The sequence below is a fragment of the Draconibacterium sp. genome, assembly GCF_041583095.1.
Classification (GTDB): Bacteria; Bacteroidota; Bacteroidia; order Bacteroidales; family Prolixibacteraceae; genus Draconibacterium.
Genome location: NZ_JBFHGM010000006.1, coordinates 1 through 47,039 on the forward strand (window position 1 = coordinate 1; position 47,039 = coordinate 47,039).

Consider the following 47,039-nt stretch of genomic DNA (forward strand, 5'->3'; position numbering starts at 1 on the left):
ACGCCCCAAGCGGAGCCGGCTCAATCTGGCAGCGCAATTATTACGAAAGCATCATTCGATCGGAAAGGGCCTATCGAAATATTTCAAATTATATTATCAATAATCCCAAAAACTGGAATAAAGACAAATTGAAATAATCTCCGAAAGCACGGGCGTATTGCAATACGCCCTGACAAATTCCAGAAGGATATCTCCATAAAAATTATAAAAGAAAATTGGTTGCGTATTCCCAATCCGTTGAATTTTACTACATTCGCTGGTGCAGATTTGTAATCCGTTCCACCAGATAACTACCAATAAAAATGGAAAACCAAAACTATCCGGGAGTATTTGTAAGAGTAAAAGCAGTAATAACCGATTCGGTAATTCTTCTGATTTTTATGCTGGGCATTGTTGCTTTGTTCGATCGGTTCGAAAACGTTCCCGATTTTGCACGTATAGCCGCTTTCGTATTTATCTTCTTGCTTTACGATCCGCTTTTTACCAGCATCTTTGGCGGAACAATCGGGCATTTTTTGTTGGGTATCCGGGTAAAACGGGCCAACAATCCGCACAAGAATATTCTTTTCCCGCTGGCTGTATTTCGCTATATTATTAAAGCTTTGCTGGGCTGGCTTTCGCTAATTACCGTAGGCGATAACAAAACGGGTAAAGCCATCCACGATATGGCCGTACAATCGCTTGTTATTTTTAAAAACACTGACAGCGTGCCAAACATTTAAGGCATTAATGAACTGAGCACAAACCTAAAAACTAATATATGCCAAAGCTTCAACTCGTAACACTTATTAGTTCAAACATTCCGGTTGACTGCCACATTTTAAAAGGCCGGCTTGAAACCGAAGGGATAGATTGTTTTGTTTTTGATGAAAATATTGTTTGGGTGCATCCATTTCGGGCAGTAGCCGTTGGAGGTGTGAAGCTAAAAGTACCATCGCACCAGTTTGAGTCGGCCACTGCAATACTCGCTCACCTGAAAAAAGGCTGTTTGTCCGATAAAAAGGTGGAATACAAAATCAGTGAAATCCTTAATCCTGAATATGAACGGCAGCAGGAGGTGTTAAGAATTAAATCGGTAATCCGAAACAATCCGGTTTTGCTCGATAAACCTGCCGAAATAGAATCCTGGCTTTTAAACGCTGCTGAAGTGGCCGAAATTGTTGAAGCAGAAAAGGAATTTCAATTACTGGCAAGCAAAAAACTGCATTTTAACTGGAATGATTTTTTTTATGAATTGTTTGATTTCGACAGAGATGTTTTTAAGTATTTACGAATCCGACCCGTTGAATACTACCTGGATAAAGAGCTGGTAGATCGTTATAATTCTCATCATGATAACGAAAGTGAGGTTATTTGCCCGAACTGTAAATCGGATAACACCAAATACGGATTTGCGATCGACTATAAATGGGATGTGTTGTACCTGGTTTTGTCGCTGTTAGTCACTACTCCCTTTCCGTTGATCCGTAAAAAATGGCACTGTTTTAATTGCGGGCACAATTTTAAATAGAAATCGTTTCCGCTATAAAGGACGGTGCAAAAAACTCCGGTACCGCGTGAATCCTTGCACGAGGGAATAGATTGCTACTCCCCCAGCAGGCGGCTAATGGCTCGCAACTTAATCCCTTAATCAACAATCCTTTATCTTTAATCCTTTCTCCTGTCGTTCCTCCCCACAATCACAATTTCAGGTGATATAGCCACCATTCATCACTACTAATAGTAGTTACCAACATCTAAAATCACCACTTTTTGGGATTTCACACCTCAGGTCTTCCAGCTAGTTTTGCAGTGTGAATATTTAACAACTTTATCCATAAATCATGAAGAAACTATTATTATCATTTTTAATTGTAAGCGCAGGACTTTTCGCTTTCGCACAAGACGAAGAAAACAATCCCAACCAATACACCAACTCAGCCGATAATCTTTTAATTCAAGACAGCAAACTGCTGATTGGCGGTTACGGCGAAGTACATTACAACCAGCCTTTATCGGGCGACACTTATAACAACGGTAAACTGGATGTACACCGCGTGGTGATGTTACTGGGTTATAACTTCAACGAAAAAACACAGTTTATTACAGAAATTGAATACGAACACGTTAAAGAGGTTTATGTAGAGCAGGCTTTTTTGCAGTACAAACTAAACAATGCCATTAATTTCAGAGGCGGATTGATGTTGGTTCCGATGGGAATTATTAACGAGTACCACGAGCCTACAACATTTAATGGTGTTGAACGCCCGCTGGTTGACAATACCATTACGCCAACTACCTGGCGCGAAATTGGTTTTGGTGTTACCGGAACAATTTTACCGGCGTCGTTAAAATACCAGGCCTATGTAATGAACGGTTTTAACGGTTACGATGGTTCGGCTAAACTAAGTGGCGCAAAAGGATTGCGTAGCGGCCGTCAAAAAGGAGCTGAGTCGTATGTAAGCGCACCAAATTTTGCAGGTAAAATCGAATATTTCGGAATCAGGGGATTAAACCTGGGTGTATCGACTTACCTTGGAAAAACACAAAGCAAATTGTACAACGGTATCGACAAAGATGATGACGCCGCTGTAGCAATGGCCGATTCGTCGGTAGTTGGTATTTCAATGCTCGGACTGGATGCCCGTTATTCGGTAAAAGGACTTCAGCTGCGTGGTCAGTTGTACTATGCCAGCCTGTCAAACACCGATGAGTACAATGTTTTTACGGCCAATGACGGAAGCATGAACGATGTGGGAAGCGCTATGATCGGGTATTACGCCGAGGCTGCTTACAACGTTTTCCGCACGGTTGACACCGAGTTGCAACTGACACCGTTTGTTCGTTACGAGTTTTTAAATACACACAGTTCGGTAGAAAACAATATTGCTAAAAACGCATCGTACGAAAAAACAGCTATTACCACCGGACTTACGCTGGCATTAACAAAAGGAGCGGTTGTAAAAACCGATATCCAGTTTGTGAAAAATGCAGCTACCGATACTTACGCAAAAACGTTTAGCGCCGGAATTGGTGTAATGTTTTAAACTACAGAAAAATGAAATTGAAATCAGGAATTGTATTTATTGTTATTGTATTTAGTACCTGTTTGGCCTTTGCCCAAAGAGACGTGGATTTTCAGCCAAAAGCATTGGAAAAGACCCTTCAGAAATCGGGTATCGAAACGCTGTCGGGAGTTCAGGAAATGAAAATTACCGACCCGGCTAGTGGCGATATTAACGGCAAATACTTTCTGGTTACCGAAAATAATGAAAATGCTTACCGTTACATTTACGTCGGGCGGGTGAACAGCTGCCGCGCCGGAGGATGTTCGGTAGTGCACGAATCGTTGACAACACTCGATTCGGAATATTTTGATTATTACATTTTATTCGATGAGAATAAAACCGTGCGGGACGTAAAAGTTTATAACTACCAGGCTACGCACGGCCACGAAATTACGGCCAAAGGCTGGTTAAAACAGTTCATCGGTTTTAATGGCTCAGGTTCGTTAAAAGTGGACAAAAACATTGATGCTATTTCAGGTGCCACCATCTCGGTATATGCCATTACCGCTGATGTGGAAAACAAAACGGCACTGCTGAAAAATCTTCAGCTATAGTACGCAAAAGTTATACATTACATACGTTTTAAGTCCCGGTTGACATTGCTTGTCGATCGGGACTTTTTTTTGAGTAGGCACACATTCAGGCTAAGTACTTAGAATGCTTCTCCGCCAGCTGTCAAATCGCAATGACATTCTTTTTAGGTATAGATCTGCAGCGGACAATGACCTGTTTTGTCCCCGCACGATTCTCTTCTGTCCGCTGCCCTGAACCTGGATATACCGTGTCATTGCGAGCGAAGTGAAGCAATCTACCCCTGCTACACCACTCCGTCATCGAAACCCTATTAATCATCAAACTTAATAGCTCATATTGCCGACACCCTCCTGTCAGTAGGGGAAATCCGTGAAGTGATGTTCTGTTACATTAAAAATAAAAGGAATTTGTATCGCAAGTTTAGATTCAGGTTTGTGTCTAATTCTGAAAACATTGATTTTTATTCAACAAAAATTGTAATTCATGAATCTATTCAACAGGCGATCAGTGAAAATGATCGGCTACATTTTCCTTTCTTTATTTTTCTTTTCGTGTGCCAAAATTCCGGTATATCAGTGCCAAAATCTTTCCGGCAAAACAACTCCTGAATTTTCAGCTATTCCAACTACCCATTTTGATAAAAAAAATAATATCCGGTATGGAGTGGCGGTGAATGACACGAACTTCTTTTTTACAGCGACTTTGAGCGATCGGACCAGCTACCCAAGGATTATGCGCAGCGGACTAAACCTTTATTTTGATCCGCAAGGCAAAAAAAGCAAAAAGTATGCACTCAAAATTGAACGTTCTCCCGATCAGCTGAACCGGCAAAATTTGCAGGGCCGACCAATACAAGAGCCGGGGATGAACGGAAATATAGCCGCAGCCATAAACAGTACCCTAAAAAAAGTAACATGGGATGCCAACGGCGAAGAATTTACCTTTTATCGCAGTCCCCACTTGTATGCTATTGAAGTCAATTTTACTACCAACAAATACAACGAGCTTGTTTTAGAATTGCAATTGCCGCTAAAAGAAATTCCCCTTGCCGGGGATCATACTTTTTCCGCAGGATTGGAAATGGGAAGTTCTGCTCCCCCCATGAAAGGAAGCGGATCCATGTCAAATAATTCCGGGTCCGGACGAGGCAGAGGCTCAGGAGGAGGAATGGGAAGAATGTCCGGCGGCGGTGGTGGTCGTGGCGGGCAGATGAAAGGCATGCAGCAACACCCAACCGGTACAAGCTCATCATCTGCTATTTCTTCGTGGTTTAAGGTTGCTTTATAAATGATAGAACAGATTGCTTCTCCGTCAGCGAAACCCTATTAATCATCCAACTTAATAGCTCATATCGCTGACACCCCTCCTGGCAGAAGGGGAAATTTTCAAGTAAAAGATTTGGAAACAAAAAAAGGCACGGAAAACTCCGTGCCTTATAGCTATAGTGTAAGTTGAATTTACTTTTTTACAGAATGCAATCCGCATTCTTTTCCTGAGCCCTGCTCCCACCACCAGCGTCCGGCACGGAAATCTTCGCCCGGCTGAATGGCACGTGTACATGGCTGACAACCAATGCTAACAAAACCTTTGTCGTGCAGCACATTGTAAGGTACGTTGTATTTTTTTACCCAGTCTATGGTTTCTTCCAGGCTCCACTCCATTAATGGGTTGAATTTTACAATATCGTTTCCTGCGTCGTACTCAAAAAATTTCATGTCGCTGCGGTTTTCCGACTGCGAAGCACGTAATCCGGTAATCCAAATGTCGTTCCCTTTCAAGGCACGTTTTAATGGAATTACCTTTCGGATGTAACAACACTCTTTGCGGTTTTCCAGCGATTCGTAAAAACTGAAAGGCCCTTTTTCATCGAGCAGTTTTTCCACTTCTTCGGTTGGCGGGAAATATGCTTTAATCGGCTTGTTGTATTTTTCGAGTGTACTACGGTACACTTTATACGTTTCAGGAAACAAACGGCCGGTATCCAAAGTAACCACTTTAATAGGCAGGTCGTTCTTAAAAATGATATCGGTGATCACCTGATCTTCATAACCAAAACTGGTGGTAAATACAACTTTGTCAGGATGCTGTTCAACCAGGAATTGTAATTTCTCTACAATCGTTTTTTCTTCCAGTTGGGAGTTATACTTGTTTGTTAGTTCTTGCATTTTTATGTAATTATATTTTAACACAAAGTTTTACAAAGTAAGCACAAAGCTACACAAAGTTCTACCTCAATAACTCATTCACTTTACAATCCTTTTGCCTTTTTACTTTTAACTTTTTCCTTTACCTCTCTTACTCCACATACAAAACCAGTCCCTTCAGGTATTCACTTTCAGGGTGGTAAATATCAACCGGATGATCTACCGGCTGGCTCATTTGGTGCAGGATACGAACCTTTCGCCCGGAAATTGCTGCTGCCGAAAAAACAGCTTCCCTGAATTTCTCTTTCGACACCACCTGCGAACAGGAGAAAGTAAACAGGATTCCGCCTTTACGAATTTGCTCGAAAGCGCGGGTGTTAATTCGTTTATAACCTTTTAATGCCTGCGACAATGCGTTGCGGTGTTTGGCAAATGCCGGCGGATCAAGAATAATCAGGTCGTATTTATCTTTAATATCTTTCAGGTACTCAAAACCATCGATCACCGTTGATTTATGGCGCTGGTCTCCCGGAAAATTCAACTCCACGTTCTCATCTGTAAGTTCAATTGCAGTTGCCGATGCATCAACCGAGTGCACCGATTTGGCACCGCCCTGCATGGCATAAAACGAAAAACCTCCGGTGTAACAAAACATGTTCAGCACATCGCGGCCTTTCGAAAATTCCTGCACCAGCTTACGGTTTTCGCGCTGGTCGACAAAGAACCCGGTTTTCTGTCCATTCTCCCAGTCCACTTTAAAACGCAGTCCATGTTCCAGCACTTCGTGTGCTCCCGAAGCATCGGGGCCACCAAACAAATAACCGTCTTCCGATTTTACCTGGGCTTTAAACGGCAATGTTTTTTCGCTTTTATTGTAAATGGCTTTTAGGTGGTCGCCCATCACTTCCTGCAAGGCTTTCACCAGCTCTTCGCGAATAAGGTGCATACCAATGGAGTGCGTTTGCATTACCGCAGTTCCGTTGTAGAAATCAACGATAAGGCCGGGCATTCCGTCTCCTTCGGCGTGTATCAATCGAAAAACATTCGTTTCCGGGTTATTCTCAAAACCTATTTTTTTACGCAGGTTCCACGCACTTTCGATTTTACTTTTCCAGAAATCGTAATCCGGTTCAACATCTTCAAACGACACAAGACGAATAGCAATCGATCCAATCTGGTAGTGTCCCATTGCCAAAAACCGGTCCTGGTTCGAATACACTTTTACCATGTCGCCCTCGGCAGGTTTTCCGTACATTTCTTTAATGGCTCCGGAGAATACCCACGGGTGAAAACGCAGCAATGACTGGTCTTTACCCGACTTTAATATAACTTTGACAAACTCTTTTGCCATCTCTAATTTTTTGAAAAGTTCTCGAAAATTTCCAGTGCAGCCCACGCGTCGGTGGCTGCATAATATTGTTGCACTTCTGTTAATTCGCTGGCTTCCCAGTTGGTCAGCTGCTGTCCTTTCGAAATACGGAAACCACAGGCAATGGCAGTCAGTTTTTTCAGGCTGAAATTCTGAATGCCCATTTCTTTTGCCTCATCCTGCAACTCAACAAAACCACCCGGTTTAAAAGGTACAAATTCCTGTAAGCCTTTAATATCGTCGCGAATAGCAACACCCGGTTTTATCACATTTTCGTTGGCCAGTAATTCCACAATTTCACGTGGCAAACCAATGCGGTTAATCCGGAATAAAAAAGCCTTGTTTTTGGTCGACAATTGCAGCAAAGCCACTTTGTTTACCACTCCTTTTTTAAACGAAGGTTTTGTCTCGGTATCAAAGCCAATTATCGTTGCTCCGTTGAGCTCTTCTATGGCATGTTTTACCTGTTCTAATGAATCAACTAAAAAGATCTGGCCTTCAAAACGTTTTAAAGGCAGCCCCGTCAATTCTTCGTTTGATATTTTTTCTTTAAACATTTATTCCTCTTCTTGCTCGGTTCCCCAGAATTTATCAAGCCACTTGGGATTTCCTTTCCCGGGAACAGCTTCGTCATTACTACTTTCAGTCGAAAAATCAGTACCGCTGTATACCAGCATGTGCACGGCACGCATAACATTTACCAGCTGCTGCCCCCAAAACTCTTCAAAATGATAAATACACTCCGAAATTGCATCGTTCATTACTTCTTCGTTACCAATGCTGTAATTGGTGATACAATCCTTCAGGTCCTGGTAAATATCCATCAGATTTTCGGAAACACTTGCCCGTACTGTTTCTTCTCCAAACTGAATATTGGGGTCGAAAACCTCATGAAAACCATCGTTCTCGCCCAACAACTGCAACCATTTCTGGTGCAACACATTGTAGTCGAGTTCGTTTACAAATTTCTCCAGTTCCTCGTCCATTACCATTTCAATCTTCCCAACAACCGAAGCCTTTAAATAGAGCAATGGCAGCAACTTTTGCAGCTTTGCAAGATTTTCTTCTGCAGTGAGATGCGACACATTCTCGATGGTAGAACAGTACTCGTTAGCCACTGTTACAAATTCAACTACATTTTTTGAATATACGATCTGATCCATAGTCACACCTAATTTCCCAATAATTAAACTGCTGCAAAAGTAGTAAAGATTTTTAAGACAGGATAAAAGAGTTTAAATGGTAAAATAGTGAATGTGGAATTGAGTGAATGAGGAAGAGCTTTGTAGTTTACTTTTTCATAGTACCAAGTGAGAAATTGAGAACTGAGACTGTGAACTGAGACTGTGAACTGAGACTATAAACTGAGAACTGCGTCTTTTGCCTTCTAATCTTTTTACTTCCATTCCAGCAATCCGTCAACGCGGTAGATTATTTTTTTGTTATCGAGTAGCCACTTAACTATTTCGCGCATTTTTTGTTGGTCGCCCTTTAGTTTAAACAAGAGGTTTTCGTAGGTACTTGGTTCCTCAAGCAATTTTTGAACGCGTTTGCTAACGGTTTCAAATTCGTAATCGCTTAGTGCCAGTGCTTGTTTGGCTTTACAAATATCGCAGGTACCACAGGGTGCCGCATCGGTTTCACCAAAATAGGTTAACAGAATCTGGCTGCGGCAAGTAGCCGAATCGGTAGCATAATGAATTACCGACTCTATTTTTTCGGTATAGTCCTTTTTCCGCAGATCGTAGTTCTCTTTCGATATTTTCAGACGGTCGATATGCACCCGCTCTTTAGTGAAGTAGATAAACGGCGTTTGACTTTTCGGCACATAATCAATCACCTTCGACTGGCGCAAATGTTTCAGGTAATTGTACACCTGGTCGCGATTAAGCCCCGAACGTTTCGACAACAACTCTTCATCAACAGATACATAACCGGTAAACAAACCGGTATACGAGCGCAAAAGCAGCTTTATAAAATCGTCGAGTTTGGCATTGGCCACCTGAAATTTGTACAACTCATCGCGCGAAATAGGGAAATATACTCGCGACGGACTGTCAACCTGCTCGGTAAATTCAAGGTATTCCTGGCGTTGTAAAATCTTCAGGCTATTGTAAACCATCGCCTGCTGAAATTTGTAGGCCTGGGCAAATCCCTGTAAGCTAAATTCGCGCACCTGCCCTTTTCCGTAGCCCACAGCGATTTGAAAATAGTTACACAGCGAATCGTAAATGCGTTTTATATTATCAATTTCGGGAAACGAAGTTGAAATATGCTTTTTCAGTTTTGTGGTATCGGCATTATTATATAGTAACACCGCTGCCGATTTTTTCCCGTCGCGGCCTGCCCTACCCGCCTCCTGGTAATAGGCTTCCAGCGAATCGGGTGCATCAATATGAATTACAAAGCGAACATTGGCTTTGTCGATTCCCATTCCAAAAGCATTGGTAGCAACAATCACACGCGTTCTTCCGGTCAGCCAGTCGTCTTGCCGCGAACTACGAACTATATTTCCCAAACCGGCGTTATAATAATCTGCCGAAATTCTGTTTTGCCTTAGTTCTTCTGCAATTTCGCGTGTGGCTTTGCGGCTGCGCACATACACCACTCCCGAGCCTTTACTTTTTCTCAATGTATCGAGCAGATATCCGGTTTTATTCTCGACATGACGCACCAGGTAACTCAGATTTTCGCGGTGGAAAGACATTTTTAACAAATTCTTCTCTTTGAAACCCAGCTTATCCTGAATATCGTCGGCCACCTTAGGAGTTGCGGTTGCTGTTAAGGCCAGTATTTTAATTTTGGGCAGCAGTTCCCGCACTTTAATAATGCTTAAGTAACTGGGCCGAAAATCGTACCCCCATTGCGAGATACAGTGTGCTTCGTCAACCGTTAACAGGTTTACTTTCATTTGCTCCAGGCGCTCTATAAAACGCTCTGAATTCAAGCGTTCGGGCGATACATATAAAAACTTGTAATTGCCCCAAACAGCGTTATCAAGCGTAAGTTTTATTTCGCGTGCCGACATTCCGCTGTGCACGGCCAGGGCTTTTATCCCTTTCCGGTTCAGGTTCTCCACCTGGTCTTTCATTAAAGCAATCAAGGGTGTAACCACCACACAAATGCCTTCGTGCGCCAGCGAATAAACCTGAAAAGTTATTGATTTACCGCCTCCGGTTGGCATTAGTCCAAGCGTGTCATTACCCGCTGCAACAGACTCAATTATTTCGAGCTGCAGCGGCCGGAATTCGGGGTAGCCCCAATAGCGGGTAAGTATCTGCCTGAAGTCTTCCATTAATACAAATTAAGAAATCATTTTAACCTTTAACAATTTTTATTCTTCAAAAGTAAGCACAGCTTAAATAAATCAGTTCTGGTCCACTATTTTTTTGTAGTTTTGCGCTTTAATAAAAACATTAAAATAGTTAGGCATGTCGTTTCTAGAAGACAAAATACAGTTTGAAGGATTAACCTTTGATGATGTTCTTTTAATTCCCTCATATTCAGAATTGTTACCACGCGAAGTTGATCTATCTTCGAAATTCACCCGTAACATTATCATTAATACTCCGATTATTTCGGCAGCTATGGATACGGTTACCGAGAGTAAAATGGCCATTGCCATTGCACGCGAAGGCGGTATTGGTGTGATTCACAAAAACATGGGTATTGAGGAGCAGGCGCACCAGGTAACAACTGTAAAACGTGCCGAAAATGGTATGATCTACGACCCGATTACCATTACTCCTGAGAAAAAAGTGAAGGATGCACTGGATTTTATGGCCAAATATAAAATTGGTGGTATTCCTGTTGTTGATGGTCACGGCCACCTGGTAGGAATTGTTACCAACCGCGACCTTCGTTTTGAGCTGAATATGAGCCGCCCTATTTCGGAAGTGATGACCAGCGAAAACCTGGTTTCTACGCTCGAATCAACCGATTTGCATAAAGCTGCCGAAATTCTTCAGCGACACAAAATTGAAAAACTACCGGTTGTTGACAAGGAAAATAAATTGATCGGGCTGGTTACCTATAAAGATATTACCAAAGCAAAAGATAAACCGTTTGCCTGCAAAGACGAAAAAGGCCGTTTGCGCGTAGCAGCCGGTGTTGGTATTGCAGGCGATACCATGGATCGTGTAGATGCGCTGGTAAAAGCACAGGTTGATGCACTTGTTTTGGATACTGCACACGGACATACCAAAGGAGTGGTTGATATGCTAAAACGCATAAAATCAAAATATCCGGACAAAGATGTGGTTGCCGGAAACATTGCTACTGCCGAAGCTGCACAATTGCTGGTTAGCGCAGGTGCCGATGCTGTTAAAGTTGGAATTGGACCGGGATCGATTTGTACCACCCGTGTTATTGCCGGTGTGGGTGTTCCACAGCTTTCGGCTATTTACAATGTTGCAAAAGCGATTAAAGATTCAGGTGTTCCTGTAATTGGCGATGGTGGACTCCGCTACTCAGGAGATATTGTAAAAGGTTTGGCCGCCGGTGCCGACTCGATGATGGCAGGTGGATTATTTGCAGGTGTTGAAGAATCACCGGGTGAAACCATTCTTTACCAGGGAAGGAAATTTAAAGCTTACCGTGGAATGGGATCGGTTGAGGCCATGCAAAAAGGATCGAAAGACCGCTATTTCCAGGATATGGAAGAAGATATTAAGAAACTGGTTCCTGAAGGAATTGCTGCACGCGTTCCTTTTAAAGGATCGTTATACGAAGTGCTTTATCAGCTACTTGGTGGTATACGCGCCGGAATGGGATATTGCGGAGCACAAAATATTAAAGCGCTTCAACAGGCTAAATTCACCCGAATTTCAAATGCGGGTGTTCAGGAAAGCCATCCACACGATGTAAGTATTACTCGTGAAGCACCGAACTACAGCAGCCGCCAGTAAGCGCGGGCTGCTTTTACCCGAAGGGGTGTAAAACATTCGCAATTTGCTCAAGCAGAGTTGTTCAAATATAAACCGATGGTGTAAAATGAATAGAGTTTTCTTTTCATTGATTTTTTTTGTTGTCATTACCTTACAGGCTGTAGCACAATCTGACGAGGTGTTGTTAACGATTGATCAACACGAGGTTAGTAAAGATGAATTTGAATTCGTTTACAACAAGAACAACAGCAACCTGTATTCCGATGCCGATAGAAAAACACCCAAAGAATACCTGGAACTGTTCATTAATTTTAAGTTGAAAGTTATTGAAGCTGAAAACTTAAAAATGGACACCAGCCAGGCCTTTATTAATGAACTGGCCGGTTACAGGAAAGAAATTGCAGCGCCTTATCTTACCGATATTGAGTTTAACGAACACCAGGTTGAAGAGCTTTACCGCCGTATGCAACTGGAGGTAAATGCAAGCCATATTTTGTTGGGTGTTGACAAAGATGCGCCGCCAGAACAAGAACAGCAGGTACTCGACAAAATTACGAACATTCGTAAGCAGATAATCGCCGGAAAACCTTTTGAGGATGCCGCAATGGAATACTCGGAAGATCCGTCGGCAGAAACAAACAAAGGCCATTTAAACTATTTTTCGGCTTTTACCATGGTGGCTCCTTTTGAAGATGCGGCATTTAACACGCCTGTTGGAGAAGTTTCGGAGCCGGTGCGTACCGACTTTGGATACCACCTGATTAAGGTGCACAACACACGCCCCAACAAAGGAGAATTGCAGGTTGCCCACATAATGAAAAACGTGGGAAGGAATGCTACTCCCGAAGAAAAAGCAAAAGCAAAAACGGCCATCGATTCCATTTACCAGTTGCTGCTCAACGGAGCTGATTTTGCGGCTTTGGCTAAAGACGAATCGCAGGACCGACGCTCTGCACTACGCGGTGGAGAAATGCCCTGGTTTGCGGCAGGCAGGATCGTTAAGGAATTTTCAGATCCGGCATTTGCCTTGAAAAACGATGGCGATATTTCGGAACCTGTTGAAACGCCTTTTGGCTACCACATTATAAAACGCCTAAGTGCCCGCCCGGTTCCTCCTTTTGAAGAGGCCCACACGTTAATTGAAAGTCAGATAAAAAAAGATGCTGCACGCCAGGAATCAGGAAAAAAAATGTTTGTTCAGAAACTGAAAAAGGAGTATAACTTCTCGGAAAACGAAGCTGCCAAAGCAAAATTAGCCGAACTAACCATTGCCGACACTTCTGCTTTGCACGAAGATACTTTCTTTACTATCGACAATAAAAACTTTGGAGCCGAAGAACTGACAGCGTTTATTACTCGAAATAATATTAAAACGGGCTCTTACCTTTCGGTTTACGATAATTGGGTGACGGATGAGATCACAAATCTGGAAGACGCTAAACTGGAAGAGAAATACCCGGAGTTCCGCTACCTGATGAACGAATACCACGATGGCATTTTGCTGTTTAATATTTCGCAGGAAAAAATCTGGAACTATGCAGCGCAAGACACTGCTGGCCTGGAAGATTTCTACCAAAAGAACAAGGATAAACACCTTTGGGGCGATCGTTTTAAGGGTCATATAATTACCTGCAAGGATGTGTCGGTTCGCGAAGAAGCCGAAAACCTGTTTGGTGCCGGCCTGAATGCTGACGAAGTACTCGCACACATAAATACTGATGGTGAAGAACTGATTTCCATTGAAACCGGAGCCTGGGAAGAAGCCCAAAATCCGGTAGTGGATTATTACGTTTGGAACGGCAAAGAACCGGAAGATTTTGACAGTGCCACCACTTTTGTTCGTGGCGATTTAATTAAACCGGAGCCAAAAACGCTGGATGAAGCTCGCGGCCTTTTCATATCCGATTACCAGGATTATCTGGAAGAACAATGGATAAAAGAACTGCGCAGCAAGTACAAGGTTAAAGTGAATAAAAAACTACTAAATTCCATCGAAGGTGTTTAAACGAAAAATCACATATGGTTTTATCGTTGCACTGGCAATTGCACTTGCTTCATGTTCGTCAGGAAGTAACGATGAACCGGTTGCCAGCGTTGGAGAAAAAGTGCTTTATCGTTCGAAAGTGCAAGAAATTCTGCCCAAAGGAATCAGCAGAGAAGACAGTATATCGATGACCGATAACTACATCGACAAATGGATTAAGCAGGAGCTACTCATTCAGAAAGCCGATGAGAACCTGAGTGAAGAGCAAAAAGACCTTCGTAATGAGTTGGAAGAATACCGCAATTCGTTGATTATTTACAAGTACAAAAACGAGTTGATAAAACAACGGATGGATACCCTTGTTACCGACCAGCAAATTGAGGAGTTTTACAACAATAACCCGGCAAACTTTAACCTGAATAACAGCATTGTAAAAGCCACGTTTGTAATGATACCAGGCGATTTGGCCGATCCCAATATGGTAAAATCCTTGATTGCCGACACTTCACCTGAAGGAATTGACGAACTTCGCGACTATTGCAGTCAATACGCTAAAAAAGCAAACATATCAGCCGACGAATGGATCAGCTTCCAGACACTGGAAAACAACTTTCCGCAAAAGGTGGAAGACACGGAGACCTTTCTGAAGCGGAACGAGCTGTATGAAATGAATGATTCAAATTATTACTATATTGTCAGCATTCATGATTATAAGCTAAGTAACGATCTGGCTCCGATTGAATTTGTTCGGGACAATATTAAAAATCTGATCCTGAATCAACGTAAGATCAGGTTCTTAAAAGAAATTGAAGAAAATATTTACACGGAAGGTGTAAGAAAAAAGAAATTCAGAATATATGACACGAAAACAAATTAATGAAAATAAGATGACTAGAATTTTTGTAACAATAATGCTAATGCTTGCGGTACTTACCGGAGCAAATGCTCAGGATAAGGTTATCGACCAAATTGTAGCCGTGGTTGGTGGTAACGTTATTTTGAAATCGGACATCGAAACCATGAACATTAACCAGCAGGCGCAGGGAATTACTTCGGAAGGAGATATGAAATGCGAAATACTGGAAGATTTTTTGATTAACAAACTGCTGGTAGCCGAGGCCGAACTGGATACCTTGATTACGGTAACACCCAGCCAGGTAAACCAGCAAATGGATGCGCAATTGCAAATGTACATGCAACACTTTGGTACCGAAAGTGCTGTTGAAACCTATTTTGGAAAATCAATTGCAAGTATTAAAGCCGACATGCAGGAAGCTATTCGCGAGCAGCTGTTAAGCCAGCAAATGCGCTCGAAAATCGTTGAAAATGTAACCGTTACCCCGTCTGAAGTGCGCTACAACTACCGCAACCTAAGCAAGGAGGAAATTCCAACGATACCAACGCAATACGAGTATGCACAAATTACCGTGCAACCAAAAATAGAATTGGAAGAAGAAAACCGGGTAAAAGCCAAACTGCGCGAGATTAAAAAACGAATTGAAAACGGTTCGAGCTTTGCTGCAATGGCTGTAATTTACTCTGAAGGACCGTCAGCGAAAGATGGCGGCGTTATTGGTTATTCGGGTCGTGCACAGCTTGATCCGGCTTATGCAACAGCTGCTTTCAACCTAAAAGATGATAAAGTATCGAATGTAGTAAAAAGTGCGTTTGGCTACCATATTATTCAATTGGTAGATAAGCAAGGTGGAAAAGTAAACACACGCCATATTTTGATGAAACCAAAAATTTCGGTTGAAGCAAAAGAAGAAGCTTACGAACGCCTCGATAGCCTGGCCAACCTCATTCGTAAAGATGAAATTGCTTTTGATCAGGCAGCTCAAATGTTCTCGTACGACAAGAACACCCGTAACAATGGTGGAATTGCAATTAACCCCAACACCATGTCGTCGAAATTTTCGATTGAAGAGGTTGATCCCGATGCCAGTAAGATCATCACCAAAATGAACATCAACGAGATTTCGGAGCCGTTTGAAACTATTGACACTAAAAACCAGCAACAGGTTTATAAAATTATCAAGCTGTTAAGAAAAATAGATTCGCATAAGGCCAACCTGCAAGACGATTACCAAACGCTTGCCGAAATGTACCTGGCGAAAAAGAAAGAACAGGTTTTGGAAGAATGGATTGCAGAGCGCCAGTCGCAAACCTATATCCGTATCGACAGAACTTATGCTAACTGCAACTTTAATTTCGACAACTGGATTAAATAATAACCCACGAATTTTTGTTTATGAATTTTAAAAACGACGTTGAAGCCTTAGATGCACTTCAGGGAAAATTTAAAGACCTGAAAAAGGAAATTACAACCGTAATCTATGGCCAGGATGCAATTATCGATCAGGTACTGATCTCGCTTTTTAGCCGTGGTCATGTTTTGCTGATCGGTGTTCCAGGGCTGGCAAAAACGCTGCTCGTAACTACCATTGCAAAAATTCTGGGGCTTAAGTACAACCGTATTCAGTTTACGCCCGATTTGATGCCATCGGATATTATCGGTACCGAAATTCTGGACAACGAACGTAATTTTAAATTCATACAAGGGCCATTGTTTGCCAACATTATTCTGGCCGACGAGATTAACCGTACGCCGCCAAAAACGCAATCGGCACTGTTGGAAGCCATGCAGGAACAATCGGTTACTGCTGCCGGACAACATTTTGAGCTGGACAAACCGTTTTTTGTGCTGGCAACGCAAAACCCAATCGAGCAGGAAGGAACCTATCCCCTGCCCGAGGCACAACTCGACCGTTTTATGTTTTCGGTGTGGCTCGATTACCCAAAACTGGAAGACGAAATTACCATCGTAAAAAATACAACTACCATACAAAACACCCAGTTAAAACCGGTTATTTCAGGAAAAGAGATTCTGTACTACCAGGATTTAATTCGTAAAATTCCGGTAAACGACAATGTGTTACGTTATGCAGTTACACTGGCGGCAAAAACCCGTCCGGAGAATGAACATGCGGCAGAGATCAGTAACCAGTACCTGAAATGGGGAGCGGGGCCACGTGCATCGCAGTACCTGGTATTGGGCGCGAAAACACATGCTGCTTTACGTGGTAAATATTCGCCCGATATTGAGGATGTAAAAGCCGTTGCTCCCTCTATTCTTAGGCACCGGATTATTAAAAACTACAAAGCCGAAGCTGAAAATATTTCAATCGACGAAATCATCGACAAATTGCTTTAATGTCTTTTTACCGTATTAATACCAGCGCTACTTTGCGCAAATTAACTTCTGCAATTTTCTTCCTTTTCCTTCTGTTTACAGCAACAAAAGGATTCGCGCAGGAAAAGAAACGTGTGGAAATCATTCAGGCTGAAACATTGGAACAAGGCGAAAATGTTGCCAATGCCCAGCGCCTGATCAACGACGTAATCATTAAGCATGAAGATATTCTGATGTATTGCGACAGCGCTTACACTTACGATCAATCAAACCGCGTAGATGCTTTTGGCAACGTACACATTAACAAGGGCGACACGCTGCACCTTTATGCGCGAAAAGTGTATTACGATGGCGACCGTAGTTTTGCACAGGCCATAAAAAATGTAAAGCTGGTGAATAACGAGGTAACGCTTTACACCGACACACTGGATTACGACATGAACCTGAACGTAGGCTACTACGATTGTTTCGGGAAAATTATTGACAGCACAAACACGCTTACCAGCAAAGTGGGAAAATATTACCTCGACAATAACGAAGCACATTTTACCGATAGCGTTGTTGGTTTCTCTGATAAGTATACCATCAACAGCGAAGATCTGCGCTACAATACGCAAACCGAGGTTATCTTTTTTAAAGGGCCAACTACCATCCGCGATTCGGTAAATACGCTTTATGCCGAAGATGGTTGGTACAACACCCTAACCGGCGAGGCCGATCTGAAAGAAATGCCAAGCGTATTTAACGAAACGCAACTTTTAACCGCCCGACAAATAAGCTATAATAAAGAAAATGGCGATGGTTATGCCGAAGGAAACGTACATATCGAAGACTTTGAAAACCAAACCATAATTCAGGGAAACAAGGTAATTTACAACGAAACAAAAGAAACGGCGATAGCCACCGATTCGGCGGTTTTTATTTCGTACAGCGAAGCCGACAGCCTGTTCCTGCATGCCGACACCTTAAAAAGTATCCCTGACACCATTGATGGCGAAAATATTGTGATGGCCTATTATGGTGTACGCTTTTTCAGAACCGACATACAGGGGCTTTGCGATTCGCTGATGTATTTCACCAAAGACTCGCTGGTTCAGATGCACAGCAACCCGGTTATCTGGAGCGAGCAGCACCAACTCAGTGCCGACTATATTGAAATGATTCAACACACTACCGCTCCCAACGAAATGCATATGATGAAAAATAGTTTTATCATTTCGAAACAGGATTCGGGGCGCTTCGACCAGATAAAAGGAAAGGACATGACCGGTTACATTGTTAACGGCAAACTACGCAATATTGATGTGGATGGTAACGGGCAAACCCTGTATTATGCCCGCGACAAAGAAGCCATTATCGGGCTGAACAGAGCAGAAAGCAGCAATATCAGTATACGTTTCAAAGAAGGAAAGATTGATGCCATTGCATTCCAGAAACAACCTGAAGGGCAGTTAAAACCAATTCTGAAACTGGAAGATAGCGAGAAAACATTACCGGGTTTCGAGTGGAAAATAAAACTGCGTCCGCTTTCTAAAAAAGATATTTTCTGGCGACCTGAGAAGAAAGAGGTTGTTGAGGAAGACGCAACAGAAGAAGTCACTGGTCAATAGTCACTGGTTGCGGGATACTGGATTCTAGTTACTGGATACTGCGACTGAAAACTGAGACTGCCCACTGAGCTCTAAACTTTTGACTTCATCAAAAGTTACTTCAATGTTAACGCAAAACAGACATTTCGGTATTATTCTTCTTTTTTTAATAAAAAAGCCCCATTTCATTTTCATTTTAAAATAATATTTTCATATTTGCAGGAAATCATAAGCAAATGACAAAAAATATCAACATTTCTATTCTTAACCTCCTCATTGGTATTCTTCTTCTAACAAGACAGAAATGAGAATGGTGTGTTGATTAACGATATTGGAATAAAGAAGCCATTCTCACATTGAGGATGGCTTTTTTCATAATAGATACGTACATAGCTTAAAAGAAAAATAACATAAATAGACAACAAATCATGAGCGACAGACTTTACATTTTCGACACAACTTTGAGGGACGGTGAACAGGTCCCCGGTTGCCAGTTGAACACGGTAGAAAAGATTGAAGTTGCCAAAGCATTGCAGGAATTGGGAGTTGATGTAATTGAAGCAGGATTCCCCATTTCGAGCCCAGGCGATTTTGAATCGGTAGTAGAGATTTCGAAAGCGGTTACATGGCCAACGATTACAGCCTTAACCCGCGCAGTACAAAAAGATATTGATGTTGCAGCCGAATCACTCAAGTACGCCAAAAAAGGTCGTATCCACACCGGAATCGGAACATCTGACTTTCATATTTACCACAAACTCAACTCAAATCCCGATGCAATTATCGAGCGTGGTGTTGAGGCAGTGAAATACGCAAAAAAATACGTTGAAGATGTAGAGTTTTACGCTGAAGATGCAGGACGTACCGATAACGAGTACCTGGCCCGTGTAATTGAGGCAGTAATTAAAGCCGGTGCTACGGTTGTAAATATTCCCGACACTACCGGTTACACCTTGCCACATGAGTTTGGTGCAAAAATCAAATACCTGGTAGACAATGTGCCGAACATTCATAAAGCGATTATTTCAACGCACTGTCATAACGATTTGGGAATGGCAACTGCGAACACTATTTCAGGAATCCTGAATGGTGCACGCCAGGCAGAGGTTACCATTAACGGTATTGGCGAACGCGCCGGTAACACTTCGTTAGAGGAAGTGGTAATGACATTGAAAACGCATTACAAAACACTGGGAATTGATACCGGTGTAAATACCAAGAAGATTTACGGAACAAGCCGTTTGGTTTCTACGTTAATGAACATGCCTGTTCAGCCAAACAAAGCGGTTGTAGGACGTAATGCTTTTGCTCACTCGTCGGGTATCCACCAGGATGGCGTGTTGAAAAACCGCGAGAACTACGAGATCATGGATCCGGTAGAAGTGGGTATCAACGAATCGGCAATTTTATTGACAGCCCGAAGTGGCCGCGCCGCGTTGAAACACCGTTTGGAATTGTTGGGCTTCGAGTTGGATAAAGATAAGTTGGATGAAGTTTACGAAGAATTCCTGAAACTGGCCGACAAGAAAAAAGACATCCGCGACGACGATATCGCGTTGTTGGTTGGCGATGCAACGCGCAAGGAACACCGTATTAAGTTGGATTACTTACAGGTTGTTACCGGAAAAAGTTTAAAACCAATGGCAACAGTTCGTCTGAATATTTCGGGCGAGAAATTCGATGCCACTTCGGATGGAAACGGTCCGGTTGACGCAGCCATTAAAGCGGTTAAAAAGATCATTCATCGTCAGGTTGTTATTGAAGAATTCCTGGTACAAGCCATCACCCGCGGAAGCGATGATATTGGTAAAGTACACATGCAGGTGGAATACGAAGACGGAATCTATCATGGATTTGGTGCACACACCGATATTATTACTGCTTCGGTTGAGGCCTTTTTGGATGCCATCAATAAATTACCGGCTGCATTGTAATTAAATACGGATAATAGAAGTAGACAATTCATCCCTCTTCGAAGGAACGGGGGATGCGTGTTAAAAAGAATAAAAGTTGAATCCATATAATAGATGGAAAGAAATCATGACAGCAAAAACATTATTTGATAAAATTTGGGATGCACACGTGGTGAAGAAGGTTGAAGGTGGCCCAAATGTATTGTATATCGACCGTCACTTTATTCATGAAGTAACGAGTCCGGTTGCCTTTTTAGGGTTGAAAAACCGCGGATTGAAAGTATATCGTCCGGATCAGACCACAGCTACTCCCGACCATAACGTTCCAACTATCAACCAGCACCTGTCGATTAAAGACGAACTTTCGCGCAACCAGGTTGACATGTTGAAAAAGAACTGCGATGAAAACGGTATCGTTTATCACGGACTGGGAACTGAAGGTCACGGCGTGGTGCACATTATCGGCCCCGAAATGGGATTAACCCAGCCGGGAATGACCATCGTTTGTGGCGACAGCCACACTTCTACCCACGGAGCTTTTGGTGCTATTGCTTTTGGTATTGGTACCAGCGAGGTGGAAATGGTTTTGGCAAGCCAGTGTATTATGCAGCCGAAACCAAAGAAAATGCGCATCACCGTTAACGGAACTTTAGATAAAGGTGTAACTGCAAAAGATATTGCGCTGTACATCATTTCTAAAATTTCAACCAGTGGTGGTACCGGACACTTTATCGAGTATGCAGGTTCGGCAATCACCAGCCTGTCGATGGAAGGCCGAATGACACTTTGTAATCTGAGTATTGAAAGTGGTGCCCGCGGTGGTATGATCGCCCCGGATGAAACAACTTTCAACTACGTAAAAGGTCGTCAGTTTGCACCAAAAGGTGAAGATTGGGACAAAGCCATGGAAAAATGGGCGGAGTTAAAATCAGACGAAGATGCAGTTTTTGATACTGATTACACTTTTGATGCTGCTGACATTGAGCCGATGATCACCTATGGAACCAACCCGGGAATGGGAATTGGTGTTTCGCAGACGATTCCAACATCGGAAGGTTTGTCGGGAACAGATAAAACAACGTATCAGAAATCGTTGCAATACATGGGATACAACGAAGGCGATGCCATGAAAGGCAAACCGGTTGATTTCGTATTTCTGGGAAGCTGTACCAATGGCCGTATTGAGGATTTCCGCGAATTTGCCGCTTTTGTAAAAGGCAAGAAAAAAGCCGACAACGTTACTGCATGGCTGGTTCCGGGGTCAAAAGCAGTGCAAAACCAGATTGAAGCAGAAGGACTTGTTCCAATATTAGAGGAAGCAGGTTTTGAATTGCGTCAACCGGGGTGTTCAGCATGTCTGGCAATGAACGACGATAAGATTCCAACAGGTAAATATTCGGTATCAACTTCGAACAGAAACTTTGAAGGCCGCCAGGGACCGGGTGCCCGCACTTTGCTTGCCAGCCCGTTAACTGCAGCAGCAGCAGCAGTTTCAGGAGTTATTGCTGACCCAAGAGAAATGATGTAGAACCGCACAGCGCAAAGCACACAGAGCGAAGCGAAAAAAATCGCTAAGCACTCTGCTCTTAGCACTCTGCAAAAATTGTAAAAAATGGCATACGACAAATTTTCAATAATAAATACTTCGGCAGTACCTCTGCCCTACGAAAATGTAGATACCGACCAGATCATTCCTGCACGTTTCCTGAAAGCAGTGGAACGTAAAGGATTTGGCGACAACCTTTTCCGCGACTGGAGGTATGAAAACGACGGAAGTCCGAAGGCTGATTTCCCGTTAAACAACCCAAGATATTCAGGCAAGATCCTGGTTGGCGGTAAAAACTTTGGTAGCGGATCGAGCCGCGAGCACGCCGCATGGGCCATCTATGATTATGGTTTCCGTGTTGTGGTTTCAAGCTTCTTCGCCGACATTTTTAAAGGAAATGCATTGAACAACGGACTGTTACCGGTTGTTGTTTCACCAGAGTTCCTTGAGAAAATCTTTGATCAGATAGAAAAAGATGCAGATTCAACTTTTGAAGTCGATCTTCCAAATCAAAAATTCACCATAACAGCTACTGGTGAGTCGACTGATTTCGAAATCAATCCGTACAAAAAGCATTGTTTGCAAAACGGATTGGACGATATCGACTACCTTGTTGAAATGAAGGAGCAAATAGCAGAATTTGAACAGGCTTAAATCTATGGAGGGTTTCACCGATTGTGAAGCCCTCTATACATAACAGACAGGCAAAAATGACAGGCAAAGCAGTAGAAATTTCAGGTAAGCGCCTGACCATTATGGATACCACCCTTCGCGATGGTGAACAAACCTCCGGGGTTTCGTTCAGCGAAGGGGAAAAACTAAGTGTAGCCAAGGTGCTGCTTGAGGATGTGAAAGTAGACCGCATTGAAATTGCCTCGGCGAGGGTGTCGGAAGGAGAATTTAAGGGCACACAAAAGGTAATGAATTGGGCGGCTCAGAAAGGTCACCTCGATAAAGTTGAGGTACTTGGATTTGTTGATGGAAAAATTTCGCTGGAGTGGATTGCCAAAGCCGGAGGAAAAGTGATTAACCTGCTTTGCAAAGGATCGTATAAACACGTTACCGAGCAACTGCGGAAAACGCCGGAACAGCATGTGGACGACATCAAACAAGTACTAAACTATGCCGACGAAATGGGAATCAGGGTAAACATTTACCTTGAAGACTGGTCGAACGGTATGCGCAGTTCAAAGGACTACGTTCACTTTATGATATCGAGCCTGAAAGATGAAAAGGTGGAGCGTTTTATGCTTCCCGATACATTGGGCATCCTCGATCCGGACGAAACATACGATTTCTGCCACGAAATGATTGAAAGCTTTCCTGACGTAGAATTCGATTTTCATGCCCACAACGATTACGACCTGGCGATTGCTAACGTTTTTCATGCACTTAAAGCCGGAATTCGTTGTATTCACACCACGGTTAACGGACTGGGCGAACGTGCCGGTAACGCTCCCCTATCGAGTGTTATTGCCACCATAAAAGATCACCTGAAAATGAAAACACGGGTGAACGAGGCTCAGTTAAATAAGGTTTCGAAACTGGTTGAATCATTTTCAGGAATTCGTATTCCAACCAATAAACCATTGATTGGCGAATTTGTGTTTACACAATGTAGCGGAATTCATGCCGACGGCGACAGTAAAAACAATCTGTATTTCAACGACTTGCTTCCGGAACGTTTTGGCCGTACACGCCAGTACGCTTTGGGAAAAACTTCGGGTAAAGCCAACATCAGAAAGAACCTGGAAGACCTTGGCATTGAGCTGGACAAAGAATCGCTGAAAAAAGTTACCGATAAGGTTATTGAACTGGCCGACCAAAAAGAAACTATCACCAGCGACGAGCTGCCATATATTGTTGCCGATGTTTTGGAGAATGATCTTTTTGATCAACGTGTAAAAGTGGTGAATTACTCGATTAGCTACACTATGGGTTTGCGCCCGATGGCCAACGTTTCGCTTGAAATTGATGGAAAGATTTACGAGGAATACAGCGATGGCGACGGACAGTACGACGCATTTGTAAAGGCTTTGCGGAAAATTTACGAACGTCTCGATAAAGCATTCCCGATGCTGGTTGATTACGTGGTAACCATTCCTCCGGGCGGTAACACCAATGCCCTGGTTGAAACAGTTATTACCTGGCGCAACGATCACGAATTTAAAACCAAAGGTTTGCATCCTGATCAGAACGCCGCTGCAATTCTGGCAACAACCCGCATGTTAAACGTAATAGAAAACGAGTTTAACACCACAAAACTGGAAGAATTAAAAAACGAAAAATAATAACGTCTTCGGACTCCCGATTTCGGGCTTCCGACAATAAAAGTAGAAATGAAACTTAACATTGCATTATTGCCCGGCGACGGGATCGGACCTGAGATTGTTGATCAGGCCATGAAAGCAGTGAAAGCTGTTGCAAAAAAATTTAATCACGAATTAGAATACACCGAGGCACTAACAGGTGCCATTGCCATCGACACAGTTGGAGATCCGTATCCGGAAGAAACACACGAATTGTGTATGAATTCGGATGCTGTACTTTTTGGTGCTATTGGCGACCCAAAATTCGACAACAACCCAAAAGCACCGGTTCGTCCTGAGCAGGGATTGCTGGCCATGCGTAAAAAACTGGGATTGTATGCCAACATCCGCCCGGTAGAAACTTTTGATTCATTGTTGCACAAATCGCCACTTCGCCGCGAATTGGTTGAAGGTGCTGATTTTGTTTGCATCCGCGAATTAACCGGTGGAATGTATTTTGGTGAGAAAGGCCGCAAAGACGATGGAAATACGGCTTTCGACACTTGTATTTACACTCGTGAAGAAGTTGAGCGTATCTTGAAATTAGGTTACGAATTTGCTGCTAAACGTAACAAAAAGCTTACTGTGGTTGATAAAGCCAACGTATTGGAAAGCTCGCGTTTGTGGCGTGAAGTGGCACAGGAAATGGCCCCGAATTATCCTGAAATTCAAACAGAATACATGTTTGTGGATAATGCCGCAATGCAAATTATTCAGTGGCCAAAGAACTTTGATGTAATGGTAACTGAAAACATGTTTGGCGATATTCTTACCGACGAGGCCAGTGTAATCACCGGTTCGCTTGGATTGTTGCCATCAGCATCAGTTGGTATCCACACTTCGGTATTCGAGCCCATCCACGGTTCATATCCGCAGGCTGCAGGTAAAAACATTGCCAACCCTATTGCTACCATTCTTTCGGCTGCCATGATGTTCGAATATGCTTTCGACCTAAAGGAAGAAGGTAAATTGATACGCGAGGCTGTTGCAGCGTCAATGGCTGAAGGTTTTGTTACCGAAGACATTGCAGAAGGACCGGCGCAAAGTACATCGGCAGTTGGCGACTGGATCGCTCACTGGATTGAAAAGAACTAAGAATATGCGGTTTTTAACCGCCTTCTATAAAAATAACCGATCTCTCTGGAGATCGGTTATTTTTATGTTCCATATTTTCTGTATCCGTCAGCTGAAGCTGACGGCAAAAGATATCCAAATCTCAGAAATAAAAATGAAATACATTTATCCTTTGCCGTTGGTTTTAACCAACGGAATAATAATATAGTTCAGACTCCCGGCTTTAGCCACTAATCTTCTAAAAATTATATCTTTTGAAAAACTGATCAACCTCGTCTTCCCATGTCAATCTTCTGTGATGTTCATCCTGATTTTTTATATATTCTCTCACTCTCACCACATGTGATTGACTTACTGAAACAGCGAAATAATCATCCTGCCAATAAAATTTTACCGGCATCACATTCATTTTATTAATCCAATACGAACTCTCACCTTTCAGTTGCTGCATTACATCTGCGATAGTCTGTTTTCTACCAAGATTTATTAGTGCATGCACATGATCTTTATGAAGATTAATGTAATCGAGAACAATACCTTTTTCACTTGCCTTTTCCCTTATATGATTAAGAAGAACAGGTCGAAAGGTATTCGAAATGATACATTCACGGTTTTTTGTAGACCAAACACAATGGAGCCAAATTGTTGTGTATGACATGGGATTGAGATTTAATATTTAGTCTAATGTACAAAATTGTCTTGGGCTAAAGCCTGTAGATCCGCACCTTATCATCCGTCAGCTAAAGCTGACGGCAAAAAATAGCAATTAAGAAGTTTGAACTATACCGACTCCGGTTCTATCTTTTTCCAGAGAATAGAAAAATCCCAATCTAAAATCTGTTTTAAAACCACCAGCAAAACTACCGATGAGAGCACTAAAACCAGCGATTCTTTAACAGGATCTGTTTCCTGCTGGAAAAACAAGGAAGGAACCTGTATTGCTGATTCTTTACTGGTAACCAATAGTGCGCCCAGCGTATTATTAACGGCATGTATGCCAATGGCCAATTCAATTCCGTCATCGAGTAAGGCTGTTATTGCGAATGCAACACCAAAAACAAAGTACGAGGGCATCATCATCCAGAAGCCGTGTTCCTTTACTTCGGGATTGGCGGCATGTAATAAAGCAAACAGAACCGAAGGTATCAGAATAACTGCCCAACGGCGTTTGGTCCATCCGGCAACTCCCTGTGCCAGGTAACCACGAAAGATAAATTCTTCGGTGCCCGACTGGATGGGGATTAGAAGAACAGCCACAAAAACCAGGGGAATAAATGCAGCCGGATCAAAACGAAACTCAAGATCTTCGGGACTTATAGCTAACTGCGCGAAGAATAAAATCAACATAATTGCGCCCCACACAACAAAGCCCAACCAAAACCTGTTCCACCTGAAAGCTAGTCCTCCATTCACCACATCTTTTGAAGTCCGTTGATGAAACGACTTTATCAGAACAATGGCCAAAACAAGTGTTACTATAAATGGAATAACCATTAGAGCTAAGCCAAGGCTTGGATTAATTCCATAAGCCGATAAATCCATCGGATTCTCCGGAGTTGCCACCTGCCCCCCATTCATCGCAATGGATATTCCCATTACAACGATTAGCGGAATAGCACCAACTATTTGCCCAACGCCCAGGGCCACAATAATTACCACTACAAATTTCCACCATTGATTTTCGCCATCGAAAGCACGTGATAAATGTTTCATTTCTTTCTTCTGATATTTTTACTTACAAGTATAAATGGATAAATTCAATACTATCCATATTCATATAGCTCAGAAATAGCAATTTTAAATAAACTCCAGCCTGAATAAGAATCTGGTCGCATCATAAAATACACATATCCATTTTCATAAAATATTTGATAGTATTGATACCATTGAGTTGGGGGCAAAGTAAGGTTTCGGGCTTTATTGGAATTCAAATCATATGCTTTGAATTCTCCCGGCCCTTCGTACCCAATTCCCATAATGTAGGCGATATTATCTTTTGTAAATACAGATCCTCCGGTATAAACATTTACCGGTGCTCCTCCCAAATCGATCCACTCATCAGTATCCATATTATATTGCCAGAATTCGTTATATTCAGTCCTGTTTACTATTGACGTATAAAAGCCCAGGTACGCATAATTTTCATGGCTGAAGTTTAGCGTATTCCTCACTTCATATTGAGTCGTTGGAAGTGTCTGTCGCGTAATCCAACTATCATTTACTTTATCATATTCAAAAAAGCTGTTAATCGTTCCAACAAAGCCCCTACCCTGATCACTAAATGAAAAAGGACCATCCATTTCTACCGGGAAACCGGCAATTCGGCTCCATTCATTATTCGATATGGAATATTTATAATTTAAATTCTCTCCTGAGGAATTGTACGAAATAAAATACAAGTCATTATCAATAGAAAAAGTTGTTACAATATATGATTCATTAAATAAATCAGTCCGACTCAATTGAAACCAATCTTCGGCAGAAGAATCAAATTTCTTTAACGATGAATAATGTTGATCCTGAAACAATAGATAATGCGCTCCATCCATATCAATGAAAAAGCAGTTTCCACCTGACATAGCGAAATTTTTATCCACTTTCTCCCACTTTTCTGTCAGTACAAAAGCATTTTCAATCATATCATCCTGAAGTCCTACATATACCGATAATGAAGGATTGTTGCCAATTTCTGCATCATAAGGAACGATGCACTGTAGCTCATTTCCGTTACGTGCCATAACATATCCCGGTCTTCGGTCAAAAGCAACTGCATAGTAACCTGATAGATTCTCGGGTAAATTTTCAACAATAACACTAACCGTGTCGCCTCTTTTTATCTCTTTCGGCCAATAATCAATAATCTTTATTGGTGGAATTGTAAACTCAACCGTTCTTGCCGAAAAATCGAACATATACGACAGATCAATTGTATGCTTTCCTGCCGGTATCATCCAGGGCAGTGTTAACTTTGCCTTATTCTCACTTACATCTGTAAGCATACCAATACTTGGTGCCATACCATAGAAAAAACGTTCGCCAGTCAGTTCTATGGTTTCTCCGGCGTGAGTAATTGCAGGTGATATTGAAGTAATAACAGGCATATTAAAAGTTATTTTAAGTCCTGAATCAATGTCGCCATTATACCTAAACCTGGCATTTAACGTTTCAGAATTAAACACAGCTGTTACTCGCAATGTAACCAAACTATCTGTTTTTGTTATTTCCTGCAATGGAATTCCTCCAATCTGAAAGTTAGTCAGTCTATCGAGGTGTGTACCTTTTACGGTTAAAACGCTATCAATCCAGGCAATTTGGGGCTGAACCGATGTAATTTGGGGTAAAACAATATTATATTGTTTTTCCGGCTCCAATAGCTCATCAAGCATCATTAGCTTAAGGTTTTGGCTCCCCGGACTAATATTATACGTTAATGTAAAAAGTAACGATGTATCGCTTTGCGTTACCACCGGGAAGTTTTGCTGCCCAATAATTAACGATTTTATAGATAGCAGACCATGACCTTTAATTTTAAACGATTCTCCGAGCAAAACATTTTCAGGTAGTATTTCATCAATTGCAGGAGGTGCTATCCGGAAATTTTCGGACAAGGAAGAACTCTTACCAGCAACTTCGATCCGTAAAAAGCTTTTACTAGTTTTTATTGCCCTCGGAACGATAACCCTTAAAACTGAATCGCTTGATACTATCGGATGTGTAACTTCTTCGCGAAAATAAATGTTATTAGCTACGTTTTTATCCGAAAAATACTGTCCTCTTATTGTTATTGTATCTCCAATCCAGAAATCTTGTGGTGAAAAACTATTTATTACAGGAGCTATTCCACCTTTACTAATAAAATGCTGTTCCTCTCCGTAAACCGTATATTTACTAGTGGTTAAATAAGCTTTTACAACGTACTCTCCTCCTATTGCCAAATTACGAACGATCTTAGTTTTAAATTCTGACATACCACTATCAGTATAACCTAAAGATACCGTTTCATAGTCGGTACCATTAGTGTTTGACAAATAATAGATAAAACCAACATCGGTAATGGTTGACGACCATCCTCCTTCTAAAGATCCAAAAACAGTTACTCCATCTTCTTCTACTATAACATTCGCATGGGTCTGTACCGAAGGAAAATCTCGTTCTTCTTTATCGTTGCATCCATACATGAACAGCACAAATACTATAAAATACAGTAATACTCTCATAACCAATTTAAAACTCATAAATTACTGAAAACAAAATTGAATGATTAATACCAAAAGTATTAACCTCCGAAACCTTTTTATTTAGCGGAATACTAACGCCAACTCCGGCACGTAATCTTTTGCTAAAATCAGGAACTTCGATTAACAGTTGATTTATCTGATACAACAAAATCCGGTCATCTACACTTAAATCAACATAACTTGTTTCGACAACGTCATCAACAAGAGTTTCTAATCTAACACGCTGTTCAGAAGAAAACATTCTAAAAACCTCGATTCCTGAACGTAAAGATAGATTTAAAGAAGACAGATCCAGAAACTGAAAGCATATGGCAGCGTCGCCCCCAGCAGAAAAGCAATAGTTATTAATATCGATATAATCGGTTCCGCCTAACCTTTCTTTCTTTACATAGTCGTTAAACGAGTATGCGTTTACTTTGGCACCTAACGAAAATGCTATTTTTTTGGAGAAATCAGGATACATAACACTTCGATGCAATCCAAGAGTTAAAGCTTGTCCGTTTAAGGAAAAATTGTCACTCAAACTAAGATTCATGTTGCCTTTTACGTATGAATAAGAACCTTCCAGTAATACTGATGTGTCTTTGTTTCGGTACCTGTTATAATCTTTGTACCATAAATTATTCTTTTCGTGAAATAAAATAAGAGGTTTCACCAGCGACTGAGAATTATAAGTCAATTCATTAATATCAAAATCTATATCCTCGTATAACAGTGCCCCAAATATTCCCTTAAACCGATTTTTAGATTTACTATTCGTTGGCGGTTCGAGAAAGTAAACATCTGTTTCGGTGATAATATAATAAGCTGATTTATATTTAACCAATTTATAAGTACCATCAAACAAACACATTGCCCAAACTTTATTTTCTACCGACGGAAGGCTTACCGAAATATATTTTTCCTTTCCTGGCAGTTCAACTGCATCCGCATTGTCTGCCGTTATTAAATGCCAGTCGTGATGATAAGAATACTTAAAATATACAAGTTCTTCCGACTTCTTCTTTTTAATTTGAATTGACACATTCAGAGTGTCTCCTTTACTTATTAACAACCACGAATTTTGACCAAACAAAACATTGGATGCCAACAGCAGACAGGAGATAACAAATAAGATTTTCATGGTATATCAAGCGTCGTTTTTCATTAGTTTTATTGGTTGGCAATATAATTATATTGTCGTTATAAAAAAAATTCTGATAAATACAGAATCGTTATTTACCAGAAATACTCCTCCTCATTTACTAAATTTAATTCTATTTACACTAAATATACTTCATCAAGCTATAGATATAATAAATACTTCTACTTGAAATTGCTTTGCGACATGTGCAAAAAATGAGCAATACTTTTTTAAATGAACTACAAAAAATGCCCCTGCTATTTTATTTTTAAAAAATATTCATTTACTTTGTATTTCAAAGTACTTTTAAAATGAATGAATCAGAAAAGCTGTTAAACGAATTAAAAGACATCCGCAACATTATGGAGCGCTCAAGCCGCTTCCTGTCACTAAGCGGACTATCAGGAATAATGGTGGGTATCTACGCGCTGATTGGTGCATTTTTTGCCTACCGCATCGTTTATATTCAATTTCCATCCGCTGTAAGGCAGGAATATATAAACGACACGCTCACAGCTGTCTTTATAATCGGCATTACGGTACTTGTTCTGTCGCTATTCACCATTTACGTTTTAACGGTAAAACAGGCTAAAAAAGAGCAAAAACCCATTTGGGGACCGGGCTCAAAACTGTTACTGATCAATCTGCTTATTCCGCTCGCAACGGGTGGAATACTAACCACGATACTTGCATTTCGCGGATACTACGGCGTTGTAAGTCCGTGTTTCCTCATTTTTTATGGATTGGCGTTGGTGAACGCAGCAAAATATACACGTCCCGAAATTCTTAGTCTTGGTTTGGTTGAAATTATATTAGGACTTCTTGCAGCAATATTTCCGGGTTACGGGCTTTATTTCTGGGCTATTGGTTTTGGTATACTTCATATTATTTACGGATTTATGTTTTTAAATCGTGAAAACAAAAATTCAGAAGCGTGAAGAATCCGATTCAAAATCTGAATAAGGTCTTTGAGAATAAAGTGAGGCTGGGCGTTATGGCTGCCTTGATGGTGAATTCGCGCTTGAGTTTTAACGAACTGAAAGACTTGCTTGAATTAACCGATGGTAACCTGGCCAGTCACATTAAAGCATTGGAAAAGGAAAAATTCATTTCGGTGAATAAAACCTTTGTGGGCAAAAAACCCAACACTACTTACGCCGTTACATTAAGCGGGAGTAAAGCTTTTGAGCTGCATTTAAAAGCATTGGAAGATTTAATAAAGAATCAAAATATTACAAACAATTAAATTTTTTTTATCAATCTACTTTGTACCTCAAAGTACTTTCAAAACAATTAAATCATGGAAAAACAAGAAAACATTTTAGACCGCCTGGGAATCAGCTTTCACCGAACTCTATCGTTCAAACTTTTAGTGATCGGAATGCTTATTCTAATTCTGCTGATACCCAAAGTAATGATTATGGAGCTGATTGGCGAACGCCAGAGTAATTCCTTTCAGGTTGTGGACGAAGTGATGAGCAAATGGTCGAACGAACAGCTCATCAGTGGCCCCGTACTATTTGTTCCTTTCAAAAAGAAAATCTACAACGAGGAGGAAGACACCTACAACGAAGTTACACGTTACGCCACCTTCCTTCCCAAAGAACTATCGGTTAACGGAACACTGCTACCCAAAAAATTGCAACGCAGTATTTACAATGTTGATGTGTACGAGGCGGAACTTGCAATAACCGGGAATTTTAAGGACATCGATCTGGAGAAACTGAACATCGAATCTTCGGATATAATGTGGGACGATGCCCAGCTACAATTATCAATCAGCGACCTGAGAGGTATAAACACAGGGCTGGAACTGAATTGGAACGACAAAGCCTATACATTTTCGCCCGGAAAAGCCTCATCATCGATCGGGCACAGCGGTGTTTCCATTCCGTTGAAAGAGATTTATACCAGCAACCTGAACGGAGCATTTAATATTAAACTGCAGTTAAAAGGCAGCCAAAACCTTATGTTTACTCCGCTTGGCGAACAAACCTCAGTTCATTTGGAGTCGACCTGGAACGATCCGGGTTTTACAGGCAATTATCTGCCGGCCGACCGTAATGTGGACGAAAAAGGTTTTCAGGCCGACTGGAGCGTATTGCATTTTAACCGCAACTATCCGCAACAATGGGTAAGCACCAATCAAACCTTAAATCAAAACGACATTGAAAATTCAAAATTTGGTGTTGAAATGGTGAGCCTTGCCGATCATTATCAAAAAAACATACGAAGCGCGAAATACGCTATCCTCATCATTATCATCACTTTTGTGGTTTTCTTTATGTTCGAAGTACTGTCAAAAGAGCGCATTCACCCGTTTCAGTACATTATGGTTGGATCGGCAATCAGTATTTTCTACTTGCTGTTGCTTTCAATTTCTGAGCATTTAGGTTTTAACATAGCTTACCTGGTTGCCGCTTTAGCAGTAATTATACTGGTGTTCTTTTACACGCGTAGTTTTATGCCAAAACTAAAAACTCAGCTTGGAACAAGTTTAGGTTTGGCCGGCTGTTACCTTTTCATTTTTATTCTGCTGCAACTCGAATCGTTTGCATTACTAACCGGAAGTATCGGTTTATTCGTGCTACTGGCTGCATTAATGTATTCAACCCGAAAAGTAAACTGGTATAAAGAATAAGAATAACACATTTCCTCCCGGCTGTTCCGGGAGGAAATGTCAATAATTACTGGCCATGAAAAACGTCTTTCTAGCAGAAAGGCTACACAGCTTTAAATACGCACTTAACGGATTACGGCACTTGTGGAAAAAGGAAATAAATTTTCGAATTCACATTTTTGCAACTATAACTACGACTGCTTTGGGTTGGCTCATTGAAATTACCCGAACCAAATGGTTGCTGATTATGATTTGTGTTGGAATTGTACTGGGGGCCGAAGCATTTAATTCAGCTATTGAGCGCATTTGTGATCTTATTTCTCCAAAGAAAAATACACAGATCAAAATCATAAAAGATATTTCTGCAGCCGCAGTTTTAATCGTTTCAGTAATGGCGGCAATCATTGGTGTTATTATCTTCTGTTAAAAGTCATAAAATCTATCCGGCAAGCTTGCTTTTAGCGGTGTCCCATATATCTTTGCAAAAAATTGCACAATGAGCGACACAAAATATTTTCCTCAATTAAAAGATATTACCACCGCAAAGCATAACCTCTGCGAGATCGTATTGCACACACCACTTCAGAAAAACCTGAACTTATCGGAAGAGTATAACGCGAACGTATTTCTGAAACGCGAAGATCTGCAGATCGTTCGTTCCTATAAAATTCGCGGAGCCTATAATAAAATTGCACAACTTTCGGATGCCGAGCGCAAAAAAGGAGTGGTTTGCGCCAGTGCCGGAAACCATGCACAGGGTGTTGCCTACTCGTGCCGCCTTTTAGGAATTGAAGGCAAAATATACATGCCCACAACAACACCTAAACAAAAAATCAAACAGGTAAAAATGTTTGGAAAAACGCACGTTGAGGTAGTTATTACCGGCGATACTTACGACGATGCCCACCGTGCAGCTTTGGAAGATTGCCAGAAAACCGGTATGGTTTTTATCCATCCATTCGACGATCCGCAAATTATTGAAGGACAGGCAACTGTTGGGCTGGAGATTTTGCAGGATTCCACCGAAACGATCGACTATTTGTTTATTCCCATAGGAGGTGGTGGTTTGGCGGCCGGTGTTGGAGCCTATATTAAACAAATCAGCCCCAACACTAAAATTATTGGAGTGGAACCTGCGGGTGCACCATCGATGCAAAAGTCGCTGGAAGCCAACAGCGTAATAAAACTGGAGAACATCGATAAGTTTGTTGACGGAGCGGCTGTTCAGCGTGTTGGCGAAATTACTTTCGAGATATGTAAAAAAGTGGTTGACGAATACCAGTCGGTTCCGGAAGGAAAGATTTGTACGAAAATTCTGGAGCTTTACAACCGCGATGCCATTGTTATTGAGCCGGCCGGAGCACTGTCGATTGCCGCTCTTGATTTTTACCGCGAGCAAATTAAAGGGAAAAATGTAGTTTGTATCGTTAGCGGAAGCAATAACGACATCACCCGCACCGAAGAGATAAAAGAGCGCTCGTTACTTTACGAGGGGCTGAAGCATTATTTTATTGTACGTTTTCCTCAACGCGCCGGAGCCTTGCGCATTTTTGTTGATGTGGTGCTTGGCCCCACCGACGACATTACCCACTTTGAATACTCGAAAAAAAACAACCGCGAAAAAGGGCCTGCTGTTATCGGAATAGAAGTGCAGAAAAAAGAAGATTTTAATGGTCTTGTAAAACGTATGGATGAAAATGGTTTCATTTATGAATACCTGAATGAAAAAGCGGATCTTTTTCAGTTTTTGATTTGATCAAATGCTACAAAACGGTTTAAAACCTGGCAATTTCACATTTCAAACATGGCTACTTGTCAGTTTTGTTTGCTACATCGGCGAAAAAGAATAAATTAGCGACTCCTTAATTAAACCGGCATCAAAATAAAAACCATCACGAAAAACAAAATCGGTTCTGTGTAGAAAGATTTCGTTTTTCAATCCAAAAAAAAGGTAATAAAAGGGTATGAAGATTTTGAAAATTAAATTACACTGGCAAATTCTTATCGCACTTGTACTGGCTGTTCTATTTGGCTATTTTGCACCCGATGCAACGCGTTACACCTCGTGGATAGGTGATATTTTTCTTCGCGCATTAAAGATGGTGATCATTCCTCTAATCCTGAGTTCGATCATCAGCGGAGTAACCAGCATGGGCGAAGGCAAAAACCTCGGAAGGTTGGGATTTAAAACAATGATTTATTACCTGGGAACAAGTACGCTGGCCATTTTAACCGGTTTACTTATCGTTAACCTGGTAAAACCCGGCGTTGGTGTAGAGCTTGGATTTACCCAATCGGTAGAAGGGCTGGCCGAACAAGCAGGATCGGTAAAAGATATTCTTTACCGCCTTATTCCGGATAATATAGTTGATGCCATGGCACAGGGAACCATTTTGTCGGTGATCTTTTTTGCTATTGTTTTTGGATATTTTATTACAAAGGTTGACGAACCGTATAAGAACTCTTTAAAAACATTTTTCGATGCCGTTTTTGAGGTGATGATGAAAGTAACACTGTTTATTATCAAATTCACACCGCTCGGAATTTTTGGTATCGTTGCCGGAGAAGTAGCGCGCAATTCAGAACAGCTGGCCAACATTGCCGGCAGTCTGGCAATTTACAGTTTGTGTGTAATTGCGGGACTATTGATTCATGCGCTTATCATTCTACCGCTTATTGTACGTTTTATTGGGAAGGCTAAACCATTTGCACACTTAAAAAATATGGCCACTCCCCTGCTTACAGCATTTTCAACATCGTCGTCGAGTGCCACGTTGCCATTAACCATGGAAGCGCTGGAGCACAAAAGCGGCGTATCAAATAAAATTACCAGTTTTACTTTACCGTTGGGAGCTACCATAAATATGGACGGAACTGCACTTTACGAGTGTATGGCTGCCATGTTTATTGCGCAGGCTTACGGCGTTGATTTGTCGTTTACACAACAGGTATTTGTGGTGGTTACGGCTCTGCTGGCATCGATTGGTGCCGCCGGAATACCAATGGCCGGACTGGTTATGATTACCGTTGTTCTGACTGCCGTTGGATTGCCACTCGAAGGAATCGGGCTTATTTTAGCCGTTGACCGGATTCTGGATATGTTGCGCACCGCAGTAAACGTGTGGAGCGACAGTTGCGGAGCTGTTACCGTTGCCCGTTCGGAAAACGAGGAAACCGGTGTAGCCATCTAAAGGCGGCCTTCGTATTTGAACTCTACTTATAATTGGGATTTCCGCTATGCTCCAACTTGAAGCATATCAAAAAGAAACCGGTCCACTTTGGTATCGTCTGCAATAGCCACACCTACGCTTCGGCCTCGGCCGGTGAGCCGGAAAACAAGCGGTGACAGCGTAAAAAAATTACTGATGTTTGAGGAGGTCGACGAGTTTCAGGAATTTTAGTCGTTATCGCGTAGAATTTCCGAGGGAAGCGGAAGCAGCCTTGGGTTTTCTGTCTACTCTTTGGGCAAAGCCAAAGAGTAGATTCCGCCTGAAAAGGCAAAAAGGAGGTTTCTTATTCCGGGCTACATCACGACTGCATAAAATTTACAAGCACTGGATATTTTGAATAGATCTGCCAACAGCGCAAAATCATCTGCAAAAAGCACTTTTTAATCTGCATAATTCAGAATCTTTTAAAGTAGTGTAGCTAAACGAATTTATTGGCTTATTGGCAGAAAATCAATGGATTATTCAAATAAATGGTTTACCATTGTATTGTAAATGCATTTAATAATACAATGAAGATCTTTAAGTACCGGGTTCTAAACCACATACTGTTTTGGATATTTATTTTTACTTTTTACACCATTCCGTACCTTCTGTCGGTTGGTTTTGTAATTGAAGCTTTTATAAATATCATCTACATCCCCATCGACATTATTGGCGTTTACATTGTTATCGAATACCTCATTCCGCGTTTTGTATTTAAAAAGCGGCGTTTTGAAATTTTTATTCTTGGCACGGCCGTAATCATTGCACTTAATATTGCCATTTCGCAATTTATAAAACTGAACATCCAACCATTACTGGGATTTTGGGTAGTACGACGCCCGTTTAGTGCCGAAATGTTCTCGGCCTTGCTTAACAACTTTATGATTATCGGTACAGCCACTGCCTTTAAGTTGTTCAGCTATTCGTACAAATTTCAGTTAACACAATCCGAGCTGGAGCGCAAAACCGTGCAATCGGAACTGGGCATTTTACGCTCGCAGGTAAATCCGCACTTCCTTTTTAATGTTCTAAATAATATTGATGCGCTTATTTACGAGGACAAAGAAAAGGCGTCGAATGCCATTGTGCTGCTATCTAAAATTATGCGTTACATGTTGCAGGAATCAACACATGAGATGGTGAAACTGGACAAGGAACTCAGCTATATTCAAGACTACCTGGAGTTGGCGAAATTAAGTTTTGCCGATCCTGAATTCTTAAAACTTGAACAAAAAGGAGCACCTAATTCGCAACTTGTACCGCCACTTTTGTTTATTCCTATTATTGAAAATGCGGTGAAACATTGCAATAAACAATCGGAGTCGCCGGGTGTAAAAATTAACTTTTCCATTGATTCGGATTGTATTGAACTGCGTACATCGAACTTTGTAAAACGCAACAATTTTAAACTGCCCGACAGTGGCACCGGAACGGGATTAAAAAATGTTGAAAAGCGCCTAAAACTCCTTTATGGCAGCAATTTTACTTTTGATATTAAAAAGGATATGGATAAATTTGATGTGCATATAAAAGTGCCGGTATAATAAAAGAGTGTTTTTATGAAAATGAATTGCATAGCTGTTGACGACGAACTTTTGGCTTTAAAAAAGATAGAACGTTTTGCCGAAAAAATTGATTACCTCAATCTTTTGGGCACTTTCGATAATGCCTTGTCAACCTTTTCATTTCTGCGCGAGAACAAAGTCGACCTCATTTTCCTCGATATTCAAATGGATGAATTTACCGGTATCCAGTTACTCGAAACCTTAAAAGATCCGCCATATGTAATTTTAACCACTGCTTTTGACGAATATGCCCTAAAAGCTTATGAGTTAGATGTAGTAGATTACCTTTTAAAACCCATTCCTTTCGAGCGTTTTGTAAAATCCACCGAAAAGGTTTATGCCCGTTTTTTAAAAGACCAGAACAACCATACTCCGGCGCCAGCGCAGCAGCCGGCAGAAAATAACGATCACCCGGAATATACTTTCATAAAATCGGGGAATAAAACGGTTAAAGTGTATTTCGATAAGATTTTATACATCGAAGGGCAGCGCGATTACCTGCAAATTCACACCGAAGACAGCCGGATTATGACCCTCCTGAATTTCAAAAAAATGCAGGAATTGCTCGATGAACAGAAATTTATCCGTGTGCATAAATCGTTCATCATTTCAATCGATAAGATCGACTACATTGAAAACAATACCATTAAAATTAAAGACAAACTTATTCCGGTTAGCAGCACCTATAAAATTGCTTTCCAAAACCTGCTTCAGAAAAAGAATTTTCTCTAACCAACGGCTCCGGACACCTGTGTTTTTTAACAAAATTTCACGCTCACACTTTTTCAATTTTTATATTTTTGCAGCTGTTTTTTAGAGTTAAAACCAGTTTAAAAACCCAGTAAAAATGAAGCGAGTAATCCAAGTTTTTATTTTGTTTTCTGTTGTGGTAGCGCTAACAAACTGTAAAAAAGCAAACAACAACATTCTGTACGATAAAGCGTACATCGACGAGATTAAAGAAGTTAGAAAAGAACTCTCAACTTATTTGAGAACGAACTTTATTCCCGGGGCACAAATCGCCATTGCCAAAAACGGGAAACTTATTTATTCAGAGGGAATTGGTCGTGCCTCGACCGATCTTGATGCGAAAGTTACCCGTGATACAAAATTCCGGATCGGCGACCTATCCGAAATTTACACCACAATTATTTACTTAAAAATGGTGGAAGACGGCACACTTAATCCCGATTCGACCATACAGTATTATCTCCCTGATTTTCCTGAAAAACGACTTCCGGTTACCATCAAAAATCTAAAAAATCACACCTCGGGATTCAGAGAGATGAACAACACTGAAAATAACTGGCAGGCAACAAATATTACGCTGCAGAAAGGCTTGGAAACGTTTCAGGATGATGAGTTGATGGCACCTCCGGGAGAATTCCACATGGAAAGCCGCCTGAATTTTAACCTGCTTGGCGCAATTATGGAAAAAGCATCGGGAAAGCGGTTTAATGAGTTGCTGCAAGAGTATGTAACCGACACTCTGCATTTCGAAAGTACTTGCCCTGATAATCCGTTTTCAACAATAGAAGGACGCACTAATTTTTACGATCACAATATTATTGCGCAGGTGGTAAACGCCATGACTACCGATTTACGTTGGCGGGCTCCATCCGAAGGCCTGTTATCAAGTGCCGAAGATTTGGTAAAACTCACCGATATCTACTTCAATTCCGATTACCTGAACGACAGCACACGGGCTCATCTTTTTGATCCTGTTGAGCTGAATAACAATCAGGTAGCGCAATTTGCCAACGGTTGGCTAATTTTACGCGACCGCGAAGGAAATGTATTTTACGGTCGCGAAGGTTCTGTGCACGGTGGTAGTTCATCTGTTCTTATTTACCCGAAAGAAGAGCTGGTTGTGGCAATAACAACCAACCTTACCCAGGAACGAAGCAATTCTACCATTTTTAAACTGGCCGAAATTTTCCTGCCAAAACCGGAGGAAAGCGTGGAATAGAATTTTCTTTTCGGAACTTCAATACACGGGTTTTTATAAAAAGTTTTACTTTAGATATTCAAAACAAGACTTTTTATGGAAACCCTTATTTTTTTGGGAATACTTATTGGACTGGCTGCCGGAATTTTCGGAACAATTTATTATTACAAAAACCGTAACGAAAAACAACTGCACGACCAGTCGGTTATTTTGCTTGACAAAATAAAACAGGTTTGCAAATTAATTACTGTTGAAGGAGAATTCTCGGAACTATACACCCACCGCGACGAGAAACAGCTGTTCTTCAAACTTTTTCAAACCGAAAAACGAGCTCTACTAATTGTTAAAGCTAAAGTGATGATCGGTTTCGATCTCACCAAAATAAACATCGATATAAATCCGCATAAAAAACTGGTGGAGCTATCGCGCTTTCCCGAGCCCGAAATTCTTAGCATCGACAGCGACCTGGAATATTACGACATACAAAAGGGTATCATCAACAAGATAAATGAATCGGATTTAACCAATATGAATAAACGCTCGAAAGAATTTATTCGTGAAAAAGTGGAGGAAAGCCACCTGGTACAAATTGCGAAAGACCAGGCCACCGATACCATAGCTCTTGTACAGCAATTAATTGAATCGGTAGGCTGGCAATTCGAAGCTGAACACCGTAAAATAAGCGCTGCAAAAGTGAAACACCTGTTGAAGGATTAATTGAAATAACGCGCAAAATATTCCGGCATTTCTTCCAGTTCCCTAATCTCAATCTCTTTATAAAAAACCTCTGCAGCCTCGCTTTGCAGCTGTATTTTCCCTTTATCAAGGGGCAAGCTTTCGCCATCTTTAATGTAACGCGAGTTACGTAAAACCATTACCACCTCGCCGTTTACCATATGAATGCTGTTTCCATCGTAACAAATCAGTTCCAGTAAATTCCACTCGCCCGGCGCTTTTTCATAATTTCCGCTACGCAGGCAAAATCCCTGAATATCCTCGTCCTGCCCCATCGGTAAAAAAGGCTGACTGGCATCGGCAACCGGATTCATAATATATTCAGGAAGGTAAGCACGTATGTCGATGGCCGAAGTCATTTGGCTCCAGTAATCGCCCAGGTGGCCTTCCATAACCTGGAATTCCTGCGAAAGCATCCACGTGCGCCAGTACTCTGCTCCAAGTGGACCAATGGAATGATACAGAATCCCCGAATCTTTCAGCAGGTTTTTACGCGGATCAAACTTTTTATCGCCCCATTTCATTTTTAGCCGTAAATGATAATTGTGATATTCTTTTTTTGTGATCAGGCAGCCATAAATTTCGCCGCTGATCTTTAGAACATCCTCAGCCGCATCTTCGCTTACCGTAAAAACATTATACCCCTCTTTATTTAAGCCTATAGGTTCCATTAAGTTACCATCGGCGTCTTTTGGCTGTTGCCCGTCGTACCCGAGTTTATGCCTATAACTTAAATACCGGTCCCACTTAGAAAGGTCGTTATCCAGTAAGGGTTCCCACTCGTTGGCTGTATTGCACGACAGGAGTATAACAGTGAATAGAAGAAGCAGGATTGAATTTCTCATCTTTTATATTGGCTATTTAGTATAAGTATTGTCGATTATTGATTTGAATTCGTTGGCATATTGGAAATTACTTGGCATTATCTGCGTAGCTGTAATAATGATGAGCTGGTCGGTTGGATTGACCCAAAAATTTGTGGAAGCGGCTCCTGCCCAACTATATTCTCCTGTTTCAAAATCAACAGCTCCTGCCAGTCCATATCCCATCCGGCCATTTTCGTAGGTTGCTGTTTCCGGCAGCTGGTTACTCATAATCAATTCTACCGTCTCCGGTTCCAATATTCTTGCGCCATCCAGTTCGCCTTTGTTCAACAACATTTTACAAAAACGGGCATAATCATCAATGGTTGAAACCAGTCCTCCTCCACCCGAAAAAAGTGTTACGGGCTGTTTAAATACATCTGCAAATAGGTCTTGAGCAGGTGCCAGCATTTTATCCTCACCCTGATTATAAAGCCTACAGAAACGATCGTGCTTTTCTTCCGGCACATAAAAACCGGTATCATCCATTTTTAGCGGTATAAAAACGTGCTCCTTAAGGTACTCATCAAAAGGTTTTCCTGAAATCACTTCCACGAGGTAACCGGCCACATCAATCGAAAGCCCGTACATCCATTGAGTCCCGGGTTGAAAATTAAGTGGCATATCGGCCAACGCAAGCATTTTGTCTTCCAGCTTTCCATCCCATCCACTTACATCATTTACCCGATAAAGCGAGTCAACATATGATGGATTCCAACCATAAGATATTCCGGAAGTGTGGGTCAGCAAATGCCGAATTGTCATTTCGTTTTCCTGAAGTTCCAAACTAAAACCATTTTCATTGGGTGTGTACACTTTACAATCGGCATATTTTGGAATATAATCCGATACTTTATCATCCAGGTTAAATTTTCCTTCATCGTATAAAGTCATCAAAGCCACTGCTGTAACGGGTTTGCTCATCGAAAAAATCCGATAAATCGTATTCGTTTCAATAGGTTTCTCATTTTCCCGGTCGGCATAACCTTTGTTCATTCGAAAAACCTCTTCGCCATCTTTAATAATCAGTGCTGAAAAACCGGCCAACTCACCTTTATCAATATACTGCTGAATAAGGTTTTCTGCTGCCGTTAACGAATCGGTGGCAACTGCACCGGTGTTTGTTTTCTGTTCTTTTGGTGTTGAATTACATCCTGCAACTATCAAAACGAGCAAGAATAAAAACGGGAAATAAGCTTTGAAAGATTTCATACGATTTATTTTATGTTAGTTTATTTTTAGTCTTATAATGTGAAGTAAACTGAATATTTTCAAATTTATAAAAAAGCCAATCCAAATCGCTTTCACCTTCTAAATTTATGATAATAACACCATATATCAAACTTTTTAAGTCAGTCGCCCGCATTGCAAGTCGCTCGGTTTTAACCCTGACTTAACAAGAATCAACTAATCACTAAAAAGGTGTTGCGGAACATAAAAAGGCAGTACTTTTGCGGCGTCAAAAAAAGAAAGGCAACATGGGGTACACAAGTAACACACTGATTATTAGAAGAGATTTACTGAAACAAATCGTCAGGCTTTTTGCCGATGGTAAGCTGGTTGAGGAAATCGACCGCATTCCCATCCAAATGGCACCAAAACGCCGCGAAGCCCAACACCGTTGTTGTATTCATAAAGAGCGGGCGGTAATAAAGTACAAGTTATTTCCTTTGCTGGGTTACACTGTTGACGATGAAAAAGATGAATTGACTCCCCTTAGTACCTATGCCGAAAATGCCCAAAACCGCACGCAGGTAAAAAAAGAAATAATGACCGTGGTTGACGAAGCCTGTACAAGTTGTGTAAAAGCACAGTACGTGGTAAGTAACCTGTGCCGGGGCTGTGTGGCTCGTCCGTGTATGATGAACTGCCCGAAAGACGCCGTTAGCATGGTTAATGGTCAGGCACAAATTAACACCGACAAATGTATTAACTGCGGAATTTGCCAAAAGCAGTGCCAGTACCACGCCATTATCCACGTACCTATCCCGTGCGAGGCGGCGTGTCCGGTTGGAGCCATTTCGAAAGACGAATACGGTGTTGAACGTATCGACGACGATAAATGTATCTACTGCGGAAAATGTATGGTTGCTTGTCCGTTTGGCAGTATTTTCGAGGTGAGCCAACTGATTGATATTTTGATGTGCATCCGAAAAGAAGAGCACACCACCGCTATTTTTGCACCGGCCATTCACGGACAGTTTAACCTGTCGACCGGGCAAATTGAAAACCTGTTAAAAGAAATTGGATTTAACGAAGTGATAGAAGTTGCCGACGGAGCACGCTTAACGGTGGAACACGAATCGGCAGAATTTTTGGAACGCCTTGATGAAGGTGCGCCGTTTATGACCACCAGTTGTTGCCCAAGTTATGTTGAAACCGTTGAAAAACACGTAAAAGGATTAAAACCTTTTGTATCGGATACTCCATCGCCAATGATGTATGCGGCCGATATTGCCCGCCAAAAAAATCCGGATACAAAAGTCATTTTTATAGGTCCATGTATTGCTAAACGAAAAGAAGCCCGACGCAACGATAAAGTTAATCATGTAATGTCGTTTGAAGAGCTGAATGCGCTGATTGTTGGTTTGGATATCGATTTGGGTGGAATTCCCGATAATGAAGCCCGACATAATAAAAAGACCGTTGACCGTGGTTTTGCACTTTCGGGAGGTGTAACAGCCGCTGTTAAAGCCGAACGCCCCGAGGCAAACATTAAAGAACTGGTGATTAACGGTGTTGACAAAAAAGCCGTTGGAATGATGAAAGCTTACGCCCGTGGAAAAGCGCCGGCAAACTTTATCGAATTTATGGTTTGCGAAGGTGGCTGTATTAACGGGCCTGCATCGCTGGGCGAAATGGCCGGTAACCGTAAATTGTTTAATGCCAACTTAAAAGACTAGATACCGCAAAAAGGGAAACATGGATCAACATTTTCAGGATATCGTTTTACAATCAACCGGAGCAGAAAACCTCTACGAAATAGAAGTTATTCAGAGTTTGTGGAGCGGATACGGCGAAATCGTACGTTTTGGGCTGGAAGGTTGCGAGCTTGAAAGTGTGGTAGTCAAACATGTAAACCTGCCCGAGGGAGGTTCGCATCCGCGCGGTTGGAACACCGACCTTTCGCATCAGCGGAAACTAAAATCGTACAAAGTGGAAACCGAGTGGTACAAGTCGTTTAACGAAAAGTGCGACGATGATTGTAAAACACCACAATGTTATGCGCTGGAAACAAAGGGCAGCGAAGTTTTAATGGTTTTTGAAGACCTCGACAGCACCGGTTTTGCGCAACGTTTAAGCGCTTCGGTTAACTGGAACAATATAAATGCCTGTATCCATTGGCTGGCCAATTTTCATGCAACTTTTATGGGAAACAAACCAGAAGGTTTATGGGAAACCGGAACCTACTGGCATCTTGAAACCCGTCCGGAAGAACTGGAGGCAATGGACGACCTGCCCTTAAAAAATGCTGCAAAAGCCATTGATAAAAAACTTAGTGAGAGTCCTTTCCAAACGCTGGTGCATGGCGACGCCAAATTAGCCAACTTCTGTTTTTCGAATGATGGCAAAAATGTGGCAGCTGTCGATTTTCAATATGTTGGTGGTGGTTGCGGAATGAAAGACCTTGCTTATTTTATTGGCAGCTGCATGAGCGAAAAAGACTGTGAGAAATACGAAGGCAAATTGCTCGACATGTATTTTTCCCATTTGCATGAAGCACTACGAAAGAAAAATACCACTATTGATTGCGATGCGCTTGAAGCCGACTGGCGCAATTTATACCATGTTGCCTGGGCCGATTTTCATCGCTTTTTAAAAGGCTGGCACCCGGGGCACTGGAAAATCAATTCGTACAGCGAACGTGTTTCGCGCGAAGTCATTGAAAAGCTTTTGGTGTAACACAACTTTTGTACCTTTAGCCCACCATTTTTTAATTACCAATCAATCCTGCGTATGCGTTTAACAACTACCGATTTATTTGCTCTTTCTCAAATGGCTATTGAAGCTGCTCAAAAAGCAGGCGCTTTAATTCGCGAATATTCCACAAAAGAAGTGGCCGTAAACAATAAGGAAGCGGCCGACAGCCTGGCCTCGCAGGTGGTTACCGAAGTAGATGTTAAAGCACAAAACACCATTATTGAAGTACTTTCAACCTCTATATCAAAATACGACCTGGCTTTGCTTACCGAAGAAAGCGTTGACGATAAAAGCCGTTTTGAAAAAGACTATTTCTGGTGTATCGACCCGATGGACGGAACGCTGGCATTTACTGAAAAAACACCCGGATATGCCGTTTCCATTGGCCTGGTTTCAAAATCGGGAGAGCCGGTAATTGGCGTTGTTTTCGACCCACTTACAAACAACCTGTATTATGCCGTAAAAGGCCAGGGAGCTTTTAAAAACCACAAAAGCTGGCAACCTGATTTGCAGCTGGAGGGCAAAAGAACCTTTACCCTCCACATGGACCGTACTTTCCTGAAATACGAGCATTTCGATGAATTTATCAACGGGCTGGAGGATAAGTTGCAGGAACTAAACATCAACCAATTGCAACTACAAAAACAGGCCGGTGCTGTTTTAAATGCCATCTGGACACTCGATAAGGCTCCGGGCTGCTATTTTAAATTGCCGAAACCAACACCCGGCGGTGGAAGCCTTTGGGATTTTGCCGCAACAGCATGTATTTTTAACGAGCTTGGTGCTCCGGCAACCAGTTTCGATGGCACACCCCTCGACCTGAACCGAAGGGATTCTACCTTTATGAATCACCGCGGAGCGCTGTATGTGAGTAACAAAGAAATTGCGGATACGGTGCGAGCTCTGATGAGAACCAAGTTGTAGTAGCCACCTATTTCTTACCTCAGTTTTTGGTTAACGCTAAATCTTTCACGACAAGAACGTTTCAGCTAATTTCACCAAGGGTGCTGTTGCAATAACACAACACCATTAACCCAGGCTTTAGCCCCTGTGCCTTGCTGCCGGCGGCTTTCCGATAATTGCCTAAAGCACCAAAATATGTAACTAACTGATTTTAAAGCTCCCACAGGTGACAGAAGTTGGTTTCAAACGCGTTTTTTTACGCCCCCAGCTAACAGAAAATGGTTTCAAACGCGTTTTTTTTCGTCTCCAGCAGCTGGGGAAGC

40 protein-coding genes are annotated in these 47,039 nt (G+C 41.7%); 29 read left to right on the top strand and 11 right to left on the bottom strand.

Features of this window, described 5'->3' with window-relative positions; all coding sequences use genetic code 11:
• The first annotated feature begins 302 nt into the window (after positions 1-302).
• The 5 genes from ABZB17_RS00920 to ABZB17_RS00940 all read left to right on the top strand — a co-directional run bounded on the left by ABZB17_RS00920 (position 303) and on the right by ABZB17_RS00940 (position 4,868).
• Positions 303-722 carry an RDD family protein gene (locus ABZB17_RS00920; RefSeq protein ID WP_372647438.1) on the top strand — a complete coding sequence of 140 codons (420 nt, stop codon included), beginning with the start codon at positions 303-305 and terminating at the stop codon, positions 720-722.
• Positions 723-760: 38 nt separating this feature from the next.
• Positions 761-1,510 (top strand): DUF2007 domain-containing protein, encoded by a 750-nt coding sequence (locus tag ABZB17_RS00925; RefSeq protein ID WP_372647439.1) that lies wholly within the window; start codon positions 761-763, stop codon positions 1,508-1,510.
• A 313-nt stretch (positions 1,511-1,823) separates the two neighbouring features.
• Positions 1,824-3,026 (top strand): hypothetical protein, encoded by a 1,203-nt coding sequence (locus tag ABZB17_RS00930; RefSeq protein WP_372647441.1) that lies wholly within the window; start codon positions 1,824-1,826, stop codon positions 3,024-3,026.
• An 11-nt stretch (positions 3,027-3,037) separates the two neighbouring features.
• Positions 3,038-3,601 carry an FMN-binding protein gene (locus ABZB17_RS00935; RefSeq protein WP_372647442.1) on the top strand — a complete coding sequence of 188 codons (564 nt, stop codon included), beginning with the start codon at positions 3,038-3,040 and terminating at the stop codon, positions 3,599-3,601.
• A gap of 463 nt (positions 3,602-4,064) precedes the next feature.
• Positions 4,065-4,868 carry a hypothetical protein gene (locus tag ABZB17_RS00940; RefSeq protein ID WP_372647444.1) on the top strand — a complete coding sequence of 268 codons (804 nt, stop codon included), beginning with the start codon at positions 4,065-4,067 and terminating at the stop codon, positions 4,866-4,868.
• 170 nt (positions 4,869-5,038) lie between these two features.
• Here ABZB17_RS00940 and ABZB17_RS00945 read toward each other — a convergent pair whose 3' ends face one another.
• The 5 genes from ABZB17_RS00945 to ABZB17_RS00965 form a co-directional block, all read right to left on the bottom strand.
• Entirely contained in the window at positions 5,039-5,746 is a 708-nt protein-coding gene (locus tag ABZB17_RS00945) for a phosphoadenylyl-sulfate reductase (RefSeq protein WP_372647446.1), read from the bottom strand.
• A 130-nt stretch (positions 5,747-5,876) separates the two neighbouring features.
• Complete coding sequence (locus ABZB17_RS00950; RefSeq protein WP_372647447.1) at positions 5,877-7,076, bottom strand: class I SAM-dependent rRNA methyltransferase; 1,200 nt, start codon at positions 7,074-7,076, stop codon at positions 5,877-5,879.
• Positions 7,077-7,078: 2 nt separating this feature from the next.
• Positions 7,079-7,651, bottom strand: a complete 573-nt coding sequence (locus ABZB17_RS00955) for a 3'-5' exonuclease (protein WP_372647449.1) — start codon at positions 7,649-7,651, stop codon at positions 7,079-7,081.
• Positions 7,652-8,257, bottom strand: coding sequence for a DUF5063 domain-containing protein (locus ABZB17_RS00960; protein WP_372647451.1), 606 nt, complete (start codon positions 8,255-8,257; stop codon positions 7,652-7,654).
• Positions 8,258-8,490: 233 nt separating this feature from the next.
• Complete coding sequence (locus ABZB17_RS00965) at positions 8,491-10,389, bottom strand: ATP-dependent DNA helicase RecQ (RefSeq protein WP_372647453.1); 1,899 nt, start codon at positions 10,387-10,389, stop codon at positions 8,491-8,493.
• Between the two features lie 136 nt (positions 10,390-10,525).
• Here ABZB17_RS00965 and guaB point away from each other — a divergent pair, with 136 nt between their 5' ends.
• The 11 genes from guaB to leuB all read left to right on the top strand — a co-directional run bounded on the left by guaB (position 10,526) and on the right by leuB (position 25,609).
• A complete protein-coding gene (gene guaB, locus ABZB17_RS00970; RefSeq protein WP_372647455.1) occupies positions 10,526-12,001 on the top strand; it encodes an IMP dehydrogenase in 1,476 nt (491 codons plus the stop codon).
• An 85-nt stretch (positions 12,002-12,086) separates the two neighbouring features.
• Positions 12,087-13,985: a peptidylprolyl isomerase gene (locus tag ABZB17_RS00975; protein WP_372647457.1), complete on the top strand. Its 1,899-nt coding sequence runs from the start codon at positions 12,087-12,089 to the stop codon at positions 13,983-13,985.
• Positions 13,978-14,841: a hypothetical protein gene (locus ABZB17_RS00980; RefSeq protein ID WP_372647459.1), complete on the top strand. Its 864-nt coding sequence runs from the start codon at positions 13,978-13,980 to the stop codon at positions 14,839-14,841. The genes ABZB17_RS00975 and ABZB17_RS00980 overlap by 8 nt, the downstream gene beginning before the upstream one ends.
• Positions 14,842-14,851: 10 nt before the next feature.
• Complete coding sequence (locus ABZB17_RS00985) at positions 14,852-16,195, top strand: peptidylprolyl isomerase (RefSeq protein WP_372647461.1); 1,344 nt, start codon at positions 14,852-14,854, stop codon at positions 16,193-16,195.
• Positions 16,196-16,215: 20 nt separating this feature from the next.
• Positions 16,216-17,178 (top strand): AAA family ATPase, encoded by a 963-nt coding sequence (locus tag ABZB17_RS00990; RefSeq protein ID WP_372647462.1) that lies wholly within the window; start codon positions 16,216-16,218, stop codon positions 17,176-17,178.
• Complete coding sequence (locus ABZB17_RS00995; protein WP_372647464.1) at positions 17,178-18,767, top strand: OstA-like protein; 1,590 nt, start codon at positions 17,178-17,180, stop codon at positions 18,765-18,767. The genes ABZB17_RS00990 and ABZB17_RS00995 overlap by 1 nt, the downstream gene beginning before the upstream one ends.
• Before the next feature lie 407 nt (positions 18,768-19,174).
• A complete protein-coding gene (locus tag ABZB17_RS01000) occupies positions 19,175-20,680 on the top strand; it encodes a 2-isopropylmalate synthase (RefSeq protein WP_372647466.1) in 1,506 nt (501 codons plus the stop codon).
• Between the two features lie 106 nt (positions 20,681-20,786).
• On the top strand, positions 20,787-22,187 hold the full coding sequence (leuC, locus tag ABZB17_RS01005) for a 3-isopropylmalate dehydratase large subunit (protein ID WP_372647468.1): 1,401 nt from the start codon (positions 20,787-20,789) through the stop codon (positions 22,185-22,187).
• An 84-nt stretch (positions 22,188-22,271) separates the two neighbouring features.
• Positions 22,272-22,859, top strand: coding sequence for a 3-isopropylmalate dehydratase small subunit (gene leuD / locus ABZB17_RS01010; protein WP_372647470.1), 588 nt, complete (start codon positions 22,272-22,274; stop codon positions 22,857-22,859).
• 56 nt (positions 22,860-22,915) lie between these two features.
• Positions 22,916-24,496, top strand: coding sequence for an alpha-isopropylmalate synthase regulatory domain-containing protein (locus ABZB17_RS01015; RefSeq protein ID WP_372647472.1), 1,581 nt, complete (start codon positions 22,916-22,918; stop codon positions 24,494-24,496).
• A gap of 48 nt (positions 24,497-24,544) precedes the next feature.
• Complete coding sequence (gene leuB / locus ABZB17_RS01020; RefSeq protein ID WP_372647474.1) at positions 24,545-25,609, top strand: 3-isopropylmalate dehydrogenase; 1,065 nt, start codon at positions 24,545-24,547, stop codon at positions 25,607-25,609.
• A gap of 217 nt (positions 25,610-25,826) precedes the next feature.
• Here leuB and tnpA read toward each other — a convergent pair whose 3' ends face one another.
• From tnpA to ABZB17_RS01040, 4 genes are all read right to left on the bottom strand, one after another.
• Positions 25,827-26,246 (bottom strand): IS200/IS605 family transposase, encoded by a 420-nt coding sequence (gene tnpA, locus ABZB17_RS01025; RefSeq protein WP_045030480.1) that lies wholly within the window; start codon positions 26,244-26,246, stop codon positions 25,827-25,829.
• A gap of 122 nt (positions 26,247-26,368) precedes the next feature.
• Entirely contained in the window at positions 26,369-27,301 is a 933-nt protein-coding gene (locus tag ABZB17_RS01030; protein ID WP_372647476.1) for a lysostaphin resistance A-like protein, read from the bottom strand.
• Between the two features lie 50 nt (positions 27,302-27,351).
• Positions 27,352-29,805, bottom strand: a complete 2,454-nt coding sequence (locus tag ABZB17_RS01035) for an IPT/TIG domain-containing protein (protein WP_372647478.1) — start codon at positions 29,803-29,805, stop codon at positions 27,352-27,354.
• Between the two features lie 7 nt (positions 29,806-29,812).
• A complete protein-coding gene (locus ABZB17_RS01040; protein WP_372647480.1) occupies positions 29,813-30,949 on the bottom strand; it encodes a hypothetical protein in 1,137 nt (378 codons plus the stop codon).
• A 311-nt stretch (positions 30,950-31,260) separates the two neighbouring features.
• Between ABZB17_RS01040 and ABZB17_RS01045 the strand changes: the two genes are divergently transcribed.
• The 10 genes from ABZB17_RS01045 to ABZB17_RS01090 all read left to right on the top strand — a co-directional run bounded on the left by ABZB17_RS01045 (position 31,261) and on the right by ABZB17_RS01090 (position 41,011).
• Positions 31,261-31,887 (top strand): hypothetical protein, encoded by a 627-nt coding sequence (locus ABZB17_RS01045; RefSeq protein ID WP_372647482.1) that lies wholly within the window; start codon positions 31,261-31,263, stop codon positions 31,885-31,887.
• Positions 31,884-32,195, top strand: coding sequence for a winged helix-turn-helix domain-containing protein (locus ABZB17_RS01050; RefSeq protein ID WP_372647484.1), 312 nt, complete (start codon positions 31,884-31,886; stop codon positions 32,193-32,195). Before ABZB17_RS01045 ends, ABZB17_RS01050 begins: the two co-directional genes overlap by 4 nt.
• A 54-nt stretch (positions 32,196-32,249) precedes the next feature.
• Positions 32,250-33,590 (top strand): cell envelope integrity protein CreD, encoded by a 1,341-nt coding sequence (gene creD / locus ABZB17_RS01055; RefSeq protein WP_372647486.1) that lies wholly within the window; start codon positions 32,250-32,252, stop codon positions 33,588-33,590.
• Between the two features lie 55 nt (positions 33,591-33,645).
• Positions 33,646-33,996, top strand: coding sequence for a diacylglycerol kinase family protein (locus ABZB17_RS01060; RefSeq protein WP_372647488.1), 351 nt, complete (start codon positions 33,646-33,648; stop codon positions 33,994-33,996).
• Positions 33,997-34,065: 69 nt separating this feature from the next.
• The gene (gene ilvA / locus ABZB17_RS01065) at positions 34,066-35,325 is read left to right on the top strand and encodes a threonine ammonia-lyase (RefSeq protein ID WP_372647489.1); all 1,260 of its coding nucleotides are present in this window, start codon (positions 34,066-34,068) and stop codon (positions 35,323-35,325) included.
• Positions 35,326-35,533: 208 nt separating this feature from the next.
• Positions 35,534-36,760 carry a dicarboxylate/amino acid:cation symporter gene (locus tag ABZB17_RS01070; RefSeq protein ID WP_372647490.1) on the top strand — a complete coding sequence of 409 codons (1,227 nt, stop codon included), beginning with the start codon at positions 35,534-35,536 and terminating at the stop codon, positions 36,758-36,760.
• Between the two features lie 548 nt (positions 36,761-37,308).
• Positions 37,309-38,325 carry a sensor histidine kinase gene (locus ABZB17_RS01075; protein ID WP_372647492.1) on the top strand — a complete coding sequence of 339 codons (1,017 nt, stop codon included), beginning with the start codon at positions 37,309-37,311 and terminating at the stop codon, positions 38,323-38,325.
• A 15-nt stretch (positions 38,326-38,340) separates the two neighbouring features.
• Positions 38,341-39,078, top strand: coding sequence for a LytR/AlgR family response regulator transcription factor (locus ABZB17_RS01080; protein ID WP_372647494.1), 738 nt, complete (start codon positions 38,341-38,343; stop codon positions 39,076-39,078).
• 115 nt (positions 39,079-39,193) lie between these two features.
• Positions 39,194-40,315 (top strand): serine hydrolase domain-containing protein, encoded by a 1,122-nt coding sequence (locus tag ABZB17_RS01085; RefSeq protein WP_372647495.1) that lies wholly within the window; start codon positions 39,194-39,196, stop codon positions 40,313-40,315.
• A 75-nt stretch (positions 40,316-40,390) separates the two neighbouring features.
• Positions 40,391-41,011, top strand: a complete 621-nt coding sequence (locus ABZB17_RS01090) for a DUF4230 domain-containing protein (protein WP_045030463.1) — start codon at positions 40,391-40,393, stop codon at positions 41,009-41,011.
• On the opposite strand, the gene ABZB17_RS01095 is transcribed toward ABZB17_RS01090, so the two are convergent.
• Together ABZB17_RS01095 and ABZB17_RS01100 are read right to left on the bottom strand one after the other, a co-directional pair.
• Positions 41,008-41,874: a DUF1080 domain-containing protein gene (locus ABZB17_RS01095; protein WP_372647496.1), complete on the bottom strand. Its 867-nt coding sequence runs from the start codon at positions 41,872-41,874 to the stop codon at positions 41,008-41,010. The two genes, ABZB17_RS01090 and ABZB17_RS01095, sit on opposite strands and share 4 nt — an antisense overlap.
• A gap of 12 nt (positions 41,875-41,886) precedes the next feature.
• Positions 41,887-43,104, bottom strand: coding sequence for a serine hydrolase domain-containing protein (locus tag ABZB17_RS01100; RefSeq protein WP_372647498.1), 1,218 nt, complete (start codon positions 43,102-43,104; stop codon positions 41,887-41,889).
• A gap of 266 nt (positions 43,105-43,370) precedes the next feature.
• Here ABZB17_RS01100 and ABZB17_RS01105 point away from each other — a divergent pair, with 266 nt between their 5' ends.
• The 3 genes from ABZB17_RS01105 to ABZB17_RS01115 are packed head-to-tail and all read left to right on the top strand — an operon-like array spanning position 43,371 to position 46,737.
• Entirely contained in the window at positions 43,371-44,795 is a 1,425-nt protein-coding gene (locus ABZB17_RS01105; protein WP_372647500.1) for a monomeric [FeFe] hydrogenase, read from the top strand.
• A 19-nt stretch (positions 44,796-44,814) separates the two neighbouring features.
• Positions 44,815-45,795, top strand: a complete 981-nt coding sequence (locus tag ABZB17_RS01110) for an oxidoreductase family protein (RefSeq protein ID WP_372647502.1) — start codon at positions 44,815-44,817, stop codon at positions 45,793-45,795.
• 54 nt (positions 45,796-45,849) lie between these two features.
• Positions 45,850-46,737, top strand: coding sequence for a 3'(2'),5'-bisphosphate nucleotidase CysQ (locus ABZB17_RS01115; RefSeq protein ID WP_372647504.1), 888 nt, complete (start codon positions 45,850-45,852; stop codon positions 46,735-46,737).
• Positions 46,738-47,039 lie beyond the last annotated feature (302 nt).

What these genes read in the sequence shown, in the direction of transcription:
- ABZB17_RS00920 (WP_372647438.1), top strand. Translation starts at nt 303, where the DNA reads ATGGAAAACCAAAACTATCCGGGAGTATTTGTAAGAGTAAAAGCAGTA.
- ABZB17_RS00925 (WP_372647439.1), top strand. Translation starts at nt 761, where the DNA reads ATGCCAAAGCTTCAACTCGTAACACTTATTAGTTCAAACATTCCGGTT.
- ABZB17_RS00930 (WP_372647441.1), top strand. Translation starts at nt 1,824, where the DNA reads ATGAAGAAACTATTATTATCATTTTTAATTGTAAGCGCAGGACTTTTC.
- ABZB17_RS00935 (WP_372647442.1), top strand. Translation starts at nt 3,038, where the DNA reads ATGAAATTGAAATCAGGAATTGTATTTATTGTTATTGTATTTAGTACC.
- ABZB17_RS00940 (WP_372647444.1), top strand. Translation starts at nt 4,065, where the DNA reads ATGAATCTATTCAACAGGCGATCAGTGAAAATGATCGGCTACATTTTC.
- ABZB17_RS00945 (WP_372647446.1), bottom strand. Translation starts at nt 5,746, where the DNA reads ATGCAAGAACTAACAAACAAGTATAACTCCCAACTGGAAGAAAAAACG.
- ABZB17_RS00950 (WP_372647447.1), bottom strand. Translation starts at nt 7,076, where the DNA reads ATGGCAAAAGAGTTTGTCAAAGTTATATTAAAGTCGGGTAAAGACCAG.
- ABZB17_RS00955 (WP_372647449.1), bottom strand. Translation starts at nt 7,651, where the DNA reads ATGTTTAAAGAAAAAATATCAAACGAAGAATTGACGGGGCTGCCTTTA.
- ABZB17_RS00960 (WP_372647451.1), bottom strand. Translation starts at nt 8,257, where the DNA reads ATGGATCAGATCGTATATTCAAAAAATGTAGTTGAATTTGTAACAGTG.
- ABZB17_RS00965 (WP_372647453.1), bottom strand. Translation starts at nt 10,389, where the DNA reads ATGGAAGACTTCAGGCAGATACTTACCCGCTATTGGGGCTACCCCGAA.
- guaB (WP_372647455.1), top strand. Translation starts at nt 10,526, where the DNA reads ATGTCGTTTCTAGAAGACAAAATACAGTTTGAAGGATTAACCTTTGAT.
- ABZB17_RS00975 (WP_372647457.1), top strand. Translation starts at nt 12,087, where the DNA reads ATGAATAGAGTTTTCTTTTCATTGATTTTTTTTGTTGTCATTACCTTA.
- ABZB17_RS00985 (WP_372647461.1), top strand. Translation starts at nt 14,852, where the DNA reads ATGACTAGAATTTTTGTAACAATAATGCTAATGCTTGCGGTACTTACC.
- ABZB17_RS00990 (WP_372647462.1), top strand. Translation starts at nt 16,216, where the DNA reads ATGAATTTTAAAAACGACGTTGAAGCCTTAGATGCACTTCAGGGAAAA.
- ABZB17_RS00995 (WP_372647464.1), top strand. Translation starts at nt 17,178, where the DNA reads ATGTCTTTTTACCGTATTAATACCAGCGCTACTTTGCGCAAATTAACT.
- ABZB17_RS01000 (WP_372647466.1), top strand. Translation starts at nt 19,175, where the DNA reads ATGAGCGACAGACTTTACATTTTCGACACAACTTTGAGGGACGGTGAA.
- leuC (WP_372647468.1), top strand. Translation starts at nt 20,787, where the DNA reads ATGACAGCAAAAACATTATTTGATAAAATTTGGGATGCACACGTGGTG.
- leuD (WP_372647470.1), top strand. Translation starts at nt 22,272, where the DNA reads ATGGCATACGACAAATTTTCAATAATAAATACTTCGGCAGTACCTCTG.
- ABZB17_RS01015 (WP_372647472.1), top strand. Translation starts at nt 22,916, where the DNA reads ATGACAGGCAAAGCAGTAGAAATTTCAGGTAAGCGCCTGACCATTATG.
- leuB (WP_372647474.1), top strand. Translation starts at nt 24,545, where the DNA reads ATGAAACTTAACATTGCATTATTGCCCGGCGACGGGATCGGACCTGAG.
- tnpA (WP_045030480.1), bottom strand. Translation starts at nt 26,246, where the DNA reads ATGTCATACACAACAATTTGGCTCCATTGTGTTTGGTCTACAAAAAAC.
- ABZB17_RS01030 (WP_372647476.1), bottom strand. Translation starts at nt 27,301, where the DNA reads ATGAAACATTTATCACGTGCTTTCGATGGCGAAAATCAATGGTGGAAA.
- ABZB17_RS01035 (WP_372647478.1), bottom strand. Translation starts at nt 29,805, where the DNA reads ATGAGAGTATTACTGTATTTTATAGTATTTGTGCTGTTCATGTATGGA.
- ABZB17_RS01040 (WP_372647480.1), bottom strand. Translation starts at nt 30,949, where the DNA reads ATGAAAATCTTATTTGTTATCTCCTGTCTGCTGTTGGCATCCAATGTT.
- ABZB17_RS01045 (WP_372647482.1), top strand. Translation starts at nt 31,261, where the DNA reads ATGAATGAATCAGAAAAGCTGTTAAACGAATTAAAAGACATCCGCAAC.
- creD (WP_372647486.1), top strand. Translation starts at nt 32,250, where the DNA reads ATGGAAAAACAAGAAAACATTTTAGACCGCCTGGGAATCAGCTTTCAC.
- ABZB17_RS01060 (WP_372647488.1), top strand. Translation starts at nt 33,646, where the DNA reads ATGAAAAACGTCTTTCTAGCAGAAAGGCTACACAGCTTTAAATACGCA.
- ilvA (WP_372647489.1), top strand. Translation starts at nt 34,066, where the DNA reads ATGAGCGACACAAAATATTTTCCTCAATTAAAAGATATTACCACCGCA.
- ABZB17_RS01070 (WP_372647490.1), top strand. Translation starts at nt 35,534, where the DNA reads ATGAAGATTTTGAAAATTAAATTACACTGGCAAATTCTTATCGCACTT.
- ABZB17_RS01075 (WP_372647492.1), top strand. Translation starts at nt 37,309, where the DNA reads ATGAAGATCTTTAAGTACCGGGTTCTAAACCACATACTGTTTTGGATA.
- ABZB17_RS01080 (WP_372647494.1), top strand. Translation starts at nt 38,341, where the DNA reads ATGAAAATGAATTGCATAGCTGTTGACGACGAACTTTTGGCTTTAAAA.
- ABZB17_RS01085 (WP_372647495.1), top strand. Translation starts at nt 39,194, where the DNA reads ATGAAGCGAGTAATCCAAGTTTTTATTTTGTTTTCTGTTGTGGTAGCG.
- ABZB17_RS01090 (WP_045030463.1), top strand. Translation starts at nt 40,391, where the DNA reads ATGGAAACCCTTATTTTTTTGGGAATACTTATTGGACTGGCTGCCGGA.
- ABZB17_RS01095 (WP_372647496.1), bottom strand. Translation starts at nt 41,874, where the DNA reads ATGAGAAATTCAATCCTGCTTCTTCTATTCACTGTTATACTCCTGTCG.
- ABZB17_RS01100 (WP_372647498.1), bottom strand. Translation starts at nt 43,104, where the DNA reads ATGAAATCTTTCAAAGCTTATTTCCCGTTTTTATTCTTGCTCGTTTTG.
- ABZB17_RS01105 (WP_372647500.1), top strand. Translation starts at nt 43,371, where the DNA reads ATGGGGTACACAAGTAACACACTGATTATTAGAAGAGATTTACTGAAA.
- ABZB17_RS01110 (WP_372647502.1), top strand. Translation starts at nt 44,815, where the DNA reads ATGGATCAACATTTTCAGGATATCGTTTTACAATCAACCGGAGCAGAA.
- ABZB17_RS01115 (WP_372647504.1), top strand. Translation starts at nt 45,850, where the DNA reads ATGCGTTTAACAACTACCGATTTATTTGCTCTTTCTCAAATGGCTATT.